This is a genomic window from Streptomyces sp. NPDC028991 (genome assembly GCF_055564775.1).
Map to the genome: position 1 here is coordinate 1 of NZ_JBVHVP010000024.1, position 47,508 is coordinate 47,508.

41 protein-coding genes are annotated in these 47,508 nt (G+C 72.7%); 20 read left to right on the forward strand and 21 right to left on the reverse strand.

Annotated features, from left to right (window positions below):
• Together ACZ4V1_RS30475 and ACZ4V1_RS30480 are read left to right on the forward strand one after the other, a co-directional pair.
• Nucleotides 1-489 (forward strand): cbb3-type cytochrome c oxidase subunit I (locus tag ACZ4V1_RS30475; RefSeq protein ID WP_468342470.1); only part of this gene is annotated, 489 nt, incomplete at its 5' end.
• On the forward strand, nt 486-839 hold the full coding sequence (locus tag ACZ4V1_RS30480) for a hypothetical protein (RefSeq protein ID WP_468342473.1): 354 nt from the start codon (nt 486-488) through the stop codon (nt 837-839). The genes ACZ4V1_RS30475 and ACZ4V1_RS30480, both read left to right, overlap by 4 nt.
• Here the strand turns inward: ACZ4V1_RS30480 and ACZ4V1_RS30485 are convergent, their stop codons facing one another.
• Nucleotides 840-1,508 (reverse strand): TetR/AcrR family transcriptional regulator, encoded by a 669-nt coding sequence (locus ACZ4V1_RS30485; RefSeq protein WP_468342476.1) that lies wholly within the window; start codon nt 1,506-1,508, stop codon nt 840-842. It lies immediately after the preceding gene.
• A gap of 173 nt (nt 1,509-1,681) precedes the next feature.
• On the opposite strand from ACZ4V1_RS30485, the gene ACZ4V1_RS30490 reads away from it, so the two are divergent.
• Nucleotides 1,682-2,935, forward strand: a complete 1,254-nt coding sequence (locus ACZ4V1_RS30490; protein WP_468342478.1) for a YncE family protein — start codon at nt 1,682-1,684, stop codon at nt 2,933-2,935.
• Between the two features lie 264 nt (nt 2,936-3,199).
• Here ACZ4V1_RS30490 and ACZ4V1_RS30495 read toward each other — a convergent pair whose 3' ends face one another.
• The 5 genes from ACZ4V1_RS30495 to ACZ4V1_RS30515 all read right to left on the reverse strand — a co-directional run bounded on the left by ACZ4V1_RS30495 (nt 3,200) and on the right by ACZ4V1_RS30515 (nt 8,272).
• Entirely contained in the window at nt 3,200-3,700 is a 501-nt protein-coding gene (locus ACZ4V1_RS30495) for a metallophosphoesterase family protein (RefSeq protein ID WP_468342481.1), read from the reverse strand.
• A gap of 90 nt (nt 3,701-3,790) precedes the next feature.
• On the reverse strand, nt 3,791-4,762 hold the full coding sequence (gene rfbB / locus ACZ4V1_RS30500; RefSeq protein ID WP_468342484.1) for a dTDP-glucose 4,6-dehydratase: 972 nt from the start codon (nt 4,760-4,762) through the stop codon (nt 3,791-3,793).
• Nucleotides 4,763-4,936: 174 nt separating this feature from the next.
• Nucleotides 4,937-5,116: a hypothetical protein gene (locus ACZ4V1_RS30505; protein WP_468342487.1), complete on the reverse strand. Its 180-nt coding sequence runs from the start codon at nt 5,114-5,116 to the stop codon at nt 4,937-4,939.
• An 86-nt stretch (nt 5,117-5,202) separates the two neighbouring features.
• Nucleotides 5,203-5,622, reverse strand: coding sequence for a CBS domain-containing protein (locus ACZ4V1_RS30510; protein WP_468342490.1), 420 nt, complete (start codon nt 5,620-5,622; stop codon nt 5,203-5,205).
• A 199-nt stretch (nt 5,623-5,821) separates the two neighbouring features.
• On the reverse strand, nt 5,822-8,272 hold the full coding sequence (locus tag ACZ4V1_RS30515) for a SpoIIE family protein phosphatase (protein ID WP_468342491.1): 2,451 nt from the start codon (nt 8,270-8,272) through the stop codon (nt 5,822-5,824).
• A gap of 933 nt (nt 8,273-9,205) precedes the next feature.
• Between ACZ4V1_RS30515 and ACZ4V1_RS30520 the strand changes: the two genes are divergently transcribed.
• Nucleotides 9,206-11,356, forward strand: coding sequence for a PP2C family protein-serine/threonine phosphatase (locus tag ACZ4V1_RS30520; RefSeq protein ID WP_468342494.1), 2,151 nt, complete (start codon nt 9,206-9,208; stop codon nt 11,354-11,356).
• 198 nt (nt 11,357-11,554) lie between these two features.
• Here ACZ4V1_RS30520 and ACZ4V1_RS30525 read toward each other — a convergent pair whose 3' ends face one another.
• A complete protein-coding gene (locus tag ACZ4V1_RS30525) occupies nt 11,555-12,940 on the reverse strand; it encodes a S1 family peptidase (RefSeq protein ID WP_468342497.1) in 1,386 nt (461 codons plus the stop codon).
• Nucleotides 12,941-13,508: 568 nt separating this feature from the next.
• Between ACZ4V1_RS30525 and ACZ4V1_RS30530 the strand changes: the two genes are divergently transcribed.
• The 9 genes from ACZ4V1_RS30530 to ACZ4V1_RS30570 all read left to right on the forward strand — a co-directional run bounded on the left by ACZ4V1_RS30530 (nt 13,509) and on the right by ACZ4V1_RS30570 (nt 23,093).
• Complete coding sequence (locus tag ACZ4V1_RS30530) at nt 13,509-13,724, forward strand: type A2 lantipeptide (RefSeq protein WP_468342500.1); 216 nt, start codon at nt 13,509-13,511, stop codon at nt 13,722-13,724.
• 161 nt (nt 13,725-13,885) lie between these two features.
• Complete coding sequence (locus ACZ4V1_RS30535) at nt 13,886-14,692, forward strand: hypothetical protein (RefSeq protein WP_468342502.1); 807 nt, start codon at nt 13,886-13,888, stop codon at nt 14,690-14,692.
• Nucleotides 14,689-16,911, forward strand: coding sequence for an NHLP family bacteriocin export ABC transporter peptidase/permease/ATPase subunit (locus ACZ4V1_RS30540; RefSeq protein ID WP_468342504.1), 2,223 nt, complete (start codon nt 14,689-14,691; stop codon nt 16,909-16,911). Before ACZ4V1_RS30535 ends, ACZ4V1_RS30540 begins: the two co-directional genes overlap by 4 nt.
• A gap of 1 nt (nt 16,912) precedes the next feature.
• Nucleotides 16,913-19,735 carry an NHLP bacteriocin export ABC transporter permease/ATPase subunit gene (locus tag ACZ4V1_RS30545; RefSeq protein ID WP_468342507.1) on the forward strand — a complete coding sequence of 941 codons (2,823 nt, stop codon included), beginning with the start codon at nt 16,913-16,915 and terminating at the stop codon, nt 19,733-19,735.
• Nucleotides 19,736-19,839: 104 nt separating this feature from the next.
• Entirely contained in the window at nt 19,840-20,850 is a 1,011-nt protein-coding gene (locus ACZ4V1_RS30550) for a Ppx/GppA family phosphatase (RefSeq protein ID WP_468342510.1), read from the forward strand.
• 60 nt (nt 20,851-20,910) lie between these two features.
• On the forward strand, nt 20,911-21,090 hold the full coding sequence (locus tag ACZ4V1_RS30555) for a hypothetical protein (RefSeq protein WP_468342513.1): 180 nt from the start codon (nt 20,911-20,913) through the stop codon (nt 21,088-21,090).
• 55 nt (nt 21,091-21,145) lie between these two features.
• Entirely contained in the window at nt 21,146-22,177 is a 1,032-nt protein-coding gene (locus ACZ4V1_RS30560) for an iron-containing redox enzyme family protein (protein ID WP_468342516.1), read from the forward strand.
• A 30-nt stretch (nt 22,178-22,207) separates the two neighbouring features.
• A complete protein-coding gene (locus ACZ4V1_RS30565; protein ID WP_468342666.1) occupies nt 22,208-22,852 on the forward strand; it encodes a HemK2/MTQ2 family protein methyltransferase in 645 nt (214 codons plus the stop codon).
• Nucleotides 22,833-23,093 (forward strand): CDGSH iron-sulfur domain-containing protein, encoded by a 261-nt coding sequence (locus ACZ4V1_RS30570; RefSeq protein ID WP_468342519.1) that lies wholly within the window; start codon nt 22,833-22,835, stop codon nt 23,091-23,093. The genes ACZ4V1_RS30565 and ACZ4V1_RS30570 overlap by 20 nt, the downstream gene beginning before the upstream one ends.
• 167 nt (nt 23,094-23,260) lie before the next feature.
• On the opposite strand, the gene ACZ4V1_RS30575 is transcribed toward ACZ4V1_RS30570, so the two are convergent.
• Entirely contained in the window at nt 23,261-23,695 is a 435-nt protein-coding gene (locus ACZ4V1_RS30575) for a protease inhibitor (protein ID WP_468342522.1), read from the reverse strand.
• 359 nt (nt 23,696-24,054) lie between these two features.
• Here ACZ4V1_RS30575 and ACZ4V1_RS30580 point away from each other — a divergent pair, with 359 nt between their 5' ends.
• Nucleotides 24,055-25,224, forward strand: coding sequence for a lactate 2-monooxygenase (locus tag ACZ4V1_RS30580; protein WP_468342525.1), 1,170 nt, complete (start codon nt 24,055-24,057; stop codon nt 25,222-25,224).
• A 177-nt stretch (nt 25,225-25,401) separates the two neighbouring features.
• Here the strand turns inward: ACZ4V1_RS30580 and ACZ4V1_RS30585 are convergent, their stop codons facing one another.
• The 5 genes from ACZ4V1_RS30585 to ACZ4V1_RS30605 form a co-directional block, all read right to left on the reverse strand.
• Nucleotides 25,402-27,009 (reverse strand): RICIN domain-containing protein, encoded by a 1,608-nt coding sequence (locus tag ACZ4V1_RS30585; RefSeq protein WP_468342528.1) that lies wholly within the window; start codon nt 27,007-27,009, stop codon nt 25,402-25,404.
• A gap of 362 nt (nt 27,010-27,371) precedes the next feature.
• On the reverse strand, nt 27,372-27,749 hold the full coding sequence (locus ACZ4V1_RS30590) for a toxin Doc (protein ID WP_468342531.1): 378 nt from the start codon (nt 27,747-27,749) through the stop codon (nt 27,372-27,374).
• A gap of 3 nt (nt 27,750-27,752) precedes the next feature.
• Nucleotides 27,753-28,001, reverse strand: coding sequence for a hypothetical protein (locus ACZ4V1_RS30595; RefSeq protein ID WP_404178148.1), 249 nt, complete (start codon nt 27,999-28,001; stop codon nt 27,753-27,755).
• A 99-nt stretch (nt 28,002-28,100) separates the two neighbouring features.
• Nucleotides 28,101-30,344 carry a glycoside hydrolase family 9 protein gene (locus tag ACZ4V1_RS30600; protein WP_468342669.1) on the reverse strand — a complete coding sequence of 748 codons (2,244 nt, stop codon included), beginning with the start codon at nt 30,342-30,344 and terminating at the stop codon, nt 28,101-28,103.
• Between the two features lie 164 nt (nt 30,345-30,508).
• Nucleotides 30,509-33,598 carry a glycoside hydrolase family 2 TIM barrel-domain containing protein gene (locus tag ACZ4V1_RS30605; protein WP_468342536.1) on the reverse strand — a complete coding sequence of 1,030 codons (3,090 nt, stop codon included), beginning with the start codon at nt 33,596-33,598 and terminating at the stop codon, nt 30,509-30,511.
• 266 nt (nt 33,599-33,864) lie between these two features.
• On the opposite strand from ACZ4V1_RS30605, the gene ACZ4V1_RS30610 reads away from it, so the two are divergent.
• A complete protein-coding gene (locus ACZ4V1_RS30610; protein ID WP_468342539.1) occupies nt 33,865-36,261 on the forward strand; it encodes a SpoIIE family protein phosphatase in 2,397 nt (798 codons plus the stop codon).
• A gap of 228 nt (nt 36,262-36,489) precedes the next feature.
• Nucleotides 36,490-37,146, forward strand: a complete 657-nt coding sequence (locus tag ACZ4V1_RS30615; RefSeq protein WP_468342542.1) for a DUF4232 domain-containing protein — start codon at nt 36,490-36,492, stop codon at nt 37,144-37,146.
• Between the two features lie 31 nt (nt 37,147-37,177).
• On the opposite strand, the gene ACZ4V1_RS30620 is transcribed toward ACZ4V1_RS30615, so the two are convergent.
• The 5 genes from ACZ4V1_RS30620 to ACZ4V1_RS30640 all read right to left on the reverse strand — a co-directional run bounded on the left by ACZ4V1_RS30620 (nt 37,178) and on the right by ACZ4V1_RS30640 (nt 41,034).
• Nucleotides 37,178-38,146: an aldo/keto reductase gene (locus ACZ4V1_RS30620; RefSeq protein WP_468342545.1), complete on the reverse strand. Its 969-nt coding sequence runs from the start codon at nt 38,144-38,146 to the stop codon at nt 37,178-37,180.
• A 77-nt stretch (nt 38,147-38,223) separates the two neighbouring features.
• Entirely contained in the window at nt 38,224-38,829 is a 606-nt protein-coding gene (locus ACZ4V1_RS30625) for a flavoprotein (RefSeq protein ID WP_468342548.1), read from the reverse strand.
• Between the two features lie 9 nt (nt 38,830-38,838).
• Nucleotides 38,839-39,273 carry a nuclear transport factor 2 family protein gene (locus ACZ4V1_RS30630; protein WP_468342551.1) on the reverse strand — a complete coding sequence of 145 codons (435 nt, stop codon included), beginning with the start codon at nt 39,271-39,273 and terminating at the stop codon, nt 38,839-38,841.
• Nucleotides 39,274-39,600: 327 nt separating this feature from the next.
• Nucleotides 39,601-39,801 (reverse strand): ferredoxin, encoded by a 201-nt coding sequence (locus tag ACZ4V1_RS30635; protein ID WP_468342554.1) that lies wholly within the window; start codon nt 39,799-39,801, stop codon nt 39,601-39,603.
• 12 nt (nt 39,802-39,813) lie between these two features.
• The gene (locus tag ACZ4V1_RS30640) at nt 39,814-41,034 is read right to left on the reverse strand and encodes a cytochrome P450 (protein WP_468342557.1); all 1,221 of its coding nucleotides are present in this window, start codon (nt 41,032-41,034) and stop codon (nt 39,814-39,816) included.
• A gap of 770 nt (nt 41,035-41,804) precedes the next feature.
• On the opposite strand from ACZ4V1_RS30640, the gene ACZ4V1_RS30645 reads away from it, so the two are divergent.
• A complete protein-coding gene (locus ACZ4V1_RS30645) occupies nt 41,805-42,254 on the forward strand; it encodes a nitroreductase family deazaflavin-dependent oxidoreductase (protein WP_468342560.1) in 450 nt (149 codons plus the stop codon).
• 98 nt (nt 42,255-42,352) lie between these two features.
• On the opposite strand, the gene ACZ4V1_RS30650 is transcribed toward ACZ4V1_RS30645, so the two are convergent.
• The gene (locus tag ACZ4V1_RS30650; RefSeq protein WP_468342672.1) at nt 42,353-43,273 is read right to left on the reverse strand and encodes a cation diffusion facilitator family transporter; all 921 of its coding nucleotides are present in this window, start codon (nt 43,271-43,273) and stop codon (nt 42,353-42,355) included.
• Between the two features lie 280 nt (nt 43,274-43,553).
• Here ACZ4V1_RS30650 and ACZ4V1_RS30655 point away from each other — a divergent pair, with 280 nt between their 5' ends.
• Both ACZ4V1_RS30655 and ACZ4V1_RS30660 read left to right on the forward strand, forming a co-directional pair.
• On the forward strand, nt 43,554-44,579 hold the full coding sequence (locus ACZ4V1_RS30655) for a glutathione S-transferase family protein (protein ID WP_468342563.1): 1,026 nt from the start codon (nt 43,554-43,556) through the stop codon (nt 44,577-44,579).
• Nucleotides 44,580-44,624: 45 nt separating this feature from the next.
• Nucleotides 44,625-44,927: a DUF4235 domain-containing protein gene (locus ACZ4V1_RS30660; protein WP_468342566.1), complete on the forward strand. Its 303-nt coding sequence runs from the start codon at nt 44,625-44,627 to the stop codon at nt 44,925-44,927.
• A 54-nt stretch (nt 44,928-44,981) separates the two neighbouring features.
• On the opposite strand, the gene ACZ4V1_RS30665 is transcribed toward ACZ4V1_RS30660, so the two are convergent.
• Both ACZ4V1_RS30665 and ACZ4V1_RS30670 read right to left on the reverse strand, forming a co-directional pair.
• On the reverse strand, nt 44,982-45,374 hold the full coding sequence (locus ACZ4V1_RS30665) for a VOC family protein (protein WP_468342569.1): 393 nt from the start codon (nt 45,372-45,374) through the stop codon (nt 44,982-44,984).
• Nucleotides 45,375-45,452: 78 nt separating this feature from the next.
• Nucleotides 45,453-45,917, reverse strand: coding sequence for a pyridoxamine 5'-phosphate oxidase family protein (locus ACZ4V1_RS30670; protein ID WP_468342572.1), 465 nt, complete (start codon nt 45,915-45,917; stop codon nt 45,453-45,455).
• A gap of 461 nt (nt 45,918-46,378) precedes the next feature.
• Here ACZ4V1_RS30670 and ACZ4V1_RS30675 point away from each other — a divergent pair, with 461 nt between their 5' ends.
• Nucleotides 46,379-47,410, forward strand: coding sequence for a 7-epi-alpha-eudesmol synthase (locus ACZ4V1_RS30675; protein WP_468342575.1), 1,032 nt, complete (start codon nt 46,379-46,381; stop codon nt 47,408-47,410).
• Nucleotides 47,411-47,508: the final 98 nt, after the last annotated feature.

Genomic DNA, 47,508 nt, shown 5'->3' on the forward strand with positions numbered 1-47,508 from the left:
CACTACGTGGTGTTCGGCACCGTGGTGTTCGCGATGTTCGCGGGCTTCCACTTCTGGTGGCCGAAGTTCACCGGCAAGCTGCTGGACGAGCGCCTGGGCAAGATCACCTTCTGGACGCTGTTCATCGGCTTCCACGGGACCTTCCTGGTCCAGCACTGGCTGGGCGCGAACGGGATGCAGCGCCGGATCCCGGACTATCTGGCGGTGGAGGGCCTGACGGCACTCAACACCGTGTCGAGCGTCTCCTCCTTCCTGCTCGGCATGTCGCTGCTGCCCTTCTTCTACAACGTCTGGAAGACGGCCAAGTACGGCGAGCCGGTCGACGTGGACGACCCGTGGGGCTACGGCCGTTCGCTGGAGTGGGCGACCTCCTGCCCGCCGCCGCGGCACAACTTCCGCACGCTGCCGCGCATCAGGAGTGAGTCCCCCGCCTTCGACCTGCACCACTCCCCCGTCGCGGGCGCGGAGAGGGAGCTGACGGTCCGGTGACCGACAGGGACACCCACCCGGCGACCGCCCGGGCCCTCGTCAACGAGATCGAGGGCCACCTGCTCGTCGCCGCCACTCTCGAGGAGGGGCGGTCGGCCGCGGCTCGGTTCACGGCACCGTTCGACTGGCTGACGGATCATCAGCGCGAGGTGGTGGAACGCCGCTTCGAGGCGGAGTACCTGGCCCTCGCCCGTGACTCCTGGCAGCGCACGGGCGAGCGTGCCGTGCGGCTGCGCGGAGAGTACGAGCACCGGTACCGGGCGCTGCGGCGCCGGCTGCTGATCGGCCTTCTGCTCGGGTGGTGTGCCGTGCTGGGGTGCGCGGGCGCCCTGGTCCTGACACGGGCGTAGTCAGCCCGCCGGGGCCGCCGGGCTCCAGCCCGGGGGGCGGAGGAGGCCCAGGAGCTGGCGGACCAGTTCGTCGACGACCTCGTCCAGGGTCGCGTCCACCCAGCCCGCGCTGTAGTCGTGGAGCAGACCGTTGACGCCGCCGATGAAGGCGGTGGCGGCGAGCCGGTAGTCGCGGGGCGCGGCCTCCCCGCGCGCGACGGCCGACTCGGCCTCGGCGCAGATGAGGCCGACCCAGCGGGCGCGGCGGGCCAGCCGCTGTTCCTCCAGGCGCGGGCTGACGCCGATGATCTCGACGAAGGTGATGCGGACGCGGCGCGGATCGCGGGTGACGTCGGCGGCGTAGGCACGGAAGATCGCGGCGACACGTTCGGGCAGCGGCAGCTCGCGCGCGTCGGCCGCCGCGGCGAGGACGGCTTCCTCGGCCCAGGCGTTGACCTGGAGGTGGAGGGCGGCGAGCACGTCCTCCAGGGTCCGGAACTCCTCGTAGAACTGCCGGGTGGACAGGCCCGCGGCCTCGCTGAGGGCCGCCACGGTCGTGGCGCGGTAGCCGGGGGTGTCGCCGAAGAGCTGGAGCGCGGCGCCGAGGAAGCGACCGCGCCGCTCCGCCTGCCGCTGCGCGGCGGACTTGCCGCCGTAGCGGCCCGTCGGCGCCCTGAGCCTGCCCGCCACCCGCTCCCCCTCCCCCGCCGGCTCCTCACCTCGCGGCCAATTTTGTCGTGTACGCGGTCTTGTGGAAAAGGGCATCCCTTCCTTACTTTGCAGTAAGTTCACTCTGAAAGCGGCTGTGTTCAGAATCTCGCGCTCCACCGCCCCCACCACGCCCACTGCCAGAGGAGAGCAGCATGCCTGCCTTCGGTACCAGGCACCTTTGCGCCGTAGCCGCCGCCCTCGTCCTCACCGTCACGGCCCCCACGACCACCGCCGCGGCCGCCCCGGACTCCCCCGCCGGGCTGCGCGAGGTGATGTTCGTCGGCAACAACTGGGACGGCACCGCCGACGTCATCCGGTCCACCGGCGACTTCGGGAGAATCGGCCGGATCAACGTCATCCCGGACAGGAAGGAGCGGATGGCCGAGATCAACGCCGACCCGATCAAGTGGATCTACTTCCAGGCCATCCGCAACAGCGTCGGCGAGGGGCACGACCAGTTCGTCGACGACATGTACTCGACGCCCGACGGCGGATCGGTGGTCGTCTCCCGGCCGAGCTTCGCCGACGTCGTGTCCATCGACCTGGCCACCGGCGGCGTCGACTGGCGCTTCCCCGTCTCGGGTTACCGCTCCGACCACATGGCGGTCTCCCCCGACGGCACCCGGGTCGCGGTGTCGGCCTCGACCTCCAACACGGTGCACGTCCTGGACATCCGGACGGGCGAGGAACTCGGCTCGTTCGGCACGGGCGACAAACCGCACGAGAACATCTTCACCAGCGACGGCGAGTACATCTGGAACATGTCCATCGGTGAGGTGAACACCGCGCTCGACGCCCCCTGGCTGGACTGGACGAAGGGCGACCGGCGCATCACGGTGGTGGACGCGAGCACGTACGAGCAGGTCAAGGTGATCGACATGCGCGAGCGCCTCGACGCGATCGGCCTCGGGGAGCACTCCGACGCGGTCCGGCCCGCCGTGTTCTCGCCCGACGAGTCGAAGCTGTACTTCCAGGTGTCGTTCTTCAACGGCTTCTTCGAGTACGACATCGCCGCCGACCGGATCACCCGTACGAAGACCCTGCCGAAGAATCCGGCCACCAGCGAGGACCGCACCACCTGGGTCAACGACTCGCGGCACCACGGCATCTCCATGAGCCCGGACGGCACCAAGCTCTGCGTGGCGGGCACGATGGACGACTACGCGACGGTCGTGGACCGCGCGACGCTCCGGGAGGGCCCGCTCGTCCCCGCCGCCAAGCCGTACTGGGCCACGGTCAGCGGCGACGGCACCCACTGCGTGGTCTCCGAGAGCGGGTCCGACCAGGTCACGGCCATCGACTTCGCCACCGGCGAGAAGTCGGTGTCCGTCCCCGTGGGCGACCACCCCCAGCGCGTCCGTCTCGGACAGGTGGCGGCGGACTGGACGGGCCCGTCGGCCGGCTGAGGCGCCGCGCCGCCGCGCCGGACATGTCCTCCGGATTCTCGTGTGTGAGCCCGCCCGGGAGGGGTAGTCGCCCGGCAACGGATGAGGCATGCATGTCCTTGGCACTACTCCCCTCGGAAGGAGGTCCGTGACAGCGCACTCCAGAAGCGCCCGGGCCGCTTCCTCCGACACGGAGCGTCCCGGGCAGCACCGGGCGGCGTCCTCACGGACGCCGCCCGTCTCTCTTCTCCGTCTCCCCCGCCCGGCGCTCGCCGGGGTGATCCCTTACCGGCGCGGCAGCCGGTGCAGCCGGACGTCCGCGAGCCGGCCGTCGGCGACCGCGGCCGTCATGTAGGTGCAGTACGGCTGACGGCGCCGGTCGGTCGGCGAACCGGGGTTGAGCAGGCGCAGGCCGGTGTCGGCGGTGGTGTCCCAGGGGATGTGGCTGTGCCCGAAGACCAGGACGTCGAGGTCGGGGTAGCGGGCGGCGCAGCGTCTCTCCCGTCCCTGGGCGGCGCCCGTCTCGTGGACGACACCGAAGCGCAGACCGCCGAGGTCGGCGTACGCGACCTCGGGCAGCCGGGCCCGCAGTTCGGGTCCGTCGTTGTTGCCGTACACGCCGACGAGTCTGCGGCTGCGGCTCTCGAGCAGGTCGAGGGTGGCGGTGTCGACCCAGTCGCCCGCGTGCAGGACGACGTCGGCCCGGGGAATGTCGGCCAGTAACGGAGCGGGCAGTTCCTTGGCCCGCTTCGGCAGGTGGGTGTCGGACACGAGCAGCAGGCGCACGGTTCCAGGCTAATGGAAGGGGTTTGGGAAGGGTTTGGAAGGGTTTGGGGTGGCTTGCGTCGTGTCCCGGCTGACGACCGCCGGCGGCGCCTATGAGGCGGTGCGCCGCTTGAGCGGCTCCCACCAGGACCGGTTGTCCCGGTACCAGGCGACGGTTGCCGCCAGACCGGCCGTGAAGTCGTGGCGGGGGCGGTAGCCCAGTTCCTCGCGGGCCTTGCTCCAGTCGACGCGATAGCGCAGGTCGTGGCCCTTGCGGTCCTCGACGTGCACGACCCGGTCCCAGCCGGCGCCGCAGGCGTCGAGGAGCAGGCCGGTGAGGTCGCGGTTGCTCAGCTCGGTGCCTCCGCCGATGTTGTACACCTCGCCGGCCCGGCCCCGGGTCCGCACCAGGTCGACGCCCCGGCAGTGGTCGTCGACGTGCAGCCAGTCGCGGATGTTGCGCCCGTCGCCGTAGAGCGGGACCCGCCGGCCGTCGAGGAGGTGGGTGACGAACAGCGGCACGAGCTTCTCGGGGAACTGGTGCGGGCCGTAGTTGTTGGAGCAGCGGGTCACCCGCACGTCCAGCCCGTGGGTGCGGTGGTACGACAGGGCCAGCAGGTCGCCCGAGGCCTTCGAGGCGGAGTACGGGGAGCTCGGGCGCAGCGGGTGCTCCTCGGTGGCCGCGCCGGAGTCGACGGAGCCGTAGACCTCGTCGGTGGAGACGTGCACGAAGGGCCCCACACCGTGGCGCAGGGCCGCGTCCAGCAGGGTCTGGGTGCCGACGACGTTGGTGAGGACGAACCCCGCGGCGTCGTGGATCGAGCGGTCCACGTGGGACTCCGCGGCGAAGTGCACCACCTGGTCTGCCTCTGCCATCAGCTTGTCGACGAGCGCGGCGTCACGGATGTCGCCGTGCACGAAGTCGAGGCGGGGGTGGCCGAGCTCGAGGTTGTCGAGGGTGCCGGCGTAGGTGAGACCGTCCAGCACCGTGATCCTCGGCGGCTGGGGCACGTCGGAGGCGAGGAGCGCCCGGACGTACCGGGAGCCGATGAATCCGGCGGCGCCGGTGACCAGGACGTTCATTGACGGTTCTGTGCCTTGCTGCTCTGTGCCTTGCCCGGTCGGAGGGGACCGGGCCGTGCGGGACTCCTCCGACGTTACCGGCGTGCCCTTCGTGGTCCGCGGCCGACCCCGGACGCGCACCGCGCCGGCACATGGCCGGCGCGCTGGGCGGCTTCCGTCACCCTCGGGGCACGGTCAGTCCTCGCCCCTGACGATGTTCGACTCCTGTCCGGCTTGCGGTGCGCGTGCGACGCTGCCGTCCTCGACGGCCGGTACCCAGGTGCGCATGGCACCTCTGCTCCGCAGGCGGCGCGCCTTGGACCAGCCCGACTCCAGGCGACGGGCAACGGGTTTCTCACTGGTGTCCGGGGTCACGGGGCATCATCTTCCTTCTGCGTCCGGTGCCGTCGCCGTGCGGGTCCCCGGCAGACGCCCCCGCGAAACACCGGCCGCCCATGCCCCTACGGGTTGGGCCGGGCCACGCTGATGTCGCCCAGCGCCGACTCCGGGTCGCGCTCCATGGCCAGGTCACCGAGAGAGACGATGCCGACGGGGCGTCCGTCGTCGACGACCGGGACCCGGCGTACGGAGTGCTCGCGCATCAGCTCGACGGCGTGGTCCAGCTCGTCGTCGGACCGTACGGTCACCACGTCGTCGCTGCATGCTGCGGCCACGGTGGTCTGTTCCGGGTCGCCGCCCTCGGCGACGGACCGGATCACCAGGTCACGGTCGGTGACCAGGCCGCGCAGCTGGTCGCCGTCGGTGACCAGGACGGCGCCGAGGTCGCGGTCGCGCATGAGGCGGGCCACCGCGGTGACGGAGGTCTGCGGCTCCACCGTCACCGGGTCGCCGGTCATGATGTCGCGGACGTGCTGGGTCATTCGTGGTCCCTCATTCCCTCGCTCGCTCGTGGTGTGGCACGTCCGGGTACCCGGCGCGGACGTGCCGGCACCTCGCCGACGGCGCCGGTTCGCGCGCGGTCCGCGCGCGGTCCGCGCGGGGAGGCTGACGCCGCTCGGCGCCGGCGGCCGGTGCCGGTCCGGCACGTCGCCGGGCTCGCCGGCGGTCAGCGGTCAGCGGTCAGCGGCCCAGCTGTATCTCGCTCCAGACCTGTTTGCCCCCGCTGACCGGCAGTGTTCCCCACGTCGCCGACACCGCCTCGACCAGGAGGATGCCGCGCCCGCCCGTCGCCTCCCAGCCGATGCTGGTCGGCTTGGCGGGCGTGCGGGGCGAGGCGTCGGCGACCGCGACCCGCAGCCGGCCGCCGATCAGGGTGAGGTCGAGGCGGACCTTGCCGTCGGTGTGCACCAGGGCGTTGGTGACCAGTTCGGAAACGATCAGGAGGACACCGTCGATGTCGTCGTCCAACCCCCAGGAGCGCAGGGTGCGGCGGGTGAAGCGGCGGGCGTGCCGCACGGCCTCGGGCAGCCGCCACACCGACCAGCTCTCCCGCAGGGGGCGCAGGGCCATGCCGTCGTAGCGTACGAGGAGCAGCGCCACGTCGTCGCTGCGGCGGGCGTTGCCGAGCAGGGCGTCGGCGACGAGCCCCAGGTGGGCGGGGTCGGAGACGGCCAGCGCGTGCGCGAAGCGGTCGATGCCCTCGTCGATGTCGGCGTCGGCGGACTCCACGAGGCCGTCGGTGGTGAGGGCGATGACGGTGCCGGGCCGCAGCCCGAGCGGGCTCATCGGGAAGTCTGCCTGGGTCAGCACGCCGAGGGGCGGGCCGCCTTCCACCTCCACGATCTCCGTCGTGCCGTCGGAGTGGCGCAGCACCGGTGGCGGATGCCCGGCCCGGACGCACCAGGCGGATCCCTCCTCCATGTCGAGGTCGACGTAGACGCAGGTGGCGAAGAGGTCGCTCTCCATGTCCAGCAGCAACCGGTTGGCGTGCGAGACCACCACGTCCGGCGGATGGCCCTCGACGGCGTAGGCGCGCAGGGCCGTACGCATCTGGCCCATGAGGGTGGCGGCACCGGCGCTGTGGCCCTGGACGTCACCGATGACGAGGGCGACGTGGTGGTCGGGCAGCGGGATCACGTCGTACCAGTCGCCACCGAGCTCGAGTCCGGCCGTGCTGGGCAGGTAGCGGGCGACGGCGACCGCGCCGGGCAGTCTGGGCAGGCGGCGCGGCAGCAGCTGGCGCTGGAGCATGCCCACGAGTTCGTGCTCGGCGTCGAAGGCGTGGGCGCGCATCAGGGCCTGCCCGGCGAGACCTGCGGAGGCGGTGAGCAGAGCACGTTCGTCGGGGCCGAAGTCGTGCGGGGTGTCCCACCCGATCAGGCACGCACCGGCCATGCGCCCGCCGGCGGGCAGCGGCAGCACGGCGAGGCCTCCGGGGCCGACGTCGGCGAGGGCGGGTTCCAGGTCACCGGTGCCGGCGGGCCAGATCCGGGCCCGGCCCTCGCGCAGCGCGGCGGCGAGCGTCGGCATGGCCCGCACGGGCGCGTCGGGCCACTCGGTACGCCACTCCAGTCGCCACAGCTCGGGCCAGGACTCGGGTTCGGGCGGGTCCAGGACGGTGACGACGAGCCGGTCGTTCTCCAGCTCGGCCAGTGCGATCCGGTCGGCGCGCAGCGGTCTGCGCAGCGCGGCGACCACGGCCTGGCTGACGTCGCGGACGGTGCCGGCGGTGGCCAGCGCGGCGGCGAGGCGCTGGACGCGGGCCACGTCGGTCACGTCGGGGCGCAGCGTGGAGGCGTCGGCGACGGTGCCGACGAGGCGGGCCGGCCGGCCCTCGCCGCCGGGCAGCAGGCGCCCGCTCAGCCGGAGCCACTTCGGCGGGCCGGTGGGCTGGAGCACCCGGAACTCCAGCTCGCGGTCGCCGATGGACATGTGGTCGGCCTCCGTCACCGACATCAGCGAGGGGAGGTCCTCGGGCACGGTCAGCCCGAGCAGCGTCTCGACCTTGCCGTCGAACTCGCCCGGGGCGAGACCGAACAGGCGCAGGATGTCGTCGCCGATCTCGACCCGGCCGGTGTCCATGGCCAGGGTGAAGGCGCCCGGGTGCAGTTCGTCTCCCTCGCCGGCCACCGCCGGGGCGGGGCAGGTCGCGGCGTCGGCGACCAGTTCGAGGCAGGCACGGTCGTCGCCGTCGAAGCCTTGCGGACGTTCGGTCAGGGCGAGCAGGCACCCGCCGCCGTCCCCGTGCACGGGCACGGGCACGGTGGCGAGGGAGAAGCCGCTCGACGGCACGCGCCGCGACTCGGCCGATCCGGCGAACTCCTCGGGCCCGAGCCAGACCGGCCTCCCGCCGCGGTGGGCGTCGGCGACCGGGGAACCGCCGGCGGCGGGGTAGCTGTCGCGCACGCCGTACAGGGTTCGCGGCACACCGACCGACTCGACCAGGCAGAGCAGCTCTCTGTCCTCGCCGGGCGTGTACAGGGCGGCGAAGGAGGCGCCCGCGAAGACCAGCGCCTGTTCGAGAACGCGGCGCAGCCGCCCGTCCGGCTCAGGGCCGGACGCGATCGCCTTCAGGGCATCCTCGGCACGCAGCGTTCTCGATCCGCGTTCCGCAGCGCCCTCACTGACCACGCCGCCATTACAGCGCTTATGGGACACCTGCGCAGCCCCTGCGGGCGGGGAAGTGGCGAGCAGGGGCGCGAAAGGGGGCTCGCGGGCGCGGTGCGGGGCCCCGCGTGGCTCGGTCGCGGAGGAGTCCGGCGGGCGGCGAGCCCGGCCGCGCTCCGGCACGGTCGCGGGAGAGGCCCCCGCAGCGTCATACGCGCCGCACCCGCGAAACGGGCCGCGGCGCGGCGGCGGTCGGAGGCGGGTTCCCACTCCGGGCCGAGTCTCTGGCCCTGGTCGGGGGTCGGGGGTCGGGGGTCGGTCGCCGGGCCCGAGTCGGGGCGGGCCCTGGTCGAGGGCGGGCCCTGGCCCGAGTCGAGGGGGCCCGGGTCGAGGGGGCCCGGGTCGAGGGGGCCCGGGTCGAGGGCGGGGCCCTGGGCCGAGGGCGGGGCCCGGGTCGAAGGCGGAGCCCTGGGCCGGATCGGAGTCCGGGTCAGGGTTCGAGAGTCGCGGGCGGGGCCAGGGGGCCCGGGGGTTCCAGGGGCCCGAGGGGGCTCGGGCCCCTGGAGCCCCAGCAATCCAGGGGTCTAGGGGACCCACGGGACGCAGGGGACGCCGGGGACCCAGGGGCAGGGGCAGGCCCAGGGGGCGACCCAGGGGGCCCAGAGAGCCCAGAAGACCCAGGGGACCCAAGGAACTTCCCAAGGAACCCCAGGGGACCCAAGGAACCCAAGGAACCCCAGGGGACCCAAGGAACCCCAGGGGCCCCAGGCCCGGGAGCCCCGGGAGCCGGGGGAGCCGGGAGCCGGGGGAGCCCGGCAGGCCGGGTCGGCCCGGGCACAGACGCCCCGCTCCGCGCACCATGGAAAACGTGCCGCTGTGGTGCTCGCCGTGCGCGGCGGGCCCGCGGGGAGGAGATTTGAACCGGGGCCCGGGCTCACCGCGCGGCCGTGCGAGGAGGTGGTCGGCGTGTCCGACGATCGGTCGTCCTCACCGACGCCCCTGGCCACGACGGAATTCGGCGGCCAACCGGTGCTGTCGATGGCGCTGGCCTCGATGATGGAGGCGGTCCACGCGCACTCGGGGGCGGTGTACCTGCTCGGCGCGGATCCCCCGCTACTGGAGATGGCCGTGATGTCGGGGCTGCCGAGGGCCTTCGCGGCGCCCTGGGAGCGAGTGGCGCTGCACGCGCCGATCCCGGTGGCGGACGCGCTGCGCGAACGACGGCTGATCTGGGTCGGCGACGGGGAGGAGATGGCGCGGCGCTACCCTCGCGTCGCCGTCGTCCTGCCCTACCCGTTCGCGTTGGTCGCGCTGCCCGTCGCGACCGAGTCCACGGCGTACGGCGCGATCTTCCTGACCTGGCCCGGTACGCGTCCGGCGGAGCTGTCCGACCGTGAGCGCGAGCAGCTGACGACCGGCTGCAAGCGGCTCGCGCTCCGGCTGGAGCGGGCGGCAGCGGCGAGCCTGCCCGTGCACCCGGAACCCGATCTGCTGGCCGCCCCGGTGGTCGGGGGCGCGCCGGGCACGCTCGGTTCGCTGGAGGCCGTGCGAATGGTGGGGCGCCTGCCGTACGGGCTGTGCTCCCTCGACCTGCACGGACGCGTCGGCTTCGCCAACCCGGCGGCGGCCGAGCTGATGGACGTACCGGTCGGCAGGCTGCTGGGCACTCAGCTGTGGACGTCGGTGCCGTGGCTGAACGACCCGGTGTACGAGGACCGGTACCGGGCCGCGCTGCTCAGCCAGCGAGCCACCTCCTTCGTCGCGCTTCGTCCGCCCGGAGACTGGCTGTCGTTCCGGCTGTACCCGGCCCGGACCGGGCTCAGCGTCCGCATCAGCCGCGCGCGGGGCGTGTCGCGGGCGGGTCCGGCCGAGCCGGTGCCGGACGAGGCCGCCCCGCCCCGGCTGGTGACCATCTCCCAGGTGGTCAGCCTGACGGGCGCGCTGTCCGAGGCGGTCGGCGTGCAGGACGTGGTGCAGCTGATCGCGGACGAGATCGCCCCGACCGTGGGCAGCCAGGGCCTGGTCGTCCTCGGCTCGCGGGCGGGGCGGCTGCACGTCCTGGGACACCGGGGGTATCCGAACCCGTTCGTGGCGGAACGCTTCGACGGCACGCCGCTCACGGAGCGGATCCCCGGGGCCCAGGTCCTGCGCACGGGGGTCCCCGCGTTCTTCGAGTCCTGGGAGCAGCTGGAGCGTTTGTACCCGGCGCGGCGTGGAACGCACGACGGCTTCGCGGCCTGGGCCTTCCTGCCCCTGATCGCCTCCGGGCGGCCGGTGGGCACCTGTGTGCTCGCCTACGAGCGGCCGCACTCGTTCACCACGGAGGAGCGGGCGATCCTGACCAGCCTCGCCGGGCTGGTCGCCCAGGCACTGGACCGGGCCTTGATCTACGACGCGAAACACCGGCTGGCACACGGGCTGCAGGAGGCCCTGCTGCCGCACTCGCTGCCCGAGCTGCCCGGCGTCGAGGCCGCCGCGCGCTATCTGCCGGCCACCCGGGGCATGGACATCGGAGGCGACTTCTACGACCTGGTGCCGGCCCGGCGCACGGCGGCGGCGGTGATCGGGGACGTCCAGGGACACAACGTGACCGCGGCCGGGCTGATGGGACAGGTCCGTACCGCGGTCCGCGCGTACACGGCCGTCGGGCAGACGCCCGAGGAGGTGGTGCGCAGCACCAACCGGCTGCTGATCGACCTGGGGACCGAGCTGTTCGCCAGCGCTCTGTACCTGCGCCTCGACCCGGGGAGCGGGCGGGCGGTGCTGGCCCGCGCGGGACACCCACCGCCGCTGCTGCGCCGTCCGGACGGGCGGGTCGGGGTGCTTGAAGTGCCCGGCGGGCCCTTGCTGGGCATCGACCCCTCGGCCGGGTATCCGTCCACGGAGGTCGCTCTCGCCCCCGGCTCCCTGCTCGCCCTCTACACCGACGGCCTGGTGGAGTCCCCCGACGTCGACTTCGAGGACGCCCTCGCCGACCTGGCGCACCGGCTGTCCGAGGCCGGGAACCTGCCGCTGGACGAGCTCGCCGACCACCTGGTGCGGCACGAGGCGGGCTCGGAGGAACGCATCGACGACATCGCGCTGATGCTGCTGCGAGTTTCGGTCTGACGCGGGGCGCCGGTGCGGCGGGGACGGGGCGTGCGTCCGGTGATGGGGGCGACGCGCGCGGCGCGGGCCGCGGAGCCGTGGTGGGCGGAGCGCGGCGGTCCGGTCCTCCCGCCGGAGGGCCGGACCGCCGGCCTCCGGCCGGTCCCGTGGGGGGCCGGCCGGTGGTTCCGGCCTGTGCCGAGGTGTGGGGCGTCCGGATCAGCCGGTCAGGCCGGAGCCGTCCCCGTTGCCCACGCCCGTGCCGTCACCGGCATCACCGGCGCCCCCGGCACCGGCATCACCGGCACCGGTACCGTCGCCGGTGTCACCGACGCCGTCGCCGGCCTGCCCGCCGCCTGCCTCGCCACCACCGCCGACGGCGTCGCCGCCCCCGGCCTCTTCCTCGCCGGCCTCTTCCCCGCCGGCCGGGTCACCGGCGCCGGCCTCCTCGCCGCCGGCCCCGTCACCCGCGCCGCCCGCCGCGTCGCCGCCCAGAGTGGCGCCGACGGCCTCCAGAGCCGTGGTGACCGGCTGGAAGAAGGTCTCGCCGCCGACCGCGCAGTCGCCGCTGCCGCCCGAGGTCAGGCCTATCGCGAGGCCGTCCTGGGTGAAGAGGGAGCCGCCGCTGTCACCGGGTTCGGCGCACACGTCGGTCTGGATGAGGCCGGTGACCGTCCCCTCGGGGTAGTTGACGGTGGCGTCCAGGCCCAGGACCTGGCCGTCGGCCAGCCCGGTCGTACTGCCCATGCGGAAGACCTGCTGACCGACCGTCGCCTCCGCGGCCTGGCTGATCCCGATGGTCTGGTCCCCCAGGTTGACCTCGCTCGGCGCCTCGGTCGCCGGGTCGTCGTACTTGACGAGTGCGAAGTCGCCCTCGCCCGGGAAGACCGCCTGGTCGACGGTGGCGATCGGCTGCCCGCCCTGCGCGTCGGACCACTGCTCGTCCGCGACGCCGCAGTGACCGGCCGTCAGGAAGGCGGGCGAGCCGTCGCCCGCGGTGACGTTGAAGCCGAGTGAGCAGCGCGCGCCGCCGCCGAAGATGGCGTCGCCGCCCGACACGAAGGTCTTGAAGGTGCCCGGGGACTTCTTGATGGTCGCCATGCCGGAGCCCAGGCTGTCGACGGTGGACTCCAGCCGGTCCCACTTGGCGCCGGTGACGGTGCTGTCCGCGGTCACGAGGATCTTGTTGGTGCGCGGATCGATCGCCCACGACGTGCCCGGGATGGTCGCCTCTGACTTCAGCGTCCGCGCGCCGGTGCGCAGTTCGCCCATGCTGTTGTCGACCTCGCGGACCTCCGCGCCCGCCTTCTTCGCCTGGACGATGACCTGGTTGTCGTCGCCGGGTACGACGTTGACGACGAGCTGCTGCTCGCCGGCGTCGTAGTACGACCCGGCGAAGGCGTCGCCGAGCAGGCCGGCCAGCTGCGAGGCGAGGTCCGACGCGTCCCCCGCCTTCAGGGTCCTCGGCGCCGCCGCGGCGTCGTCCGAGGACCCGCCGTCCTGCGAGGCGTTGGCGTTCGGCAGCAGGATGGCGGCCGCGCCGAGCGCCACCACACCGCCTGCCGCCATCGCGGCCCTGCGCTTCGGAATTCGCTTGTGACTCAACCTTCTCGACCTCCTGGGACGGGGTCCGTGCCGCCGGTCCGGCAGCTGTTGGGGGGCGCCTGGATGGCTGTTGGTACGCACGGGCCGGACGGGCCGTTCAATCGCACCGGATCGACACCCTCCGTATTCGGTCGACAACGTTCTGTTCCGCTCACGTAACGGAATGCCTGCTTCAGTGAATCTGCACATCGAATGCCCAACCCGGTCATCCTCGTTGGATGTTCTGCACAAATACGAAGCGCCCCGCACGTCTTTGGGGCGGGTGTGTCGGATTCGCCTCCGTACGTGCAAGGGGTCGCACGGACCGATGTGGCGCCGCTTGTGAAGAAGTCGCCCCGAAGGCGTGCGCGCACCTGCACCGTTGGGCGCCTAGGCCGCGCAAGTGCCCTGGTGGGACGGGTTGATTGATTGGAAGCACGGACCGGCCGCGTGCTTTGATCCATCGCACCGCGGGGGCCGCGGAGGGCTCCGGAAAGGGGCGCCCGGCGCCTGCGGTCGCGGCCGTCATCTGTCCCCAGAGGGGGCCGCTCCCCCCTTGTGAAATGGCTATACGAAGGGAAGTTCCATCATGAACTCCACCCCCCAGGTTGAGACCGTCGAGATCTCCGACGCCGACCTCGACAACGTCTCCGGCGGTCTGTCCGTGAACGCCGTCGGCACCGTCACCGGCCTGGTGGACGGCATCGCCCCGGTCTCGGGCCTGGTCAACACGGCCGTCGGCACCGTCGAGGGTGCCACCGGCCTGAACACGGCCCCGGTCACCAACCTGGTCGCCGGTCTCTGATCGCGCTCATGTGCCGCTGAGTCCCGGAGCCATCCAGGCTCCGGGGCTTTTCGGCCGTTCTTCCGCTCCTCCGCTCTTCCGCTCTTCCGCTCTTCCGCTCTTCCGCTCTTCCGCGGCATCTTCTCCGCGGCTGCGCCGGGAAACTCTGGGATACGTCCGACGTGCAGTTCCGCCGACAGGCCCTCGCAAAACTCCAGTCACCGGAGGAGCTCGACCTTCCGGTGCGTTTCGCCCGCCCGCAGGGCTGGCTGGTGCTGTCCGTGACCGTGGTCGCGATGGCCGCCGCGTCCGTGTGGGCGGTGAGCGGCTCGGTGGCCTCCACGGTCAGCGCGCCCGCGATCCTCACGCACGGCCAGGGCAGCTACCTCCTGCAGAGCCCGGTCTCCGGCCAGGTCACCGCCGTCCTCGCGGGTCAGGGCGAGCGGCTCGCCGCCGACGCCCCCGTGCTGAAGGTACGTACGAGCGAGGGCGAGACCGTGGTCCGCACGGTCGACGCCGGCCGGATCAGCGCGCTCGCCGCCACCGTGGGGCAGATCATCCAGACCGGCGCGAACGTCGCCTCCGTCGAGAAGGTCGCCCATGCCGGCGATCCTCTCTACGCCACCGTCTACGTCCCCGCCGAGAACGCCGCCGCCATCCCCGCGCACGCCTCCGTCGACCTGACCGTCCAGTCGGTGCCGACCCAGCAGTACGGCGTGCTGCACGGGGAGGTGAAGTCCGTCGACCGCTCGGTGCAGTCGGCGCAGACGATCGCCGCGTTCCTCGGCGACAGCCAGCTCGGCGAGCAGTTCACCAAGGAGGGCAGGCCGGTGGCCGTGACGGTCCGGCTGGACACCTCGAAGTCCACGAAGAGCGGATACGAGTGGTCGTCCGCGGACGGACCGCCGTTCGGCCTGACCTCCATGACGCCGGCCACGGGTTCCATCCGGCTGTCCGACCAGCGTCCCGTCGATTGGCTGCTGCCGTGAGCACCGCACAGGAGACCCGGGGCAGACGCCGCGCCGCCCCGCCGAAGCGCAGGGTACCCAAGAGCCGCGGGAAGACCGTCCGCACCCCCACCGTGCTCCAGATGGAGGCGGTGGAGTGCGGCGCCGCCTCCCTCGCGATGGTCCTCGCCCACCACGGCCGGCACGTCCCGCTGGAAGAGCTGCGCATCGCCTGCGGCGTCTCGCGCGACGGCTCGCGCGCCAGCAACCTCCTGAAGGCGGCGCGCGGCTACGGCCTCACCGCCAAGGGCATGCAGATGGACCTGGCCGCCCTCGCCGAGGTGACGGCGCCGGCCATCCTGTTCTGGGAGTTCAACCACTACGTCGTCTACGACGGCATGGGGCGCCGCTTCGGCCGCCGCGGGGTGTTCGTCAACGACCCGGGCAAGGGCCGCCGCTTCGTGTCCCTAGAGGACTTCGACGGTTCCTTCACCGGGGTCGTCCTGACCATGGAGCCGGGCGAGGACTTCACCCGCGGCGGCCGCAAGCCGGGGGTGCTCGGCGCGATGCCGGCCCGGCTGCGCGGCACCGCGGGCACGCTGCCCGCCGCCGTGCTGGCGAGCCTGCTGCTGGTGGCGGTGGGGGCCGCGGTACCCGCGCTCAGCCGCACCTACATCGACATGTTCCTGATCGGCGGGCAGACCTCGCTGCTCGGCGTCCTGTTCGCGTCGATGGGGGCCTGCGTACTGCTCACCATCGTGCTGACCTGGCTCCAGCAGGCGAACCTGCTGCACGGCCGCATCATCTCCTCCACCCTCTCCAGCGCCCGCTTCCTGCGACACCTGCTGCGGCTGCCGGTGACCTTCTTCTCCCAGCGCAGTCCGGCCGACCTGGTGCAGCGCCTCCAGTCGAACGACGCCGTCGCCGAGACACTGGCCCGCGACCTCGCCGCCGCGGGCGTCGACGCGATCGTGGTCGTCCTGTACGCGGTGCTGCTGTACACGTACGACCCGCAGCTCACCTTCGTCGGGATCGGCGTGGCGCTGCTCAACATCCTCGCGATGCGGATCGTCATCCGGCTGCGCGCGACCCGCACGGCGAAACTTCGGGCGGACACGGCTCGGCTGACGAACACCGCGTACACCGGCCTCCAGCTCATCGAGACGATGAAGGCGACCGGCGGCGAGGACGGCTACTTCCGCAAGTGGGCGGGGCAGCACGCCACCACCCTGGAGGAGCAGCAGCGGCTCGGGGTGCCGAGCGCCTGGCTGGGTGTGGTCGCGCCGACCCTCGCGACGCTCAACAGCGGTCTGATCCTGTGGATCGGCGGTATGCGCGCGGTCGAGGGGCACATCTCGGTCGGTCTGCTGGTCGCCTTCCAGGCGCTGGTGGTCCGCTTCACGGCCCCGCTGACCCGGCTGAACGGTGTCGCGGGCCGCATCCAGGACTTCGCGGCCGACGTGGCGCGGCTGAAGGACGTGGAGAACTTCCGGGCCGACCCGCTCCACGACCGTCCCGGCGGGATCGACTCCACCCGCCGGCTGCACGGCCACGTCGAGCTGCAGAACGTCTCCTTCGGCTACAACCCGCTCGACAAGCCCCTGCTCACCGGCTTCGACCTGAGCGTCGGCCCGGGGCAGCAGGTGGCCCTGGTCGGCGGCTCGGGCAGCGGCAAGTCCACCGTGTCCCGGCTGATCTCGGGGCTGTACGCCCCGTGGGACGGCGTGATCCGCATCGACGGGCAGCGGCTCGAGGACATCCCGCGCGGGGCGCTGGCGTCCTCCGTCTCCTTCGTCGACCAGGACGTGTTCCTCTTCGAGGGCTCCGTACGCGACAACGTGGCGCTGTGGGACCCGTCGGTCCCGGACGACGCGGTGGTGGACGCCCTGCGGGACGCCGCGCTGTACGACGTGGTGATGCGCCGCCCGGGCGGCGTCCACAGCCGGGTCGAGCAGGACGGCCGGAACTTCTCCGGCGGGCAGCGCCAGCGCCTGGAGATCGCCCGCGCCCTGGTGCGCCGGCCCAGCATCCTGGTCCTCGACGAGGTGACCAGCGCCCTGGACGCGGAGACCGAGCTGCTGGTCATGGACAACCTGCGACGGCGCGGCTGCGCCTGCGTGGTGATCGCGCACCGGCTCAGCACCGTGCGGGACAGCGACGAGATCGTCGTGCTCCAGCACGGCACCGTCGTGGAGCGCGGACGGCACGAGGAACTGGTCGCGCACGGCGGCGCCTACGCGGCGCTGGTCAGGGAGCGTTGAGATGAGAACCGTGCACGAAGACCAGGGCGACCTCGTGCTCGGGGCGCTCGGCTCGCTGGGCACCCGCGTCGACTGCGCCGGGTTCGGCCGCCTGGACCTGGAGGGTCCGCAGGTGCTGTGGCTGGTGGCGTCCGGCGCGGTGGACCTGTTCGCGGTCGACGCCGAGGAACAGGGCCACTGGCACCACCTGGGCCGCCTGGAGGCCGGCTCGGTGCTGCTCGGGCCGGTCGCCGGCCCCCAGCACACGCTGGTCGCGCGTCCGCTGCGGGACTGCGTGGTGCACCGCATCGGGCTGCGCGAGCTGTACCAGCCGGCGGGCACCCAGACGTGGTCGTACGACGAGTACGGCAACCCCCGGTACGTACCGCCCACGACGAGCCCGCTCGAGTACGCCCTCGCCCTCGGCGTGGGCCGCAGCCTGACCGTCCTGTTCCAGGCGCCGATGGCGAGCGAGCGGGCCGCGGCACCCACCGACGACGACGTGTTCTGGATGCAGGTCCCGCCGGGCAGCGTGCAGTACGGGGCGGTGTACGGCGACGAGGCGGCCGCCGACCTGCTGATGGACCCGGCGCTGTGGCAGAGCATGGTCGACCAGCAGTACCGCCTGCTGACCACGCTGGACCGCTGGATCGAGCAGTTGGAGCGCACCCACGAGACCCGTACGGCGGCCGGTATCAAGGCCGGTGAGGCGGTGCGCGCCCAGGCCGACCGGACGCTGCTGGCCTCCATCGGCAAGCGGTCGGACAAGCGCACCACGGCCGCCGACGCCGACGCCACGTACGCGGCCTGCAGGCTGGTCGCCCGCGCCGCCGGGATCCCGCTCGCCGAGCCCGCCCACAGAGGCGCGGAGAGCGACCGGCTCGACCCGGTGGAGCGGATCGCCGTCGCCTCGCGCGTGCGCACCCGGACCGTGCGGCTGGACGGCCGCTGGTGGCGGGACGACGTCGGGCCGCTGGTCGGTCACCGGGCCCTGTCGGGGGCGCCGGTGGCACTGCTGTGGCGGCGCGGCGGCTACGTGGCCGTCCATCCGGCGACCGGCCGGGAAACCCCGGTCGAGAAGGCGAACGCCGAGGAGTTCGAGCCGCGTGCGGTGATGTTCTACCGGCCGCTGCCCGAGCGCCGGCTCAGTCCGCTGCGGCTGCTGCGGTTCTGTCTGACGGGCACGCGCGGTGACCTGGCCTGGCTGCTGCTCGCGGGACTGGTGACGGTGGCGGTCGGCGCGCTGGTTCCGATCGCCACCGGCAAGGTGCTCGGCGAGTTCGTGCCGAAGGCGCGGACCGAGCTGATCGTGCAGGTCTGTCTCGCGGTGATGCTGAGCAGCATCGTCGCGGCGGCCTTCATGCTGCTGCAGAACCTCACCATCCTGCGGCTGGAGGGCCGTGTCGAGGCGACCCTCCAGCCCGCGGTGTGGGACCGGCTGCTGCGGTTGCCGACGAGGTTCTTCACCGAGCGCTCCACCGGTGAGCTGGCGAGCGCGGCCATGGGTATCAGCGCGATCCGGCGGCTGCTGGCGGGCGTCGGTCCGACGGTGGCCCAGTCGGTGACCGTCGGGGCGATGAACCTGGGGCTGCTGCTCTGGTACAGCGTGCCGATGGCGCTCGCGGCGATCGGCATGCTGGTGGTCGTCGCCGCCGTGTTCCTGGGGCTCGGACTGTGGCAGGTGCGCTGGCAGCGGCGGCTGGTCAAGCTCACCAACAAACTGAACAACCAGGCGTTCCAGACCCTGCGGGGGCTGCCCAAACTGCGCGTCGCGGCGGCCGAGAACTACGCGTACGCGGCGTGGGCGGAGCAGTTCGCGCGCAGCCGTGAGCTCCAGCAGCAGGCGGGACGCGTCAAGAACCTGAACGCGGTGCTCGGCGCGGTGTACCTGCCGCTGTGCACGCTGCTGATGTTCATGCTGCTGGCGGGTCCGGCGCGCGGCTCGATGTCGGCGGCCGAGTTCCTCACCTTCAACGCGTCGGTGACGATGCTGCTGACGTCCGTCACCCAGCTCACCGGCGCGTTCGTGTCGGCGGTGGCCGCGCTGCCGCTGTTCGAGGAGATCCGGCCGGTCCTGGACGCCACGCCCGAGGTGCGCACGGCGAGTACCCGGCCGGGACCGCTGTCCGGGGCGATCGAGGCGCGGCGGCTGTCGTTCCGGTACACCGACGACGGGCCGCTGGTCCTGGACGATGTGTCCTTCGCGATCCGGCCGGGCGAGTTCGTGGCGGTCGTCGGTCCCAGCGGCTGCGGCAAGTCGACCCTGCTGAGGCTGCTCATCGGCTTCGACCGGCCGCTGTCGGGCAGTGTCCTGTACGACGGCCAGGACCTGGCCGCGCTCGACCAGTCGGCGGTGCGCCGGCAGTGCGGGGTGGTGCTCCAGCACGCGCAGCCGTTCACCGGCTCGATCCTGGACGTCATCTGCGGCACCGAGCCGTACACGCCGGAGGAGGCGATGGCGGCGGCGGAGATGGCGGGGCTCGCGGAGGACATCGAGCGGATGCCGATGGGCCTGCACACCATCGTCTCGGGCAGCGGGGCGGTCTCCGGGGGCCAGCGGCAGCGGCTGATGATCGCGCAGGCGCTGATCCGCCGGCCGCGCATCCTCTTCTTCGACGAGGCGACCAGCGCCCTGGACAACGAGACGCAGCGCACGGTGATCGAGTCCACCAAGGCCCTCAACGCCACCCGGATCGTCATCGCCCACCGCCTCTCCACGGTCCTGGACGCCGACCGCGTGATCGTGATGGAGGACGGCAGGGTGGCCCAGCAGGGACCGCCCGCCGAACTGCTCGCGGACACCGGCGGCCGGCTGCACGAGCTGGTGCGGCGGCAGCTGGCCTGACGGAGCGCGGACGGCGGGCGGGCCCGAGCTCCGGACCGGCCGGTTTCCGGCCGTACCGCCACGGTGGCCGCCTGAGAGGCGCCAAAATGGGTACCTGCGCCTGCATGCGTATCAGCGTGGTGGATGTGGGGTCGAACACGGTCCGGCTCATGGTGGCGGACGCGGAGGGCGGGGTGCCGCTGCCGGTCCACACCGCGAAGTGGCGGTTGCGGCTGTCCGAGCAGGTCAAGCCGGGTGGTCTCGTCCCCGAGGAGGCCGTGGAGCGGCTCGTGGAGGCGGTCGCCGAGGCGAACCGCACCGCGGCCCGCTGGGGGGCGGCGGAGCCGCTGGCATTCGCGACCGCCGTGGTACGTGCCGCGCCCAACCGCCGGGAGGTGCTGCGCACCGTCCAGGCCCGTACGGGTGTCGCCCTGTGCACCCTGCCGGGCGAGGTGGAGGCCGAGCTGACGTTTCTCGGGGCCAGGCGCTGGATGGGCTGGCGGGCGGGGCCGCTCGCCCTGCTCGACATAGGCGGCGGTTCGCTGGAGATCGCCTTCGGCCGCGGCCGGCTGCCCGACTTCGTGGCCTCGCTGCCGCTGGGGGCGGCACGGCTGACCCACGAGTTCCTCGGGGGCGGCGAGGACGCGCCGCCGCCGGAACAGGTCCGGGCGCTGCGCCGCAGGGTCCGGCATCAGCTGCGGGACGTCGCGGCGCGGATCCGCTGGGAGGGGCCGCGTACGGCGGTGGCCACTTCGCGGACCTTCCAGCAGCTCGGGCGGCTGTGCGGGGCCTCGCCGGGGCGGCACGGCCCCTTCGAGGAGCGGCAGATGCGCTGCTCGGACCTGGGCGAGGCGGTCGGGCGGCTGGCCGCCCTGACCGCCGCCGAGCGGGCCCGGCTGCCCGGCATCTCCGTGCCGCGGGCGGCGCAGAGCCTGGCCGGGGCGGTGGTCGGCCACACCGCGATGAAGCTGACCGGTCTGGAAGCGGTCACGCTCTGTCCCTGGGCGATCCGCGAGGGCGTTCTGCTGCGCCACATCGAGGACGGTCCGTCCTGGTGGGCGGAGGTGACCCGCCGCAACGACACGGCGCAGGTGCCGACCCCGGTGCCGTTGCGCGTAGCGACCACGCCCGGCTGACCATGTGACGGGCCCTGCCCGGCCGGAACGAACCGACAGTACGAGGAAGAGGAGACCTTCGTGTCCCAGGACCGCGACCGCGACGACAAGCAGCCCGAGACGGCCATCGAGGAGGTTCTGCGCGAGATCGAGGAGGCCAGGCCCCGCGAGGCGGAGTCCGACGAGGGCCCGCGCCGGGGCGAGGCGGGTGACGCCACCTCGCCCAACACCGGCGCCCAGAAGGACGCCGAGGGCGAGTGAGCCGGGACTGGGCGCGAGCGGGGGTGCCGCGGTGGTGCCCGGGTACTCGCGCCCCATGGAGTACGACCGCGAAGGACCACAGTTGCCGACGGCCCGGGGCCCGCTCTCCGCGGCCGTCGGCGCGTACCTGCTCGGGGCGGGGCCGCTGCCCGGCCGGGAGGACGTCGCCGCCGCACGGGCGTACGGTGACGATCTCCAACTCGCCCTGTACCAGTGCTACGAGCTGCACTACCGGGGTTTCGCCGGAGTCTCCCCCGGCCTCGAATGGGATCCCGAACTGCTGCGCACGCGAGCCTCGCTGGAGCAGCGTTTCCTGTCCGCGCTGCGCGCCGACACCCGCGTCCACGACAGCGTGGAGGACGCGGTCGGGGCGCTGCTCGTCGAACCGGCCGACGGGAAGGGCGTCAGCCACTTCCTGCGGGACGAGGGCGAGTTGTGGCACCTGCGCGAGTACGCGGCCCAGCGCTCCCTGTACCACCTGAAGGAGGCCGACCCGCACGCCTGGGTGCTGCCGCGGCTGTGGGGGCGCGCGAAGGCGGCGATGGCGGCGGTGGAGTTCGACGAGTACGGCGGCGGCCGGCCCGACCGGGTACACGCCCGCCTGTTCGCCGGCCTGATGGCGGACCTCGGCCTGGACACGGCGTACGGGTGCCATCTCGACGCGGCGTCCGCCGAGTGCCTGGTCACGGTGAACATGATGTCCCTGTTCGGGCTGCACCGGGCGCTGCGCGGCGCCTTGGTGGGCCATTTCGCCGCGGTCGAGATCACCTCGTCGCCCGGTTCCCGGCGGCTCGCCGAGGCGATGCGCCGCACGGGCGCCGGGCCCGCGGCCGAACACTTCTACGACGAACACGTGGAGGCCGACGCGGTCCACGAGCAGATCGTGCGGCACGAGGTGATCGGCGGTCTGCTGCAGCAGGAGCCGCACCTCGCGGCGGACGTCGCCTTCGGGATCGACGCCACCGGGCACGTCGAGGACCGCTTCGGCGCCCGGCTGCTCGGCGACTGGCGGGCCGGCCGGTCGTCCCTGCGCACGCCGCTGCCCGACGCGCCCCGCGAGCCTGCCGGAGCCTCCCATATTTCGTGACCGCCGGGGTACGTGGGATCCGTGAGTTTCATGGTGCTACCGGGCGTCTATGCCCCTCAGGAGGACACCGCCCTGCTGGCCGGGGCGCTGTCCGACGAGTCGCTCCCGGCGGGCGCGGCCGTACTCGACGTGGGGACCGGCACGGGCGCTCTCGCCCTCGCGGCGGCACGGCGAGGCGGCCGGGTGACCGCGGTGGACGTGTCGTGGCGTGCGGTGTGCGCCGCCAGGGTGAACGCCGCGCGGGCCGGGCTGCGGATCCGCGTCCGGCACGGCAACCTCTTCACGCCCGTACGCGGTGAGTCGTTCGACCTCGTGCTGGCCAATCCGCCGTACGTCCCGGCGCCGGGCGGTGGCCGCCTGCCACGGGGTGCGGCGCGGGCCTGGGACGCCGGTCACGACGGCCGGCTGGTCCTGGACCGGATCTGCCGGGAGGTGCCCGCCGTGCTGCGTCCGGGCGGTGTGCTGCTGCTGGTGCAGTCCGCGCTCAGCGATCCGGAGCGGACCGTCGGACGTCTGCGCGAGGCCGGTCTGAAGGCGGCGGTGACCCGGCGGCAGCGGATCGCGTTCGGTCCCGTGGTGCGCGGCCGGGAGCGCTGGCTGCGGCAGCGCGGGCTGCTGTCCCTGGCCGAGCGCGAGGAGGAGCTGGTGGTCGTCCGTGCCGAACTCCCCGTCTGACGCCCCTCGCCCGTCCGGCTCCGGCGCCCCGCGCCGGGTCAAGGTCCAGCGCCGGGGGCCGCTGCTGCTGGAGGGCCCGGTGGAGGTGGAGCTGGAGGACGGGACGACGGTGTCGTCCGACCGCTTCCGGGTGGCGCTGTGCACCTGCCGCCGCAGCCGGCGCTACCCCTGGTGCGACACCAGCCACCGCGCCAGGTCGTCCGGCACCGGTGACGGGGCCGGGCCCGCGGCGCGGGACTGACAGTACCGTTCCGCGCCGCTCGGTGACTTCCGGAACCGGGGAGGACGGCGGACGGCCCCACTCCGTCCGCCGTCCCCGGTGCGGGACCCCGCGTCCCGTACGGCGGCGCTCGCACTCCCCAGTAGCGAGTCGCCGGTCACGCCGCACGAGCCGGGCGGTCCCGGTCCTCAGAACGTGAAGACGCTCGCGCTGCCCGCGTTCTTCACGCACTCGTTGGCGAAGGTGCGCTCGTAGGAGACGTGCCGGCCCTGCCAGACCCCGTCGACGGTGACGACGACGGGGTCGTACTCCCGGGTGCACAGCACGCCGGGGTCGGCGGCCAGGGCGTCGAAGTCGCCGCCCGCGCCGCGCAGTTCCGCGCAGGCGGTCTGGGCGGCGGGGTGGGTCCCGGAGGCCGTCGGGGCGCAGGTCAGGGTGACCGCGCGTACCGGTGCGGCGGTGGCAGCGCTCTCTCCGTACCCCACGGTCAGCACGAGGGCCGAGGGGGCGTAGAGCGACGCGGGGGCGGTGGCCGGGGAGGCGAGGGAGGCCCCGGCGAGGGGCCCGCAGACGGCGGTGGCCGTCAGGCCCAGAGTCGCTGCCCAGCGCGCGGTGTTCCGCATTGTGTGCATCCTTCCGCTTGAAACGAGGGTGTCGCCGGCCCGGCTCGGTCGGTGCCGGAACGGCGAGCGCGAGTCTGCCTAGTCCGTCGCGGAAACTCATCTCGACCCCATGGGTTTCGGTAACCTTGCGTATTGAATCAGTGGCGTGAAGTCACGGAATTCGAACGTTCCAAGTCCGGAACCACGCGGTTCTTGATCGGTTATTGAGTCCAGAACTGGCCGGATGGCGTGATCCACACGTTCGCCGATAGGCCTGAAACACCCCTGAAACCCGCCTGTGGCCCTGGCCCCGGCCTTCGGCATACTCGCGGGTATGGTGCTGGCGGCGCGAGCTCGACGACGAGAGGCGGTACCCGGGGATGGCCAAGCACTGGGCGGACTTCCAGTACGAGATCTATCTGAACGGGATGACCGGTGCCGTGCCGCGGCTGCCCACCGACCTGACCCGGCTGGAGGAGCTCGCCGAGCGGCGTCTCGGCCCCGGTCCCGTCGGGTACGTCGCGGGCAGCGCGGGTGACGGCAGCACGGCGCGCGCCAACCGGGCGGCTCTCGACCGGCGCCGGATCGTCCCGCGCATGCTGCGGGACGTGCACGATCGCGACCTCTCGGTCGAGGTGCTGGGCCGTCCCCTGCCCGCTCCGCTGGCGCTGGCACCGGTCGGCGTCCTGTCGGTCATGCATCCGGACGCGGAGCCGGCCGCCGCCCGGGCCGCCGCCGCTCAGGGCGTGCCGTACATCCTCTCCTCGGCGTCGAGCACGCCCCTGGAGCAGGTCGCCGAGGCGATGGGCGACGCCGAGCGCTGGTTCCAGCTGTACTGGCCCAAGGACCGCGAGGTGGCCCGCAGCTTCCTGGAGCGCGCCGGGGCGGCCGGATACAGCGCGCTCCTCGTCACGCTGGACACGCCGCTGCTGTCGTGGCGCCCGCGCGATCTCGACCAGGCGTATCTGCCGTTCCTGCACGGGGTGGGCACCGCCAACTACTTCTCCGACCCGGCGTTCCGGGCGGGACTGGCGAAGCCGGTGCACGAGGATCCGAACGCGGCGGTGATGCACTTCGTCGGCATGTTCTCCGATCCCGCCAAGTCCTGGCCGGATCTGGACTTCCTGCGGGAGAACTGGGACGGTCCGATCGTCCTCAAGGGCATCCTGCACCCGGACGACGCCCGGCTCGCCGCCGACGCCGGAATGGACGGCGTGGTGGTCTCCAACCACGGCGGCCGCCAGGTGGCCGGTTCCGTCGCGGCGGCCGACGCCCTGCCGCGCGTGGTGGAGGCGGTCGGCGACCGGCTCACCGTGCTGTTCGACAGCGGGATCCGGACCGGCGACGACGTCTTCAAGGCACTCGCACTCGGCGCGCGGGCGGTGCTTCTCGGCCGCCCCTACGTCTATGGACTGGGCCTCGACGGGCAGGCGGGCGTCGAGCACGTGATCCGCTGCCTGCTCGCCGAACTCGACCTCACCCTGGCCCTGTCCGGGCACGCCTCCCCGGCCACGCCCGGCCTCGCGGATCTCGTCGAGGACTCCGCGTGACCTCCCCGGGGAACACCCTGACGGGCGGGCCGCGCGGCGTGGTGCCGGCCGCGGCGACGCCCGACGTGTGGTCCGCGGGTCCGTTGCCGCCGGTGCCCGCCCGGCGACAGCCGGGCCTCCCCACGGCCCCACGGTCCCTCAGGAGCGCCATCACGCGTCGGGCACCGCGAGATCCGCTCAGCCGCCCGGCAGCTCCACGCGCCGCGCGTCCGGGGTCTCCGTGCCGGCGATGGACAGGGAGCCCTCCACCGTCGGTACCGGGTCGGTCCGCCAGCGCTGGCCGTCGGAACCGTCACGCACCTTCACCACGATGTCGGCGTCCGTGGTGACGGTGGTGGCGGCGAGGGCGAGCTGCTTCTGCCAGCGCGGCACCAGCTCGCCCTGTCCGGTCGTGTCATAGCGCACGTCGTCGCCCCGCTCGGTGCCCTCGTCGGCGCAGGTACCGAGAATGACGACTCCGGCGTCCGCCCGCGAGTCCAGGCACAGCCCCGGGTCGGCGACGCTGCGCACCAGCCCGTCGTCCTCGTAGGTCCACTGCTGGGTCCACGCCTCGGAGCATCCCGCCAGCCGGGCGCCCGCGCCGGACTGCGGCTCGCCCCGGACGTCGAGGCACAGGTCCGCGGCGACGTTGCGCAACCGCGTCCGGTCCGCCGCCGTGGGCAGTCCGGCCGCACCGGGCGGTTTCGGGCGGCTGGTCCCGGACGTGCTGCCGTCGCCGCCGACGGCGCTGGTGGAGGCGGCCGGATCGGCCCCACCGCCGTCGTACGACCACACGCTCACCACGAGCACGATGGCGAGCACTCCGGCCGAGGCGGCGCCGAGCTGCCTGAGCGCCGGCCGGCCGGAGCGCGCCCGGCCCGGGACCCCGCGCACGGGCACGGAAATCCGGGCCAGCAGGCCGGGACGTCCGCCGCGGTGCCGGGCGGCCCCCTTGGCGAGCGCGCCGAGCGTCGCGCGGCCCGGACGGGAGTCGAGATAGCGCCGGGCGCCCCAGCCGAGCACCGCTTCGGCGATCAGTGTTCCCAGCTCGCGCTCGAAGTGGCTGAGCTGTTCGGCCGCGTGCCGGCAGTGGCGGCAGTCCGCCAGATGCTTCCGGACGTCCGGCAGCAGGGCGCCCCCGCGGCGAATCGGAACGTCGAGGAGACGGCTGTGGAAGCGGCAGTCCTGGGTCGGGGCCAGTTGCCGGTGCGCGTGCAGACAACCCTCGCGGAATTTCTCACGTGCTTGTTCGAGTGTGGCCGACGCGGTGTCGGTATCCATGCCGAGCAGACCCGCCGGGACACTTATGGACTCGCCCTCGACCTCCGTGTGCCATAGCAAACAACGGGCCGGTCCAGGAAGGGAAGCGAATGCACGCGCGGCCAGCGTGCGGTTTTCCGGAGTCATGGACTTCGCCGCCCGCATACCACGTCCGCCGGCGGGTTTGAGCAGTTGCGGGAGAACGCCGGATATCCCGTCGTCGGCGGACCACTGCCGGACCGTGTCCCGTACGGCGACCAGCAGCCGGGGACGCAGGGCCGTGGCGGGCTCGCCCTCGGCGAGCCGGTCCAGCACCCGATGCCAGGCGGCTGCGGTGACCATGCCGGTGACCTGGGCGGACGTGGCGAGGCAGATGGTCGCGTAATCATGGGCGGGCTGCCAGTGGCGCGCCATCAGCAGCGCGGCGGTCCGGGCGGCCTCGCTTTCCGGGCCGTCCCTGAGCCGCGCGGCCATGGACTCGTCGGACTCCCCGGGGTCCCCGCCGGAGGGCGGGTACGCGGGTCGAGGGGGGTGGGGGGTGGGCACTGAGATGTTTCCTTCCCACGCACAGGTGGCTCAGAAGTTCCGATCGCCGAAAAGGAACACCTGATTGGTGTATACCTTCTGGGCGCTGTGTGGGGAGCGTGAATTCGCCACGGCGAAATCGGACCTGGCTTCATCAAGACGCGTGCGAGACCCGGCCTTTACCCCCCGCACAGGTTCTTCACTCTCGCACAAACCACTCATGGTCAACAAGGCGACCGGGCAACATGGGCCCGCCTTTGAAAGAAGGTCAGATTCCGAGGCAACTCATGTGTCCCGCACCGGCTTTCGGCTTTCTCCACGTGCCCCGTGTGAAACATGTGCGTCGGCGGCCCGGGAAGGCGCCCCGCGTGCCGCCCGGAGCCTCAGATCTGCCAGGAGCGCAACCGGTCGGCCGCGCCGTAGACGTCGGCCCCACCGGACATCAGGTCACGGGCGAGGTCGACCAGGGCCCCGTAGGGCGGGTCGATGCCGACGCCGCTGGCGTACATGTAGGCGACGGCCGTCGCGCAGGCGAAGCGGGCGTTGGCCGCGGGCAGGGGCCTGAGCACGGCGAGCGTGTGCAGCAGGGCGGCGGCCCGCCAGGCCGGGTCCGAGTCCACCCCGAGGCGGGGCGGGTCGACGCGGTGCCGGGCGACGGCGGCGACCAGTGCGGAGAAGTCGTTGATGGTGGGCTGCTCCGGCAGCACTTCCTCATGGCGCTGGAGCAGCCAGGGCACGTCGATGTGCAGGACCGGCGCCATGGGTCAGGCGGCCCGCCCCTCGCCCCTGACGGGCGGTGGTTCATCGTCGGGAAAGGCGGCCGCGAACTCGTCGGCGTGGGCGGTGAAGAACCGGCGGAAGGCCTCGGCCCCCTCCTGCAGCGCCCGGTGCCGGGCTATGTCGGCGGCGGCGGCGTCCCGCACGAGCGCCTTCATCGACGTACCGCGTTCCTTGGCGATCTGCCGCAGGTCCTCGAGCTCGCGGTCGCTGAACTCCACGTTCAGAGCTGGCATGCCTCCCACGGTACCGCGTGGGTACTGACCCGTAAATATCCCCACGTCAGAGCAGTGGCCCGGCGGTACCGCAGGAGGCGAGCGGAGCGGCGGGAGCGGTCAGTTCTGGTCCGCCACGAAGGAGGCCATGCGGGCCAGCGCGGCGTTCCAGTTGATGGTGTGCTCGTTGGTCGACCAGGACTGGATGTCGTCGATGAAGCAGAACTGGGCGACGCAGCCCTGGAGTTTGCTCTGTGCGTAAGGGTCCTGGATGTTCGAGTTCGGTCCGCCGGACAGGGTGCCGTCGGGCGGGGCGGGCAGCGCCGGATCGAGCTGCTTGGCGTACCAGCGGCTGTGCTGGTTGTGCGCGTTGACCTCGCCGTAGCCGGTGACGTACGACATGTTCAGCGCGTTGCGGCCCAGGATGTAGTCCATGCTCTGCAGGGCCCCGTCACGGTACTTCGAGCCGCCGGTGATGTCGTAGGCGGTGGCGAGGACGACCGCGTTGTTCAGGATCTGGTGGCTGGACCCCCAGTCGTACACGTTGTCCTCGGGGGCGTAGGGCATGCCGTAGGGGTGCGCCTCGAGCGTGGCCAGGTACTGGTCGGCGCCCTGGACGACGGAGCGGCGTACCTTGTCCCGGCCGGGAAGCCGGTTCGGTACGGTCGCCAGGTCCAGCCGGGCCGCCGCCGCGGTGCGGGCCCAGTCGAAGCCGAGCGGGCCGAAGATGTCGGCGGTGTGCACCGGCGAGTTCAGCACGTACTCCCTGAAGTCCCGCTCCCCCGTCGTCAGGTACAGCTCGGCCGCCGCCCAGTAGAACTCGTCCTCGACCTGGCCGTCCGGGTAGGCACCGCCGCCGATGCCGTCGCTCTCGTCGGCGAGCACGTCCGGGTGGGCCAGTGCCGCCGCCCAGGCCTGGCGGGCCGCGTCGAGCGCCTTCGCGGCGAACTCCCGGTCGTAGGGGCGGTAGAGGCGGGCCGCCTGCGCCGCCGTCGCCGCCAGGTTCAGGGTCGCGGCGGTGGTCGGCGGGTGCAGTTCGCGCTTTTGCGGGTCGTCGCTGGGCAGCAGCGGCAGCCCGGTCCACGCCTCGTCGTGGATCTTGTGGTGGGCCATGCCGGCCAGCGGCTGTCCGTCCGGCACCTGCATCTTCAGCAGGAAGTCCAGTTCCCAGCGCACCTCGTCGAGGATGTCCGGCACCTTGTTGCCGCTCTCGGGGATGGCGAGGGTGCCGTCGCCGAGCTTCGACGGCTCACCGGTACGGGCGTGCAGCGAGCGCTCATAGGTGCTGAGCAGTTCCCAGGTGGAGATGCCGCCGTTCACGACGTACTTGCCGTGGTCCCCGGCGTCGTACCAGCCGCCGGAGACGTCGAGGGTGTAGTCGCACACGCCGGGCTGGCAGGGCACCTCGGTGTCGCCCTGGTTGGGTGCCACGCCCACGTGTCCGGCGGGGCGGGCGTAGCCCGGACGCAGGTCGCCGCTGATGGGGGTGCCGCTGCGCTGCGTGTAGTAGTACTTCGCGGAGTCGGTGCGCAGCCGCTCGTAGGCGGCCGTGCCGATGTCGAAGGGCCGGCTGGTCTCCCCGTCGGCGACCAGGGTGTAGCCCTCGCCGCGCGTCTCGTGGCGGCCGAAGTCGATCGAGTGGACGTTCTGCCCGGAGGAGACGTCCACGCCGCGCGGCTTGCTCCAGCCGTGGGCGACGACCCGGCCGCGCTCGTTCTTCAGCTGCCAGCGCAGGCGCGTGGTCTCGTCGGTGACGAGAGTGGCGTTCTTCGGGCCGGACGGCAGGTAGCCGACCTGGTTGACCCGGACCCGCGGCCCGGTGTCGGGGACGTGCGGCTCGGGCGCCACGCCGCCCAGCAGGGACACGTCGTCGACGCAGAACCGCCAGGGGTCGGGGGTGCCGCCGAGCTGGAAGCCGACCTGGCCCTGGGTGGTGTCGACGGGTGAGGTGAAGGTGTAGGAGTAGGTGTTGCCGGAGACGCTCAGCTGCGGGCTGACCTCGTGGTAGGTGTCGTACGGGGACACCGACAGGCCCACGATCGCCCGGACCACGTGGTCGGCGGGCGTGCCGGTCGCGGTGAAGGAGAACCGGTACGACTCCCCCGCGACGAGGGTGATGTCGTTCTGGCCGACGGCCGCGTCCCAGCGGTTGGCGGTGCCGCCGGGGGCGTCGGCGCACAGCCGGCCGTCGGACACGGCCGCGGTGACGTTGCCGCTCGCCCACCAGGATTCGGTGCCGTTGTCGAAGGTGCCGTTCTTGACCTGCTCGGTCTCCTCGGCTCCGGCCGGGGCGGCGGGCAGTGCGGTGACGGCCGCCGCCAGCAGGGCGGTCAGGGAGACGAGGGCGGTTCTGCGTCGTGTCAGGCGTTGCGTCAGGCGTCTTGTCACGTGCGGGCTCCTCGGGGGAGGCGGCGCTCCCGATAATGGGAGCGCTCCCAAATGCGGTCGTGGGCCATGCTTGTGGCAGACATGACACCCCGTCAACGGTGCGGACGGGACTGCTTCCCGTCCGCACCCGTGCGCGACGCTCAGGCGGCGGGCGCCTCCAGACGGCTGATGCGGACCGCTCCCCGCACCTCACCGGGGTGACGGCTGGTCAGCGTGAGGCGTACGCGGGAGCCGCGCACCTTCTCGAAGGAGATCACGGTGGGAGAGTCGGAGTCGGCGGCCCAGTCGGTCCCGGCCCCCTCGACGGCCCGCCAGGCCCGGCCGTCCCACACCGCGACCTCGATGGCGGCGGGCAGGCTGTGCGAGGCGTCCACGGTGAAGGAGACCTCGATCCGGTCGTAGGTACGCCTGCGGCCGTGGTCGACCGAGACCCAGTCCTCGGCGCGGGCCCCGTCGAAGGCCGGCAGCAGGGCGGTGGCCGCCTTGTGGAAGCCGTTGGACCAGCCGGTGGCCGGGTCGCCGTCGAGCATGGCGGCGGGAAGCGTGTCGGGCCGTCCGGAGTAGCTCGCGTCCGCGTGCGGATGGTCCACGGGCGCCGGGTGCCCGGGGCGGAACTCCGGCGCCGGTGTGCTCGCGCGGGACGCGGCCCGCCGGGCGCGCACGGTCGCCGTGTCCGTGCGCAGTCCGTCCGCACGGGCGGTCACCCGCACGGTGCCCGGCCGGGTGCCGGACCGCACGATGGCGAGGGCCTTGCCGTGGAAGGCGGTGCGGGTACTGGCCTGGTAGCGCTCGGCGCTCTCCTGGCGGCCGTTGTCGAGTCCGGCGAGGGAGCCGCCGGCCACCTCGAAGGAGATCAGGTGCTCCGCGCCGGGCACCACCACGCCGCGCCGGTCGACCACCTCGGCGGTCACGAAGATGAGGGAGCGGCCGTCGGCGGCGACGCTCTCGCGGTCCGGGGTGAGGCGGACGGCGTGCGGCGTCCCGGCGGTGCGCAGGAGGTCGGTGGCGACCGCCCTGCCGTCCCGCCGGGCGACGGCCTTCAGCTCACCCGGCTCGAAAGGCACCTTCCAGGTCAGATGGAGTTTGCCCGCACTGCCGTTCGGGCTGGTGTAACTGCCGGGGTAGGGGCCGTCGGTGAAGGTCTTGTCGTCGCCGGTGGCCTCGGTGGTCTCCAGGTACGTCCGGCCGTCGACGGTCTTCTTCGTGTCGAACGTGCGGGTGCCGAGGGACCTGCCGTTCAGGAACAGTTCGACGGTGTCGACGTTGGTGTACGCCCAGACCTCGACCGTGTCGCCCTCGCGGTGGTTCCAGGTCGTCGGCAGCAGGTGGACCATCGGCTCGTCCGTCCACTGGCTCCGGAACAGGTGGTACATGTCCTTCGGGAAGCCGGCGGTGTCGACCGCGCCGAAGAAGGACGCCTTCACCGGAAAGACGTCGTACGGCGTCGGCTCGCCGATGTAGTCGATGCCGGACCACAGGAACTGGCCGGCGAACCACTTCCGGTCCCGGTCCTTCTTGTGGCCGTACTCGCCGCTCATGGTCCAGGAGGCGAGGTTGTTGTCGTAGGACGAAGTGGCCCGCTTGCCGGGCGTCTGGTTCTCGCCGGTGTTGAGGTGTTCCGGCTCCTGGTAGGTGCCCCGCGTGGAGGTCTCGGACGACGACTCGGACTCGAAGAGGAACAGGTGCGGGTAGGCCGCGTGCAGGTCGTCCACCGACTTGGCGGTGTTGTAGTTGAGGCCGAGTCCGTCCAGCTTGGCCAGCATCAGGTCGGCGGCGGAGCCCTTGGCGGGCATCCGGCGGTACTTGTCGGAGCCGATGACGAGCGGGCGGGTGTCGTCGGCGGCCCGGATCGCGTCGATGACCCGGTCGGCCATGGCGAGGCCGGCGGTGGAGGTGGAGTCGGGGACCTCGTTGCCTATGGACCACATGACGACGGCCGGCGAGTTGCGGGCGGCGAGCACCATCTCGGTGGCGTCCCGCTCGCCCCACTCGTCGAAGAACCGGCCGTAGTCGTAGCGGTTCTTGCCGGTGCGCCAGCAGTCGAAGGCCTCCACCAGCATGATGATGCCCATCTCCTCGCAGACCTCGATCATCTCGGGGGCGGGCGGGTTGTGGGAGGTGCGGAAGGCGTTGACGCCCATCGACTTCATGATGGTCATCTGGCGGCGGACCGCGTCGATGCTCACGGCGGCGCCGAGCGCGCCGAGGTCGTGGTGCAGGTCGACGCCCTTGATCTTGGCGTACCGGCCGTTGAGGTGGAAGCCCTCCTCGGGGTGGACGTGGAAGGTGCGGATGCCGAAGGGGGTGCGGTAGGTGTCGACGGTCCGGCCGCCGACGCGCAGTTCGGTGTGCAGCGTGTAGCGGTGCGGGCTCGCGAAGTCCCACATCCGGGGGCGGGTGACGGTGAGTTCCTGGGTCTCGCCCGCCTCGTCGGCGACATCCGCCGTGGAGGTGGCGCGGGCCACGGTTCGTCCGTCGGCGTCCTTGACCGTCGACCGGATCTCGACCTCGCGCACGGTGCCCGAGGCGTTCACCACGGACGTCGCCACCCGCACGACGGCGCGCTCCTCACTCACCCTCGGCGTGGTGACGTACGTGCCCCAGCGCCGTACGTGCACCGGCTCGGTGACGACGAGGCGGGCCTCGCGGTAGATGCCGCTGCCGGAGTACCACCGGCTGCTCGGCAACCGGTTGCGCACCTGGACCGCGAGGACGTTCTCGGTGCGGCCGTCGGTGTGCACCAGGTCGGTGAGGTCGAGGGCGAAGCCGGTGTAGCCGTAGGGGTGGCGGCCGGCCTCCCGGCCGTTGCAGTGGACGCGGGAATCCATGTAGACGCCGTCGAACTCGACCGATATCCGCTTGCCCGCGAGGGCGGGCGGCAGGGTGAAGGCGAGGCGGTACCAGCCGAGGCCGCCCGGCAGGAAGCCGGTGCCGCTGGTGGTGCCGTGCTCGGTGGTGGGGGTCTGTTCGATGCTCCAGTCGTGCGGGACGGCGACCTCGCGCCACGCCGAGTCGTCGTACGCGGGGTCGGCGGCGCCGGTGGCGTCGTCGGCGGACCCGTCGGGGTCGACGAGCAGGAAACGCCAGCCGTCGCGCAGGGCGATGGTGTCACGGCCCGCCCCGCGCCCGGTGGCGTCCGCGGCCCACGCCGGCGAGGTGCCGCCCAGCACCGCCCCGGCCGCCGGCGTGGCGGCGGAGGCGATCAGAACCGATCTGCGCGTGACCGTCATGGCGGATCTCCCTCATCAAGCTCATCAAGGCTCAGAAGTACTCACAACTGATCGTGAACAAACAGATTCTGACGCCGCGCCACACGCCGCCGTCAAGGGTACGGAAAGCTCTTTCTGTCCCGGGCGGCCCGGCCCTTCCGGTGACCATCGCGGCCACGGTGCGGTCACGGGCCCACTGGTTCCGGTCCGCACGAGGTCCGGACACACTAGGCTGGGGCTCAGGTGACGCGCTGTTCACTGAGGGTGTGCGCAATGGAGTGGCGACGATGAGTCCGGTCAACCCGTTCGACGATGCCGCCACGGCCCGCGCAGTCGTCGACGACTCCGGCACGCTGCTGGAGTGGAACGAGGGCGCCCGCCGGCTGCTGGGCCACCCGGCCGCCGACGTCGTGGGGCGCCCCGCCGCCGGACTGCTGGCCGACGGCGGCGACGGTCCGCCTCCCGGCCCCGGTGACGACCACTGGAGCGGCAGCCTCGCACTGCGGCACCGCGACGGGCACACCGTGTCCGTGTGGGTGCTCGCCCACCGCAGACCGGCGCAGGACGGCGCGCAGGACGCGGAGGCCACGCAGGGGACGTGGCTCGCCGTCGCCGCGCTGGAGCACGGCCCGGACCCGGCGGACGACCCGCTGGTCAGAGCGGCCCTCACCCAGTCCCCCTGCGCCATGATGATCTTCGACGACCAGCTCCTGCTGCGCGGTGTCAACGACGCCATGGCGCGACTCGTCGGACTCCCGGCCGACCGGGTGCGCGGTCTGCGGGCCACCGACATCAGCGGCCGGCCGCAGAACGCGGAGCTGGAACGGCACATGCGCCGGGTACTGGCCTCCGGCCACCGGTACGACATGCAGACCCATCTCAGGGCCGTCGGCGAGAGCCGCGCACACGCGTGGAACGCCCGCATCGCACCGCTCACCGACGTCGGCGGCCAGGTGCGCGGCGTGTGCGTCAGCGCCCACGACCTCACGGAGCAGCACCTCGCCCGGGAGCGGCTGCAACTGGTCAACGAGGCCAGCGTGCGCATCGGCACCACCCTCGACGTCACCCGGACCGCACAGGAGCTGGCGGACGTGTGCGTGCCCGCGCTCGCCGACTTCGTGAGCGTCGACCTGCTGGACCCGCTCGAACACGACGGTGAGCCCGCGGCCGTGCTCGAACCGCCGGTCGGCCTGCGCAGGACGGCCCACCGGTCGGTCTCCCCGGGCGGCCCGGAGGCGGTGACCGAACCGGGACGGCTGGACCTGTACCCGGCCGGCTCGCCCCAGGCCGAGAGCCTGCTCTCGGGGCAGGCGATCGTGGCCGCGGACGCCTTCGGCGACCTCGAAAGGTGGCTGGAGTGGGACCCCGTCCGCCTTCGGCGGGTCAAGGAGTACGGCATCCACTCCACGATGTCCGTGCCGCTGCAGGCGCGCGGGACCACCCTCGGCGTCGCGGTGTTCACCCGCTTCCGGCGGCCCTACCCGTTCACCCACGACGACGTGCTGCTGGCCGAGGAGGTCAGCGCCCGCGCCGCCGTCTGCATCGACAACGCCGGCCGCTACTCCCGCGAGCGCGAGGCGACACTGACCCTGCAGCGCAGTCTGCTCCCCCGCTGGCTGCCGCCCACCGCCGCGGTGGAGGCGGCCTCCCGCTACCTTCCGGCGGCCCGCTCGGGGGTCGGCGGCGACTGGTTCGACGTCATCCCGCTGTCCGGGATGCGGGTCGCCATGGTCGTCGGGGACGTCGTCGGCCACGGCATCCAGGCCTCGGCCACCATGGGCCGGCTGCGCACCGCCGTCCGCACCCTCGCCGACATCGACCTGACGCCCGACGAGCTGCTCACCCACCTCGACGACCTCGTCGTCCGGCTGTCCGAGGAGTCCGGGGACGACGGCGCGGGCGAGGTCGGCGCCACCTGCCTGTACGCGGTGTACGACCCGGTGTCGCGGCGCTGCTCCCTGGCCCGGGCCGGGCATCCGCCGCCCGTCCTGGTCCCGCCGGACGGCCCGCCCCGGCAGGTCGAGCTGCCCTCGGGGCCCCCGCTGGGCGTGGGCGGGCTGCCGTTCGAATCGGCCGAGCTGGAACTGCGCGAGGGCAGCGTGCTCTCGTTCTACACCGACGGACTGGTCGAGAGCCGGGAGCGGGACGCCGCCGCCGGTCAGGCTCTGTTGCGCGAGGCCCTGGCGACCCCCGCCGACTCGCTGGACGCGACCTGCGACCGGGTGCTCCATGCCCTGCTCCCGTCGGGCAGCGCCGCCGACGACGTGGCCCTGCTGCTGGCCCGTACCCGGGGGCTGCCCGCCGGTCAGGTCGCGACCTGGGACATCCCGGCCGATCCGGCGCTGGTGGCCCCCGTCCGCAAACAGGTCGTCGAGCAGTTGTCCGCGTGGGCCCTGCTGGAGGCCTCCTTCACCGCCGAACTCGTCGTGAGCGAGCTGGTCACCAACGCCATCCGCTACGGCTCCCCGCCCATCCGGCTGCGGCTGATCCACGACACGGCCACGCTGATCTGCGAGGTCTCCGACACCAGCCACACGGCGCCGCACCTGCGCCGGGCCAAGACCTGGGACGAGGGCGGCCGCGGACTCCTGCTGGTGGCCCAGCTCACCCAGCGCTGGGGCAGCCGGCACACGACCGAGGGCAAGACGATCTGGGCGGAGCTGGGACTGCTCGACGCGGAGTGAGCCGACGGGGGCGCCAGGGAAGTGACCCGGGGGAAGCGATCCGGAGGAACGTACCTCGTACCGGAGTGCTCCTCGTTCCGGGGTGCTCCTCGTACCGGGGTGCTCCTCGTTCCGTAGTGCGCCCGTCGTTTCCCGGCCCGTGCGGCGGACACTCGTGACACAGGGCGTACGGTCCCGCCTCAGGCCGCGGACCGTGCGCGAGGAACCTGACGGGAGTGTGGAGAAGCGATGGCGAACACGTCCCAGCCCGTACACCGCACGGCCATGCTCGCGAGCGCGGTCGCGCTTCTCGGTCTGCTGAGCGCCTGCGGCAGCGAGAACGGTACGTCGAGCGCCCCACAACCGACCAAGGCCCCGCGCACGACCGTTGCGGACACCGGCACCGCCACCCGCCCGGACACCGCGCCGGAGGTCACCACCGCGCCCGGCGACACCGCCGGATCCGCCTCCGCCTCCGCCCGCACCGACGGCCGCTGCCACACCTCCGAACTGCGCGCCGCCGTCGGCCGCGTCGATCCGGGGGCCGGACAGCGGAACTTCCCGATCGTGCTGACCAACACCGCCGACCGCACCTGCACCCTGTACGGCTATCCGGGCGCCGCCTTCGTCGACGCGTCCGGCGGGCAACTGGGCGCGGACCCCGAGCGCGCGCCCTCCTCGCCGCAGACCGTGACACTGGCGGCCGGGGAGAGCGCGTGGGCCGGGCTGTCGTTCTCCAGCCCGCAGATCAGCGGTGCCCGCACCGCCACCCCGGCGGCGCTGCTCGTCGCCCCGCCGGACGAACACGACCCGCTCAAGGTGAAGTGGACCGCCGGTGAGGTGCCGGTGGGCGGCAACGAGTCGTCGGTGTCCGTCACCGCCCTGGAGCCGGGAACCGGCCCGTGACGCGTCACGGCGCGGCGCGGCGCGTCGGGGATCAGTGCCCGGCGATCGGATGGGGTGCGTAGGGCCGCTCCAGCTCCTCGATCTCCTTCTCGCCGAGCGTCAGTTCGACCGCCGCCACGGCGTCCTCCAGGTGTCCCGGCTTCGACGCGCCGATGATCGGCGCGGTCACCGTGTCCTGGTGCAGCAGCCAGGCGAGGGCCACCTGGGCGCGCGGCACGCCACGGCCGGCGGCGATGCGCGTGACGGCTTCGACCACGGCACGGTCACCGTCCTGGTAGAGCGTGCTGCCGAAGTCGTCGGTGGCGCTGCGCTCGGTGGCGGTGTCCCAGTCCCGGGTGAGCCGGCCGCGGGCGAGCGGACTCCAGGGCAGCACGCCGACGCCCTGGTCCGCGCAGAGGGGCAGCATCTCGCGCTCCTCCTCGCGGTAGACGAGGTTGTAGTGGTTCTGCATGGACACGAACTTCGTCCAGCCGTGGCGCTCCGCCGTGTACTGGGCCTTGGAGAACTGCCAGGCGTACATCGAACTGGCCCCGATGTAGCGGACCTTGCCCGCCTTCACCAGGTCGTGCAGCGCCTCCATCGTCTCCTCGACCGGCGTGTGCGGGTCGAAGCGGTGGATCTGGTAGAGGTCGACGTAGTCGGTGCCCAGGCGCCGCAGGCTGTGCTCGATCTCCGTCATGATCGCCTTGCGGGACAGTCCGGCGCCGTTCGGTCCGGGCCGCATCCGGCCGTTCACCTTGGTCGCGAGCACGATGTCGTCCCGGCGGGCGAAGTCGCGCAGCGCCCTGCCGACGATCTCCTCGCTGGTGCCGTCGGAGTAGACGTTGGCCGTGTCGAAGAAGGTGACACCGGCCTCCAGCGCCTGCCGGATCAGCGGACGCGAGGCCGCCTCGTCGAGGGTCCACTCGTGTGCGCCCCGGCCGGGGTCACCGTAGGTCATGCAGCCCAGGCAGATCCGCGACACGTCCAGGCCCGTCGAACCGAGCTTCACGTACTGCATCGTTGCTGCTCCTGTCTTCGGGATCATCGGTACCAGGAGCGAGCGTATGTGTTCGTGCGGGCTCGAAGACGGGCGGGTCAGCGCCGTTCGAGCAGGTCCAGCGCCCGCTCCCAGGCGAACTCCGGGCGACCGGCGTCCTCTCCGGTCTCCCCGGCGTACGGGTCGCCGAAGCGCACGCCCATCCCGCGCAGCCGGGTGAGGCTCTCCCGATACGCGGGATGGGACGCCAGCGCGTCGGCCACACACGGCAGGACGGCGACGGGGACACCGAGGCCGCAGGCCTCGCACAGGGTGGCCAGGGCGAGGGTGTCGGCCAGGCCGGCGGCCCACTTGTTGACCGTGTTGAAGGTGGCGGGCGCGACCACGACGGCGTCCGGTGCCGGGAAGGGCCGCGGCTCTCCGGGGCGTCGCCAGGCCGAGCGGATGGGGCGGCCGGTCTGCGCCTCGACGGCGGCGGTGTCGAAGAAGCCTCCCATCGCGACCGGAGTCGCGAAGACACCGACCTCCCAGTCGCGTTCCCGCGCGGCGGTGATCAGCTTGCTGACGTCGGCGGCCACACCCGCAGCGCAGACGACGACGTAGAGAAAGGGCTTCTCCGGTCCCTCCGCCCTCCCCGGGTTCTCCGGGTTCTCCGGGTTCTCCGGGTTCTCGGACTGCTCGGCGTTCCGGGCCTGTTCGCTCACTCCGGCACCCTACTGAACCGGCCGTGGACCGTGGATGCGGCGGTCCGTCTCCTCGATGGTCACGTCGTTGATGCTCGCCTCCCGCCGGGTCATCAGGCCGTGCTCGTCGAACTCCCAGAGTTCGTTGCCATAGGAGCGCCACCACTGGCCGTCGGCGTCACGGGACTCGTACTGGAAGCGGACGGCGATGCGGTTGCCGTCGAAGGCCCAGAGGTCCTTGCGCAGCGCGTACTCCTGCTCACGCGCCCACTTGGCGGTCAGGAACTCGACGATGGCGGCACGGCCGGTGAGGAAGGTGTCGCGATTGCGCCAGACCGAGTCCTCGGAGTAGGCGAGCGCGACCTTGTGCGGGTCGCGGGTGTTCCACGCGTCCTCGGCGGCCCGCACCTTCCGGGCGGCGGTTTCGCGGGTGAACGGCGGCAGGGGCGGGCGGGCGTCCGGCATGGCTGAACCTCCGTGCTGAGAAGTGGAGAACGGTCGCTCTCCGCACTGGACGCCACCATAGGAGAACGCTCGTTCTCGCGTCAAGGGGTGCGGGGTTGGCCGGCGCGTACGGCGAACCCGGGCCGCCCGCCTCGCCGGTGGGCGGGCACCTGCCTCCTGACCGGCCGGAGGTGCCATGGTGCCGGCGGGCGGCACGGGCGGAACGGGCGGCACGGGCGGCACGGGCGGCACGGAAGCGAACCGGCCCGGCCCGGGCGGCGCGTGACGCGGAGCGGGTACTGCCGGGTGCCGCCGGGGCGGATTCCCCGGCGGCGGACGCCGCCGGTCTCAGCCCACCGTCTGCGAGACGGTGATGGCGCCGACGGGACACGCCCGGGCCGCCTCTCGCACCAGGGCACTGCCACCACCGTCCTCCCGGCCGGGCCGGACGGTGCTGTAGCCGTCGTCGTCCTGCGTGAACACGTCCGGTGCGGTCAGGGCGCACTGGCCCGCGCCGATGCAGGTGTCCTTGTCGATACCGATGCGCATGCCGGGAGCCTCCTACCAGGCCACGGGGAGTTCCAGCATCCCCTGGATCGTGTCGCCGGGTTTGAAGGGGATCTCCTGAGCCGGTGCGGCCAGGCGCAACGAGGGCAGCCTCTCGAAGAGGGTGTGCAGGGCGATCTCCAGTTCGGCGCGGGCGAGGTTCTGGCCGAGGCACTGGTGGATGCCGAAGCCGAAGGCGACGTGGTGGCGGGCCGGACGGTGCCAGTCGAGGGCGTCCGGGTCGGGGTAGACGGTCTCGTCGCGGTTGATGACGGAGGTCGAGAAAACGACCCCGTCGCCGGCCCGGATGGTCCGCCCGTCCACCTCGATGTCCTCGGTGGCCACCCGCAGCAGCCCGTCCGCGATCGACAGGACGCGCATCAGCTCCTCGACCGCGCCGGGCAGCAGCGAGGGGTCCTCGCGCAGTTCGGCCAGCCGCCGGGGACTGCCCAGGAGGGTGTAGGTGCCCAGCGAGATCATGTTGGCGGTGGTCTCGTGGCCCGCGACGAGCAGGATGACCGCCAGCGCGATCAGTTGCCCGCGGTCGACCGCGCCCTCGCCCAGCTGCTGCCGGACCAGGTCGTCCAGCAGGCCCTCGCCGGGTGTCTCCTGCTTGCGGTCGATCAAATCGCCCAGATACGCCTCCAGTCGGTCACGGGCGTCCTGGGTGTCGGCGGGGCGGGGACCGCGCAGCAGCCGGCGGGACTGCTCCTCGAAGAAGTCGTGGTCGGCGTAGGGGACGCCCAGCAGCGCGCAGATCACCATCGACGGCACGGGCAGCGCGAAGGCCGTCACCAGATCGGCGGGCGGGCCCTGCGCGGTCATCGCGTCGAGGCGTTCGTCGACGATCCGCTGGATGCGGGGGCGCAGGGCGGCGGCGCGTTTGAGTGTGAACTCGGGGAGCACCATCCTGCGCTGGGTACGGTGCTCGGGGTCGTCGACCCCGAGCAGGGCGGTCCTGCGGTCGCGTACGGCGGCGAAGCGCGCCGAGGTCGCGGGGAAGCCGTCGCGGGTGCGGTCGGTGGACAGCCGCTGGTCGGCCAGCAGTCTGCGGGCGGCGGCGTGACCGGTCACCAGCCAGGCCGGACGGCCGTCGAAGAGGGTGATGCGGGCCAGTGGCCGGGCGGCGCGCAGCGGGTCGTAGGCGGCGGGAGGGTGGTAGGGACAGGTCCGGTCCTGCGGGAAGGCGACGGGTTCCGTCGGGTCTGTGCCTGGCGTTGTGTCCGTGTCCGTCATGGAAGACCTCGCAGACGAGAGTGCGTCGTGCCGATCTTCATTAGATGCCCTGGGCATCTATGTGGCGACGTCAAGTTCGGCCAGATCGGTGGTGGCAGCAGACTGGCCGGGGATCGCCGCCGCGACGGGCCGCCGGCCGCCCGCGTGCTGAACGCCCGGACACGGCGCGGCTGTCCTCGTACACGTGGTGCCGGACGACGAGACCGTCCCGCGCGGTCGGGTGCGGAGCGGACATGGCGCGATGGGGCCGTCCGGTGGCCGCGGCGGTCTGCCGGATCTCGCCGAGCTCCACGGTGACCTCGCCGTCCACCGGGACCCGCTCGATCCGGGTGTCCGCGCGGCCGGGAACGTGGTGCGCGGTCGGTCCCGGCAGTGGGCGGCACCGGTCCCGGAGCGCCGGCGCCGGGTCCGGGGAGTGGCGGCCCGGCCGTGCTCGTCGTCGGGCCGGCCCAGCCGCCGGTCGCCGGAGTCGGCGTACCGCTCGGCGCCCCGGTCCGGACCGCCCTTCCCGATCACGCGCGGCGCCTCCCGCACCACGGCGCGGGTGCTCGTGCCGATGGCAGCGGTCATGGCCCGGTATCGGTTCGGGCTGGTCGTCGGGCGGACGGTCACGCCCGGGCCGCAGGGCGTCCGACGGCGCGATGACGAGCGGGGCGATGGCGCGGTCGTCGCAGGGAGGCGGTTCGGATGGGGTAGGGATGGATCCTGCACCGGCCGGTGTTGAACCGCGGTGCGAGCCAGCCGTACGACGCGACGATGGGACGGATGCCATGCCTCTTGAGGGCGAGTACGAACCCAGCCCGACGCAGTGGGTGCGTGAACAGGTCGAGCTCTACGAGAGCTCGGGCGGCACGAAGGGCACGACCCTGATGGACACGGGGATGCCCGTGATCGTGCTGACCACACGGGGCGCGCAGAGCGGCAAGCTGCGCAAGACGCCGCTGATGCGCGTCGAGCACGAGGGCCGATACGCCGTGGTCGCCTCCCTGGGCGGGGCGCCCAAGCACCCGGTCTGGTACCACAACGTCAAGGCCGATCCCCATGTGGAACTCCAGGACGGCCCGGAGAAGCGGGACATGACGGCCCGTGAGGTCACCGGCGCGGAGAAGGCCGAGTGGTGGGAGCGCGCCGTCGCGGCGTATCCGCCGTACGCCGACTACCAGAGGAAGACGGACCGGGAGATCCCGGTCTTCGTCCTGGAAGCGGCCGACGGGCGCTGATCCGGGCCACCGGATTCGGCCGGACGGCCGGTCCGCCGGGCGGGCGAAAGTTTCCCGGATCCGCGTGCATGGACCGGCGCCCGCCGGGAACACGTCGTTCAGGCCCCGCCGCGTTCCCCCGTCGCGGCGGGGCTTTCGTCTGCCTCCCGCGCGGGCCGGTCGGTGACGTCGAGAAAGATCTGCCGCGCCTCGGGAACGGTGTGCGCGATCGACCTCTTGATGCGTACGGAGACCTCCTCCACCCGCTCGCTGTCCAGGCCCGGCACCAGGTCGATACGGGCGGCCACCAGAGTGGAGTCGAGGCCCGTCTTCATCGTGAACAGGGCCTCGACGCTGTCGATCTCCGGCTGCGCCCGCAGCAGCGACCGGATCCGGCCGCTGGCCTCCGTATCGGCGGCCTCGCCGATCAGCTGGTCGCGGGCCTCGCGGCCCAGCCGGTAGGCCACGACCCCGAGCAGCGCGCCGATCGCGAACGAGGCGCAGGCCTCCCACACCACCTGCCCGGTCACCATGTGCAGGATCATGCCGGCCATGGCGAGCGTCACGCCGAGGACCGCGGTGCCGTCCTCGGCGACGACCGTGCGCAGGGCCGGGTCGCGCAGCCCGGTGGCGACACCGCCCTGGCCCCGCACCTGGTACAGGGCGCGCAGCAGGGAGCCGCCCTCGGCGAGCAGGGCGATCCCGAGCACGATCAGTCCGGCCACATAGCCGTCGAGCTCCTCCTGAGCGCCCGTGCGCAGGGCCTCGACGCCCTGGAAGAAGGAGAAGCAGCCCCCCATGACGAAGATGCCGACGGCCGCCAGGAGCGACCAGAAGAATCGTTCCTTGCCGTATCCGAAGGGGTGCCGCCGGTCGGCGGGGCGGCGGCTGCGGCGCAGCGCGGCGAGGAGGAAGACCTCGTTCATGCTGTCGGCCACCGAGTGCGCCGCCTCCGACAGCAGCGCCGGCGACCCCGCGAGGAAGCCGCCCACCGCCTTGGCGACGGCGATGACCAGGTTGGCCGCCAGGGCCACCAGCACGGTGACGCGGGTCCTGCGGTCGGCCTTCCCGTCGGCCTCGCGATCGTCGTCTCGGTCGGTACCTCGGTCGGTGCCTCGGTCGGTCTCTCGGTCGGTGCCTCGGTCGGTCTCTCGGTCGGTCTTCCGGTCCGGCTTCTCTTCCTGGGTTGTCCCACTCACGAGGGGCCGAATGCCCCCGGCCGGCGCGGCTCACACCCCCTTGCGGGTGGCCCGCCAGTGCCGACGGCCGAAAACGGGGAACGCGTCCACCAGGGCACACGAACGACTGGGAGGCAGGCCCATGAGCGGTGACGGCGGGACGCCCGGCAACAGCGGCTACGGCAGGAAGGCGTTCAAGCGGTCCAGGAGCCACTTCGCGGACCGGATCACCGCGGACGGCCGGGACGGCTGGCCCGTGGCGCCCGGCCGGTACCGGCTGGTGGTCAGCCGCGCCTGTCCGTGGGCCAGCCGCGCACTGGTCTCACGGCGACTGCTCGGTCTGGAGGACGCCCTGTCCCTGGCGGTCGCCGATCCCATCCAGGACGACCGCAGCTGGCGTTTCACGCTGGACCCGGACGGCCGCGACCCGGTCCTCGGTATCCGCCATCTCAGTGAGGCGTACGACCGGCGCGAGACCGGCTACCCGGGCGGGGTGAGCGTGCCCGCGGTCGTGGACGTACCCAGCGGGAAGCTGGTCACCAACGACTACCAGCAGATCACCCTGGACCTCGCGACCGAGTGGACGTCCCTGCACCGGCCGGGCGCGCCCGACCTGTATCCGGTCGCCCTGCGCGACGAGATCGACGAGGTGATGGCAGGCGTCTACGAGGACGTCAACAACGGTGTGTACCGGGCGGGCTTCGCGACCGGCCAGGAGGAGTACGAGGCCGCGTGCGCGGGTGTGTTCCGGCGTCTGGAGCAGCTGACGCCCCGGCTGGAGCGGCAGCGGTACCTGGTCGGCGACACGATCACCGAGGCGGACATCCGGCTGTTCACGACGCTGGTCCGCTTCGACGCCGTCTACCACGGCCACTTCAAGTGCAACCGCTGGAAGCTGACGGAGAACCCGGTGCTGTGGGGGTACGTCCGCGACCTGTTCCAGACGCCCGGCTTCGGCGACACCGTGGACTTCGACCACATCAAACGCCACTACTACCAGGTGCACACCGGCATCAACCCGACCGCCATCGTGCCCATGGGCCCGGACCTGTCCGGATGGCTCACGCCCCATCACCGGCAGGAACTGGGCGGCCGGCCGTTCGGCGACGGCACTCCGCCGGGGCCGGTCCCCGACCACGAGACGGTTCCCGTGCGGGGCAGGCCCTGACCCGGCCCCGCCGCCCGTCCACTCACCGAACACAAGGAGATTCACGTGGCCAAGAAGAAGAAGCAGAAGCTCCCCCTCGCCTACAAGCCCGTCGGCTTCGCGCTGGGCTGGGTGGGCGGCACGCTGGCGGGACTGGCGTTCCAGAAGACGTGGAAGGTGATCCGGCACGAGGACGACGCGCCCGACGCGCTGGACCCGGACCGCGGCTGGGGGGAGATCCTGCTCGCCGCCGCGATCCAGGGCGCCATCTTCGCGGCCGTGCGCAGCGCCGTGGACCGCACGGGCGCCAAGGCCATCGAGCGCTCGACCGGTGTGTGGCCGGCCGGCGAGAAGGGCGGCCGCGACTGACCGGACCGGGGGCCACGCCCCTCCCCCGCCCCGGACGGCACCCAGCGACAGGCGCTAACCCTGCTTGGGTGCCGTCTGCGCGGTGCGGCGCAGGGTGAAGGAGTGGCCCGCCGGGTCGGAGAAGCCGCGCTCCTCGTGCACCCCGAGTGCGTCCTTCGCCTCCACCGGGCGCCCACCGAGTTCGACGACACCGCGTTCGGCCGTGTCCAGATCGTCCACCCAGAAGTCCAGGTGGGCCTGGAGGGAGTTCTCGGGGCGGGGCCAGCTCGGCGGGGTGGCGTTGACGTCCCGTCGGAACGCCATACGGAAGCCGTCTGCCGACTTGATCTCGATCCGGTTGGCGGTCGCCTCGTTCTCCTCCGCCCCCAGCAGTTCCTTGTAGAACTCGGCGAGCTTCTCGGGCTCGGCGCAGTCGAGCACCACGACGCCCGCGTTGACCAGTGCCATGTCTCCTCCGAAGGATTCCGGGCGCGGGGCGATCGTGCCCCGCGCCCTGTACCTTGCGGATATCCCGGCCCGGACGATTCACTCGGCCGGCAGCCACCGGCCGTCGCGCATCAGCTCGCGCCCTTTGAGCTCGTTGGCCTCGCGCCACGCCTGGATCCGCTGCGGACGGACGCGGAAGAACAGGTAGGGCGTGGCGAGGGAGCGCGGGTCGAAGCCGGTCTTGACGGCGAACGACTCGGCGTCCTGCTCGGGCAGTTCGACGGGTTTCACCGTCTCCACGGTGCCCTCGACCATCACCACGTCGCGGGTCGGTCCGATGCCGACGCGCGCCCGGCCGCTCGCTGCCAGGTTCCGGCCGGTGGGGCTGGTCTCGGGGGTGGAGAACAGCAGGTAGGAGCCGTTCCAGAGGAAGGACAGCGGTACCAGGTACGGCACGCCGGTCGTTCCGTCGGCCGTGGCCACCCAGGCGTCCTCGTCGTGCTCCAGGCGGTGCAGGGTGTCGTGTTTGCGCTGTCCGGCGCTGCGGGCTGGTGACGGGGTCATCGGCGGACGGCCTCCTGATGGTGATACGTCGTCATGGTCGTTCGGTGGTCCCGATGGTGCCAGAGTGATCGCCCGACGCGGCGGGCCGCGCCTGGGTCCGTGCCGCCGAAGCGTCGGGCCACGGCTCCCACGCCGCCGGACAGGAGCCGCGCGGGATGCCGGCGACTAGGTGGCGGGCGGTCGCCGAGCTGCTCGGATGCGTGCCGACGGGCGGCGGCCCGGCGTGGACGGCACCGACGTCCGCAGTGGGCGAGGAAGTGTACGCGGCACATGAGGCACGAGCAGTTACCAAGATCACGAACCGGTCGCCGTGTAGATCATTTACGGTCGGGGCAGCCTCGTATCGCTTCTCGGTTCAACTTTCGGATCGGGAAGCTCAGTTCGATGGTGCGGGTGGCCCGGTGGCCGCCCGCCGAGCAGGGCCGGGGGGACTCTGCGTGCCGTCTCCCGAAAGGATGCACATGCCTCAGGACGTCCGGTTCGACCTCCCCTTCGACACTCCCGTCAGCCCGCACCTCACCCAGGCCCGGGACCGTCATCTGCGCTGGGTGCGCGAGCAGGGGCTGGTGCGCAGCCGGGCCGGATTCGAGGAGTACGAGTCGTGGGACCTCGCTCAGGCCGCGGCCCGCACGTATCCCCACGCGTCGGCGGACGACATGGTCGTCCTGATGAACTGGTTCTCGCTCGCCTTCCTCTTCGACGACCAGTTCGACGCCGGCCGGCCGGACCGCGCGGAGCGCATAGCGGAGGTGGCGCGGGAGCTCATCGCCACACCGCTGCGTCCGGCGGGCACCCCGCCTCGGGTGGCATGCCCCATCACCCTGGCCTGGTCGGAAGTCTGGGGCCATCTCTCGGATGGCATGTCCCTGACGTGGAAGTCGCGGTTCGCCGCCTCCTGGGGCCGCTTCCTGGTGGCACACTGCGAGGAGGTCGACCTGGCGGCCCACGGCCGGGCCGGGACGCTCGGACTCGACGACTACACCGTCTTCCGCCGCCGTACGGTCGGCATCCACCACAGCATCGACGCGGGCGAACGCAGCCGCGGCTTCGAGGTGCCGGCCGCGGCGATGGCGCACCCGCTGATGGAGCGGATGCGGGACCTGGCCGCGGACACCATCGGGTTCATGAACGACATCCACTCCTTCGAACGCGAGCGGCGCCGCGGGGACGGCCACAACCTCATCGCCGTCCTGCACCGGGAACGCGGCTGCTCCTGGCAGGAGGCCGCCGGCGAGGCGTACCGCATGACGACCGCCTGCCTCGACGAGTACGTCGCCCTCGAGGACCGCGTGCCGCTGATGTGCGACGAGTTGGCTCTGGACGCGGACGAGCGGGCCCGGGTGACGATGGGCGTGGAGGCCATCCAGCACTGGATCAACGGCAACTACGAGTGGGCGCTGACCACCGGCCGGTACGCGGCGGCCAAGGACGGTCCGGTGGCCACGGCGGAACTGGCCGGACGGGGATCGGTGGACGACCTGCTGGCCGTGTGAGACGAGCGTGGGGGGGGGGGGGAGGGGGGGGGGGGGGGGGGGGGGGGGGGGAGGGGCGGGGGGGGGGGGGGGGGGCGCGGAGGGCGAGCGCGGTGACG

Bases quoted from the DNA above. Each gene is read 5' to 3' on its own strand.
- ACZ4V1_RS30490 (WP_468342478.1), top strand. From the start codon at position 1,682: ATGCCTGCCTTCGGTACCAGGCACCTTTGCGCCGTAGCCGCCGCCCTC.
- rfbB (WP_468342484.1), bottom strand. From the start codon at position 4,762: ATGAACGTCCTGGTCACCGGCGCCGCCGGATTCATCGGCTCCCGGTAC.
- ACZ4V1_RS30510 (WP_468342490.1), bottom strand. From the start codon at position 5,622: ATGACCCAGCACGTCCGCGACATCATGACCGGCGACCCGGTGACGGTG.
- ACZ4V1_RS30530 (WP_468342500.1), top strand. From the start codon at position 13,509: ATGAACTCCACCCCCCAGGTTGAGACCGTCGAGATCTCCGACGCCGAC.
- ACZ4V1_RS30545 (WP_468342507.1), top strand. From the start codon at position 16,913: ATGAGAACCGTGCACGAAGACCAGGGCGACCTCGTGCTCGGGGCGCTC.
- ACZ4V1_RS30550 (WP_468342510.1), top strand. From the start codon at position 19,840: ATGCGTATCAGCGTGGTGGATGTGGGGTCGAACACGGTCCGGCTCATG.
- ACZ4V1_RS30560 (WP_468342516.1), top strand. From the start codon at position 21,146: ATGGAGTACGACCGCGAAGGACCACAGTTGCCGACGGCCCGGGGCCCG.
- ACZ4V1_RS30565 (WP_468342666.1), top strand. From the start codon at position 22,208: ATGGTGCTACCGGGCGTCTATGCCCCTCAGGAGGACACCGCCCTGCTG.
- ACZ4V1_RS30575 (WP_468342522.1), bottom strand. From the start codon at position 23,695: ATGCGGAACACCGCGCGCTGGGCAGCGACTCTGGGCCTGACGGCCACC.
- ACZ4V1_RS30580 (WP_468342525.1), top strand. From the start codon at position 24,055: ATGGCCAAGCACTGGGCGGACTTCCAGTACGAGATCTATCTGAACGGG.
- ACZ4V1_RS30590 (WP_468342531.1), bottom strand. From the start codon at position 27,749: ATGGCGCCGGTCCTGCACATCGACGTGCCCTGGCTGCTCCAGCGCCAT.
- ACZ4V1_RS30595 (WP_404178148.1), bottom strand. From the start codon at position 28,001: ATGCCAGCTCTGAACGTGGAGTTCAGCGACCGCGAGCTCGAGGACCTG.
- ACZ4V1_RS30605 (WP_468342536.1), bottom strand. From the start codon at position 33,598: ATGACGGTCACGCGCAGATCGGTTCTGATCGCCTCCGCCGCCACGCCG.
- ACZ4V1_RS30610 (WP_468342539.1), top strand. From the start codon at position 33,865: ATGAGTCCGGTCAACCCGTTCGACGATGCCGCCACGGCCCGCGCAGTC.
- ACZ4V1_RS30615 (WP_468342542.1), top strand. From the start codon at position 36,490: ATGGCGAACACGTCCCAGCCCGTACACCGCACGGCCATGCTCGCGAGC.
- ACZ4V1_RS30620 (WP_468342545.1), bottom strand. From the start codon at position 38,146: ATGCAGTACGTGAAGCTCGGTTCGACGGGCCTGGACGTGTCGCGGATC.
- ACZ4V1_RS30630 (WP_468342551.1), bottom strand. From the start codon at position 39,273: ATGCCGGACGCCCGCCCGCCCCTGCCGCCGTTCACCCGCGAAACCGCC.
- ACZ4V1_RS30635 (WP_468342554.1), bottom strand. From the start codon at position 39,801: ATGCGCATCGGTATCGACAAGGACACCTGCATCGGCGCGGGCCAGTGC.
- ACZ4V1_RS30640 (WP_468342557.1), bottom strand. From the start codon at position 41,034: ATGACGGACACGGACACAACGCCAGGCACAGACCCGACGGAACCCGTC.
- ACZ4V1_RS30645 (WP_468342560.1), top strand. From the start codon at position 41,805: ATGCCTCTTGAGGGCGAGTACGAACCCAGCCCGACGCAGTGGGTGCGT.
- ACZ4V1_RS30655 (WP_468342563.1), top strand. From the start codon at position 43,554: ATGAGCGGTGACGGCGGGACGCCCGGCAACAGCGGCTACGGCAGGAAG.
- ACZ4V1_RS30665 (WP_468342569.1), bottom strand. From the start codon at position 45,374: ATGGCACTGGTCAACGCGGGCGTCGTGGTGCTCGACTGCGCCGAGCCC.
- ACZ4V1_RS30670 (WP_468342572.1), bottom strand. From the start codon at position 45,917: ATGACCCCGTCACCAGCCCGCAGCGCCGGACAGCGCAAACACGACACC.
- ACZ4V1_RS30675 (WP_468342575.1), top strand. From the start codon at position 46,379: ATGCCTCAGGACGTCCGGTTCGACCTCCCCTTCGACACTCCCGTCAGC.